This window comes from Jatrophihabitans fulvus (genome assembly GCF_054781375.1).
Genome location: NZ_BAAGUN010000007.1, coordinates 226592 through 281717 on the forward strand (window position 1 = coordinate 226592; position 55126 = coordinate 281717).

57 protein-coding genes (2 of these 57 cut by a window edge) are annotated in these 55126 nt (G+C 71.7%); 23 read left to right on the top strand and 34 right to left on the bottom strand.

What is annotated here, in order from left to right:
• A protein-coding gene (locus ACYVP9_RS20640) for a pyruvate, phosphate dikinase (protein ID WP_460606833.1) crosses the window boundary here: on the top strand, positions 1-382 show its 3' end. 1070 nt of this gene lie to the left of the window's left edge; the window shows 382 of its 1452 coding nt (coding positions 1071-1452); its start codon lies beyond the left edge, outside the window; it ends in the stop codon at positions 380-382.
• A gap of 11 nt (positions 383-393) precedes the next feature.
• Positions 394-903 (top strand): hypothetical protein, encoded by a 510-nt coding sequence (locus tag ACYVP9_RS20645; RefSeq protein WP_460606834.1) that lies wholly within the window; start codon positions 394-396, stop codon positions 901-903.
• Between the two features lie 12 nt (positions 904-915).
• Here the strand turns inward: ACYVP9_RS20645 and ACYVP9_RS20650 are convergent, their stop codons facing one another.
• The gene (locus tag ACYVP9_RS20650) at positions 916-1098 is read right to left on the bottom strand and encodes a hypothetical protein (RefSeq protein WP_460606835.1); all 183 of its coding nucleotides are present in this window, start codon (positions 1096-1098) and stop codon (positions 916-918) included.
• 126 nt (positions 1099-1224) lie between these two features.
• Between ACYVP9_RS20650 and ACYVP9_RS20655 the strand changes: the two genes are divergently transcribed.
• Together ACYVP9_RS20655 and ACYVP9_RS20660 are read left to right on the top strand one after the other, a co-directional pair.
• Positions 1225-1839 (top strand): MerR family transcriptional regulator, encoded by a 615-nt coding sequence (locus tag ACYVP9_RS20655; RefSeq protein WP_460606836.1) that lies wholly within the window; start codon positions 1225-1227, stop codon positions 1837-1839.
• 2 nt (positions 1840-1841) lie between these two features.
• Complete coding sequence (locus tag ACYVP9_RS20660; protein WP_460606837.1) at positions 1842-2936, top strand: acyl-CoA dehydrogenase family protein; 1095 nt, start codon at positions 1842-1844, stop codon at positions 2934-2936.
• 173 nt (positions 2937-3109) lie between these two features.
• Here the strand turns inward: ACYVP9_RS20660 and ACYVP9_RS20665 are convergent, their stop codons facing one another.
• From ACYVP9_RS20665 to ACYVP9_RS20705, 9 genes are all read right to left on the bottom strand, one after another.
• A complete protein-coding gene (locus ACYVP9_RS20665; protein ID WP_460606838.1) occupies positions 3110-4348 on the bottom strand; it encodes an acyl-CoA dehydrogenase family protein in 1239 nt (412 codons plus the stop codon).
• 18 nt (positions 4349-4366) lie between these two features.
• Positions 4367-5515: a thiolase family protein gene (locus ACYVP9_RS20670; protein ID WP_460606839.1), complete on the bottom strand. Its 1149-nt coding sequence runs from the start codon at positions 5513-5515 to the stop codon at positions 4367-4369.
• Positions 5512-5895 carry a Zn-ribbon domain-containing OB-fold protein gene (locus ACYVP9_RS20675; RefSeq protein ID WP_460606840.1) on the bottom strand — a complete coding sequence of 128 codons (384 nt, stop codon included), beginning with the start codon at positions 5893-5895 and terminating at the stop codon, positions 5512-5514. The genes ACYVP9_RS20670 and ACYVP9_RS20675 overlap by 4 nt, the downstream gene beginning before the upstream one ends.
• Positions 5892-7112, bottom strand: coding sequence for an acyl-CoA dehydrogenase family protein (locus ACYVP9_RS20680; protein ID WP_460606841.1), 1221 nt, complete (start codon positions 7110-7112; stop codon positions 5892-5894). Before ACYVP9_RS20680 ends, ACYVP9_RS20675 begins: the two co-directional genes overlap by 4 nt.
• A gap of 16 nt (positions 7113-7128) precedes the next feature.
• Positions 7129-8199 carry an NADP-dependent oxidoreductase gene (locus ACYVP9_RS20685; protein WP_460606842.1) on the bottom strand — a complete coding sequence of 357 codons (1071 nt, stop codon included), beginning with the start codon at positions 8197-8199 and terminating at the stop codon, positions 7129-7131.
• A gap of 72 nt (positions 8200-8271) precedes the next feature.
• Complete coding sequence (locus ACYVP9_RS20690; RefSeq protein WP_460606843.1) at positions 8272-9048, bottom strand: ThuA domain-containing protein; 777 nt, start codon at positions 9046-9048, stop codon at positions 8272-8274.
• A gap of 4 nt (positions 9049-9052) precedes the next feature.
• On the bottom strand, positions 9053-9817 hold the full coding sequence (locus ACYVP9_RS20695) for an SDR family NAD(P)-dependent oxidoreductase (protein ID WP_460606844.1): 765 nt from the start codon (positions 9815-9817) through the stop codon (positions 9053-9055).
• Positions 9817-10641 (bottom strand): ThuA domain-containing protein, encoded by an 825-nt coding sequence (locus ACYVP9_RS20700; protein WP_460606845.1) that lies wholly within the window; start codon positions 10639-10641, stop codon positions 9817-9819. The genes ACYVP9_RS20695 and ACYVP9_RS20700 overlap by 1 nt, the downstream gene beginning before the upstream one ends.
• A complete protein-coding gene (locus ACYVP9_RS20705; protein ID WP_460606846.1) occupies positions 10641-11441 on the bottom strand; it encodes an SDR family NAD(P)-dependent oxidoreductase in 801 nt (266 codons plus the stop codon). The genes ACYVP9_RS20700 and ACYVP9_RS20705 overlap by 1 nt, the downstream gene beginning before the upstream one ends.
• 154 nt (positions 11442-11595) lie before the next feature.
• Here ACYVP9_RS20705 and ACYVP9_RS20710 point away from each other — a divergent pair, with 154 nt between their 5' ends.
• Genes ACYVP9_RS20710 through ACYVP9_RS20725 form a run of 4 tightly spaced genes read left to right on the top strand, consistent with a single transcriptional unit; the run spans position 11596 to position 15951 of the window.
• Entirely contained in the window at positions 11596-12606 is a 1011-nt protein-coding gene (locus ACYVP9_RS20710; protein ID WP_460606847.1) for a thiamine pyrophosphate-dependent dehydrogenase E1 component subunit alpha, read from the top strand.
• Between the two features lie 7 nt (positions 12607-12613).
• Positions 12614-13600: an alpha-ketoacid dehydrogenase subunit beta gene (locus tag ACYVP9_RS20715; protein WP_460606848.1), complete on the top strand. Its 987-nt coding sequence runs from the start codon at positions 12614-12616 to the stop codon at positions 13598-13600.
• Between the two features lies 1 nt (position 13601).
• Entirely contained in the window at positions 13602-14942 is a 1341-nt protein-coding gene (locus ACYVP9_RS20720) for a dihydrolipoamide acetyltransferase family protein (RefSeq protein ID WP_460606849.1), read from the top strand.
• Between the two features lie 37 nt (positions 14943-14979).
• The gene (locus tag ACYVP9_RS20725; RefSeq protein WP_460606850.1) at positions 14980-15951 is read left to right on the top strand and encodes a PDR/VanB family oxidoreductase; all 972 of its coding nucleotides are present in this window, start codon (positions 14980-14982) and stop codon (positions 15949-15951) included.
• Positions 15952-16122: 171 nt separating this feature from the next.
• Here the strand turns inward: ACYVP9_RS20725 and ACYVP9_RS20730 are convergent, their stop codons facing one another.
• From ACYVP9_RS20730 to ACYVP9_RS20745, 4 genes are read right to left on the bottom strand one after another with little or no spacing between them, the layout of a single operon-like run.
• Positions 16123-16944 carry a sugar phosphate isomerase/epimerase family protein gene (locus tag ACYVP9_RS20730; protein ID WP_460606851.1) on the bottom strand — a complete coding sequence of 274 codons (822 nt, stop codon included), beginning with the start codon at positions 16942-16944 and terminating at the stop codon, positions 16123-16125.
• A gap of 4 nt (positions 16945-16948) precedes the next feature.
• Positions 16949-17728 carry an SDR family NAD(P)-dependent oxidoreductase gene (locus tag ACYVP9_RS20735; protein WP_460606852.1) on the bottom strand — a complete coding sequence of 260 codons (780 nt, stop codon included), beginning with the start codon at positions 17726-17728 and terminating at the stop codon, positions 16949-16951.
• A gap of 51 nt (positions 17729-17779) precedes the next feature.
• Positions 17780-18544 (bottom strand): SDR family NAD(P)-dependent oxidoreductase, encoded by a 765-nt coding sequence (locus tag ACYVP9_RS20740; protein ID WP_460606853.1) that lies wholly within the window; start codon positions 18542-18544, stop codon positions 17780-17782.
• Positions 18545-18564: 20 nt separating this feature from the next.
• A complete protein-coding gene (locus ACYVP9_RS20745) occupies positions 18565-19320 on the bottom strand; it encodes a tyrosine-protein phosphatase (RefSeq protein ID WP_460606854.1) in 756 nt (251 codons plus the stop codon).
• Positions 19321-19371: 51 nt separating this feature from the next.
• On the opposite strand from ACYVP9_RS20745, the gene ACYVP9_RS20750 reads away from it, so the two are divergent.
• Positions 19372-19692 (top strand): hypothetical protein, encoded by a 321-nt coding sequence (locus ACYVP9_RS20750; RefSeq protein ID WP_460606855.1) that lies wholly within the window; start codon positions 19372-19374, stop codon positions 19690-19692.
• Positions 19689-20522: a Rossmann-fold NAD(P)-binding domain-containing protein gene (locus ACYVP9_RS20755; protein WP_460606856.1), complete on the top strand. Its 834-nt coding sequence runs from the start codon at positions 19689-19691 to the stop codon at positions 20520-20522. The genes ACYVP9_RS20750 and ACYVP9_RS20755 overlap by 4 nt, the downstream gene beginning before the upstream one ends.
• A 145-nt stretch (positions 20523-20667) precedes the next feature.
• Here ACYVP9_RS20755 and ACYVP9_RS20760 read toward each other — a convergent pair whose 3' ends face one another.
• From ACYVP9_RS20760 to ACYVP9_RS20770, 3 genes are read right to left on the bottom strand one after another with little or no spacing between them, the layout of a single operon-like run.
• Positions 20668-21126, bottom strand: coding sequence for a hypothetical protein (locus tag ACYVP9_RS20760; RefSeq protein WP_460606857.1), 459 nt, complete (start codon positions 21124-21126; stop codon positions 20668-20670).
• A 4-nt stretch (positions 21127-21130) separates the two neighbouring features.
• Positions 21131-22114 carry a phosphotransferase family protein gene (locus tag ACYVP9_RS20765; protein ID WP_460606858.1) on the bottom strand — a complete coding sequence of 328 codons (984 nt, stop codon included), beginning with the start codon at positions 22112-22114 and terminating at the stop codon, positions 21131-21133.
• Positions 22115-22131: 17 nt separating this feature from the next.
• Positions 22132-22899, bottom strand: a complete 768-nt coding sequence (locus ACYVP9_RS20770) for a histidine phosphatase family protein (protein WP_460606859.1) — start codon at positions 22897-22899, stop codon at positions 22132-22134.
• A gap of 136 nt (positions 22900-23035) precedes the next feature.
• Here ACYVP9_RS20770 and ACYVP9_RS20775 point away from each other — a divergent pair, with 136 nt between their 5' ends.
• From ACYVP9_RS20775 to ACYVP9_RS20790, 4 genes are read left to right on the top strand one after another with little or no spacing between them, the layout of a single operon-like run.
• Positions 23036-24166, top strand: a complete 1131-nt coding sequence (locus ACYVP9_RS20775; RefSeq protein ID WP_460606860.1) for an aromatic ring-hydroxylating oxygenase subunit alpha — start codon at positions 23036-23038, stop codon at positions 24164-24166.
• A gap of 12 nt (positions 24167-24178) precedes the next feature.
• Positions 24179-25381 carry an aromatic ring-hydroxylating oxygenase subunit alpha gene (locus ACYVP9_RS20780; RefSeq protein ID WP_460606861.1) on the top strand — a complete coding sequence of 401 codons (1203 nt, stop codon included), beginning with the start codon at positions 24179-24181 and terminating at the stop codon, positions 25379-25381.
• Entirely contained in the window at positions 25378-26226 is an 849-nt protein-coding gene (locus ACYVP9_RS20785; RefSeq protein ID WP_460606862.1) for an SDR family NAD(P)-dependent oxidoreductase, read from the top strand. The genes ACYVP9_RS20780 and ACYVP9_RS20785 overlap by 4 nt, the downstream gene beginning before the upstream one ends.
• A 5-nt stretch (positions 26227-26231) precedes the next feature.
• Positions 26232-27959 carry a PEP-utilizing enzyme gene (locus tag ACYVP9_RS20790; RefSeq protein WP_460606863.1) on the top strand — a complete coding sequence of 576 codons (1728 nt, stop codon included), beginning with the start codon at positions 26232-26234 and terminating at the stop codon, positions 27957-27959.
• Position 27960: 1 nt separating this feature from the next.
• On the opposite strand, the gene ACYVP9_RS20795 is transcribed toward ACYVP9_RS20790, so the two are convergent.
• The 3 genes from ACYVP9_RS20795 to ACYVP9_RS20805 all read right to left on the bottom strand — a co-directional run bounded on the left by ACYVP9_RS20795 (position 27961) and on the right by ACYVP9_RS20805 (position 32619).
• Positions 27961-29514, bottom strand: a complete 1554-nt coding sequence (locus ACYVP9_RS20795) for an acetyl-CoA acetyltransferase (RefSeq protein WP_460606864.1) — start codon at positions 29512-29514, stop codon at positions 27961-27963.
• 79 nt (positions 29515-29593) lie between these two features.
• Positions 29594-30343 carry an enoyl-CoA hydratase-related protein gene (locus ACYVP9_RS20800; protein ID WP_460606950.1) on the bottom strand — a complete coding sequence of 250 codons (750 nt, stop codon included), beginning with the start codon at positions 30341-30343 and terminating at the stop codon, positions 29594-29596.
• Between the two features lie 89 nt (positions 30344-30432).
• Positions 30433-32619 (bottom strand): CaiB/BaiF CoA-transferase family protein, encoded by a 2187-nt coding sequence (locus tag ACYVP9_RS20805; RefSeq protein WP_460606865.1) that lies wholly within the window; start codon positions 32617-32619, stop codon positions 30433-30435.
• Between the two features lie 151 nt (positions 32620-32770).
• On the opposite strand from ACYVP9_RS20805, the gene ACYVP9_RS20810 reads away from it, so the two are divergent.
• Positions 32771-33655 carry a LysR family transcriptional regulator gene (locus tag ACYVP9_RS20810; RefSeq protein ID WP_460606951.1) on the top strand — a complete coding sequence of 295 codons (885 nt, stop codon included), beginning with the start codon at positions 32771-32773 and terminating at the stop codon, positions 33653-33655.
• A gap of 37 nt (positions 33656-33692) precedes the next feature.
• Complete coding sequence (locus tag ACYVP9_RS20815) at positions 33693-34538, top strand: SDR family oxidoreductase (protein ID WP_460606866.1); 846 nt, start codon at positions 33693-33695, stop codon at positions 34536-34538.
• 43 nt (positions 34539-34581) lie between these two features.
• Here the strand turns inward: ACYVP9_RS20815 and ACYVP9_RS20820 are convergent, their stop codons facing one another.
• The 3 genes from ACYVP9_RS20820 to ACYVP9_RS20830 are packed head-to-tail and all read right to left on the bottom strand — an operon-like array spanning position 34582 to position 38443.
• The gene (locus ACYVP9_RS20820; protein WP_460606867.1) at positions 34582-35730 is read right to left on the bottom strand and encodes an ABC transporter permease; all 1149 of its coding nucleotides are present in this window, start codon (positions 35728-35730) and stop codon (positions 34582-34584) included.
• Positions 35727-37316: a sugar ABC transporter ATP-binding protein gene (locus tag ACYVP9_RS20825; protein WP_460606868.1), complete on the bottom strand. Its 1590-nt coding sequence runs from the start codon at positions 37314-37316 to the stop codon at positions 35727-35729. Before ACYVP9_RS20825 ends, ACYVP9_RS20820 begins: the two co-directional genes overlap by 4 nt.
• Positions 37313-38443: a substrate-binding domain-containing protein gene (locus ACYVP9_RS20830; RefSeq protein ID WP_460606869.1), complete on the bottom strand. Its 1131-nt coding sequence runs from the start codon at positions 38441-38443 to the stop codon at positions 37313-37315. The genes ACYVP9_RS20825 and ACYVP9_RS20830 overlap by 4 nt, the downstream gene beginning before the upstream one ends.
• A 353-nt stretch (positions 38444-38796) precedes the next feature.
• Between ACYVP9_RS20830 and ACYVP9_RS20835 the strand changes: the two genes are divergently transcribed.
• Entirely contained in the window at positions 38797-39234 is a 438-nt protein-coding gene (locus ACYVP9_RS20835) for a nuclear transport factor 2 family protein (RefSeq protein ID WP_460606870.1), read from the top strand.
• Between the two features lie 88 nt (positions 39235-39322).
• On the opposite strand, the gene ACYVP9_RS20840 is transcribed toward ACYVP9_RS20835, so the two are convergent.
• The 3 genes from ACYVP9_RS20840 to ACYVP9_RS20850 are packed head-to-tail and all read right to left on the bottom strand — an operon-like array spanning position 39323 to position 41747.
• Positions 39323-39835 (bottom strand): pyridoxamine 5'-phosphate oxidase family protein, encoded by a 513-nt coding sequence (locus ACYVP9_RS20840; RefSeq protein WP_460606871.1) that lies wholly within the window; start codon positions 39833-39835, stop codon positions 39323-39325.
• Positions 39832-40278 carry a nuclear transport factor 2 family protein gene (locus ACYVP9_RS20845; RefSeq protein WP_460606872.1) on the bottom strand — a complete coding sequence of 149 codons (447 nt, stop codon included), beginning with the start codon at positions 40276-40278 and terminating at the stop codon, positions 39832-39834. Before ACYVP9_RS20845 ends, ACYVP9_RS20840 begins: the two co-directional genes overlap by 4 nt.
• Positions 40275-41747, bottom strand: a complete 1473-nt coding sequence (locus tag ACYVP9_RS20850; protein ID WP_460606873.1) for an aldehyde dehydrogenase family protein — start codon at positions 41745-41747, stop codon at positions 40275-40277. Before ACYVP9_RS20850 ends, ACYVP9_RS20845 begins: the two co-directional genes overlap by 4 nt.
• A 28-nt stretch (positions 41748-41775) precedes the next feature.
• Here ACYVP9_RS20850 and ACYVP9_RS20855 point away from each other — a divergent pair, with 28 nt between their 5' ends.
• The 3 genes from ACYVP9_RS20855 to ACYVP9_RS20865 are packed head-to-tail and all read left to right on the top strand — an operon-like array spanning position 41776 to position 44515.
• Positions 41776-42678: a TIGR03619 family F420-dependent LLM class oxidoreductase gene (locus ACYVP9_RS20855; protein ID WP_460606874.1), complete on the top strand. Its 903-nt coding sequence runs from the start codon at positions 41776-41778 to the stop codon at positions 42676-42678.
• The gene (locus tag ACYVP9_RS20860; RefSeq protein WP_460606875.1) at positions 42675-43241 is read left to right on the top strand and encodes a VOC family protein; all 567 of its coding nucleotides are present in this window, start codon (positions 42675-42677) and stop codon (positions 43239-43241) included. The genes ACYVP9_RS20855 and ACYVP9_RS20860 overlap by 4 nt, the downstream gene beginning before the upstream one ends.
• Entirely contained in the window at positions 43238-44515 is a 1278-nt protein-coding gene (locus tag ACYVP9_RS20865; protein WP_460606876.1) for a cytochrome P450, read from the top strand. Before ACYVP9_RS20860 ends, ACYVP9_RS20865 begins: the two co-directional genes overlap by 4 nt.
• Here ACYVP9_RS20865 and ACYVP9_RS20870 read toward each other — a convergent pair.
• From ACYVP9_RS20870 to ACYVP9_RS20885, 4 genes are read right to left on the bottom strand one after another with little or no spacing between them, the layout of a single operon-like run.
• Positions 44463-45824 carry an aromatic ring-hydroxylating oxygenase subunit alpha gene (locus ACYVP9_RS20870; protein ID WP_460606877.1) on the bottom strand — a complete coding sequence of 454 codons (1362 nt, stop codon included), beginning with the start codon at positions 45822-45824 and terminating at the stop codon, positions 44463-44465. The genes ACYVP9_RS20865 and ACYVP9_RS20870 overlap by 53 nt on opposite strands.
• Before the next feature lie 8 nt (positions 45825-45832).
• Positions 45833-46078 (bottom strand): hypothetical protein, encoded by a 246-nt coding sequence (locus ACYVP9_RS20875; RefSeq protein WP_460606878.1) that lies wholly within the window; start codon positions 46076-46078, stop codon positions 45833-45835.
• Positions 46079-46134: 56 nt separating this feature from the next.
• Complete coding sequence (locus tag ACYVP9_RS20880) at positions 46135-46389, bottom strand: hypothetical protein (RefSeq protein WP_460606879.1); 255 nt, start codon at positions 46387-46389, stop codon at positions 46135-46137.
• A gap of 1 nt (position 46390) precedes the next feature.
• Complete coding sequence (locus ACYVP9_RS20885) at positions 46391-47761, bottom strand: aromatic ring-hydroxylating oxygenase subunit alpha (protein ID WP_460606880.1); 1371 nt, start codon at positions 47759-47761, stop codon at positions 46391-46393.
• Between the two features lie 49 nt (positions 47762-47810).
• On the opposite strand from ACYVP9_RS20885, the gene ACYVP9_RS20890 reads away from it, so the two are divergent.
• Positions 47811-48638 (top strand): sugar phosphate isomerase/epimerase family protein, encoded by an 828-nt coding sequence (locus tag ACYVP9_RS20890; protein WP_460606881.1) that lies wholly within the window; start codon positions 47811-47813, stop codon positions 48636-48638.
• Between the two features lie 142 nt (positions 48639-48780).
• Here the strand turns inward: ACYVP9_RS20890 and ACYVP9_RS20895 are convergent, their stop codons facing one another.
• The 3 genes from ACYVP9_RS20895 to ACYVP9_RS20905 are packed head-to-tail and all read right to left on the bottom strand — an operon-like array spanning position 48781 to position 52897.
• Positions 48781-49551 carry an SDR family NAD(P)-dependent oxidoreductase gene (locus tag ACYVP9_RS20895; protein ID WP_460606882.1) on the bottom strand — a complete coding sequence of 257 codons (771 nt, stop codon included), beginning with the start codon at positions 49549-49551 and terminating at the stop codon, positions 48781-48783.
• Positions 49548-51161, bottom strand: a complete 1614-nt coding sequence (locus ACYVP9_RS20900; protein WP_460606883.1) for an FAD-binding protein — start codon at positions 51159-51161, stop codon at positions 49548-49550. The genes ACYVP9_RS20895 and ACYVP9_RS20900 overlap by 4 nt, the downstream gene beginning before the upstream one ends.
• A 2-nt stretch (positions 51162-51163) precedes the next feature.
• Positions 51164-52897, bottom strand: coding sequence for a PEP-utilizing enzyme (locus tag ACYVP9_RS20905; protein ID WP_460606884.1), 1734 nt, complete (start codon positions 52895-52897; stop codon positions 51164-51166).
• Positions 52898-53030: 133 nt separating this feature from the next.
• Here ACYVP9_RS20905 and ACYVP9_RS20910 point away from each other — a divergent pair, with 133 nt between their 5' ends.
• A complete protein-coding gene (locus ACYVP9_RS20910) occupies positions 53031-53399 on the top strand; it encodes a putative quinol monooxygenase (RefSeq protein WP_460606885.1) in 369 nt (122 codons plus the stop codon).
• A 53-nt stretch (positions 53400-53452) separates the two neighbouring features.
• On the top strand, positions 53453-54973 hold the full coding sequence (locus ACYVP9_RS20915) for an AMP-binding protein (RefSeq protein ID WP_460606886.1): 1521 nt from the start codon (positions 53453-53455) through the stop codon (positions 54971-54973).
• A 1-nt stretch (position 54974) separates the two neighbouring features.
• On the opposite strand, the gene ACYVP9_RS20920 is transcribed toward ACYVP9_RS20915, so the two are convergent.
• On the bottom strand, positions 54975-55126 hold the end of the coding sequence (locus tag ACYVP9_RS20920; RefSeq protein ID WP_460606887.1) for a TetR/AcrR family transcriptional regulator. Its footprint extends 526 nt past the window's final position; 152 of the gene's 678 nt are visible here — the last part of the coding sequence; its start codon lies beyond the right edge, outside the window; the stop codon is at positions 54975-54977.

A 55126-nucleotide genomic window follows, 5' to 3' on the forward strand; every position in this document is an offset into this window, starting at 1 on the left:
GGTCGTCACCGACCCGCACCTGGCCGTCTTCGAGGCCGAGGACGGGCCTGTGGTGCTCGTCCGCCACTTCACCAGCCCCGACGACGTGCACGGCATGATCGCCGCGCAGGGCATCTGCACCGAGGTGGGCGGCCGCACCAGCCACGCCGCCGTCGTCAGCCGCGAGCTCGGCCGGCCGTGCGTCGTCGGCTGCGGGCCGGGCACGGTCGAGAAGCTCGAGGGCCGCACGATCACCGTCGACGGCACCACCGGCGAGATCTTCGACGGCATCGTGCCGACGGTGAAGCGCGACGCCGCGTCCGACCCGTACGTCGGGCAGCTGCTCGCGTGGGCGAAGGACGCGGGCCACCCGCTCGCCGCGGTCGCGTCCCGGGCCGACTGACCGTGCTCGTCGTGGTCGCGCGCGCCGACGGTGACGCGCTGTCGTGGCGGGGTCGCCGCCACGACGACGACGGACCCGGCGCGGTGACGGGCACGTCCGTCCCCGAGCTGTTCGAGACGGTCTTCACCGCACTGCACGACGGCGAGCAGGTGGCCGTCGGCTTCCCCGCGCCGCTGTGGTCGCACGGGTCCGACTCGCTCGACGGGCCGCACGTCCGCGCGATGTCCGAGCTCGTGACGGAGATCGGACGCTGGCGCCCCTGGACGGTCGTCAGCACGTCGCTGCCGCGCTGGCGCGCCACGACGTCGGTGCTGGTGTGGGAGACCGATCTCGACGACGCGGACGCCGCCGTCGACGCCTTCTTCGCCCTCGTGGCGGCGCACGCCGACCACGGCGGCGAGGACCGCGACGCCGACGTCGTGAACCTGGCCGCGACCGCGGCCGTCCGCTCGGAACTGCAGGCGGACGAGGCGCAGCTGCGCGAGCCGGTGTTACTGGTGAGCGGCTCGGCCGGCGGCTGACAGCAGGGGTGGTCAGCGGCGGCTGAGGAACCACTCGGTCGACATTTGCGCCACCGTGTCGTAGCCGGCGAGGAAGTCGTCCTCGGCGCGACCGGCGTCGAGCGTGCCGTCGCGCAGGCCCTCGAACGCCTCGCGCATGCGCTGCAACGCGCTCTGGTACAGGTCCCGGTCGTCGGGTACGTGTGTGCCCACCACGCCCACGACGCTAGCCGTCAGCTGTACGGGTCGCCAGACCGTTGACATGCGACGTCTCGCTTGCGAGGCTTCTACTTTCTGTAGTCCGTATGTTGTTCCAAGCGCCTTTGCCGGAGGGATTCACCCGTGACCGAGACGCAGCAGCTCGACACCCGTCAGCTCGCTCTGTTGGCCCTCGTCATCAAGGGCATGCAGCGCGGTGAACCCGACGAAGCGACGCGGGGTCTCATCGACGAGGGCCTCGCCATGAACAAGGGCGTCATCACGATGCCCACCCCGGCGGGCACCAAGACGGCGTCCGAGTTCATGCGGCTGCTCGACGGGTGCGCCGAGCGCAAGGCGATCGACGCGCGCTTCGACGAGTTCCTGCCGATCAACCGCGAGCTGCGCGAGGTCTGCTCGGCGTGGCAGACGCTGCCCGACGGCACCCCCAACGACCACAGCGACGCCGGCCACGACGACGAGGTGCGCGAGCGTCTCGAGGACGTCCACCGCCGCATCGCCCCGGTCATCGAGGGCTTCGCCGAGGTCGTCCCGAGGCTCGGCCGGTACCTGCCGCGTCTGCAGGAGGCGCTGGAGAAGTTCCGCGCCGGCGAGGCGAGCTGGCTGGCCTCCCCGCTGATGGACAGCTACCACACGGTGTGGATGCACCTGCACCAGGAATTGATCCTCATGCTCGGCCTGACCCGCGCCGAGGACGAGGCGCGCGAGGAGCGCCTCGTCGGTCACGCAGCGCGCTGATCATGACGACAGCCGCACCTGACGCCACCGAGCTCGACGCGCTGCGCGAGGCCGTCCGCGACCTCGTCGCCGGGTCGGGCGGGGTGGGCGCCGCGCGCCGCCAGCTCGACAGCGACCCGACGTCCGGACCCGGGTACGACGAGCGCGCCTGGACCCTGCTCGGGCGCGACATGGGCCTGGCCGGGCTCGGCCTGCCCGAGGACCGCGGCGGAGCGGGCGGCGGCCTCGCCGAGCTCACCGTCGTCGCCGAGGAGCTGGGCCGCGCGCTGCTGCCCGTGCCGTTCCTGTCGTCGACGGTGCTCGCGGGCCAGGTGCTCGCCCGCTGTCCGGACGCCGGCGAGATCGTCGCGCAGGTCGCGTCCGGCGCCGTGGCCGCCTTCGCGGGTGTCGACGGCGACGGCCTGTGGAACCCGTCCGACGTGCCCGTGCGCGCGTCCGGCGGCAGGCTCACCGGCACCGCGCCGTTCGTGCTCGACGGCGCCGACGCCGACCACCTCGTCGTCGCCGCCGACGACGGCAACCTCTACCTGGTCGCGGGGGCGGACGCGGTGCGCCGTCCGCTGGCCACGCTCGACCCGTCCCGCGGGCAGGCCGAGATCGGCCTCGACGGCACGCCCGCGCAGGCGTTGACCATCGACGGCAGCGGCGCCGCGATCGTCACCGCCGCCCTCGACGTCACGCTGATCGTGCTCGCGGCCGAACAGGTCGGCGGGGCGCAGGCGTGCCTCGACATGGCCGTCAACTACGCGAAGATCCGGCAGCAGTTCAGCCGTCCGATCGGCAGCTTCCAGACCATCAAGCACAAGCTCGCCGACCTGCTCCTGCTCGTCGAGATGGGCCGCTCGGCCGTCGACCGCGCGCTGCTCGTCGACCCGGACGACACCGCCGCGCTCGCCGAGGCCGGCGCCGTCGCGCAGGTCTGGTGCAGCGAGGCGTTCACGACCTGCGCGGCCGAGAACGTCCACGTCAACGGCGGCACCGGCTTCACCTGGGAGCACGACGCGCACCTGTTCCTGCGCCGCGCGAAGGCCGACGAGGTGCTGTTCGGCGACTCCGCGTACCACCGCGAGCGGCTCGCCCGCCTGCTGTCCTGGTAACGGACCGCAGCAGGCTCGTCACCCTGCCGGATTCCGCCTTCTACGGCGATTTGGTTGATCACCAGGCCTGTTGATCAACCAAATCGCCGTAGAAGGCGCGAAGTCGGACGGGGACGGGCACGGACTTCGGACGGGCACGGAACGGGAAGCTGGGCCGCTCGCCCGCCCCGCGGTCAGGTGCTGCGGGGCAGCTTCGAGTAGGGGACACCCTTGTCGACGCGCGGCTCGCGGGGCAGGCCCAGCACGCGCTCGCCGATGATGGTGCGCTGCACCTCGTCGGTGCCGCCGGCGAGGCGGTAGCCGGGCGCACCGAGCAGGTGCTCGGTCCAGGCGAAGCCGTCCGGCTCGCCGGTGTCGGCGGCGATGCGGCCGCCGAGCAGCGACGCCGCCACCTCGCCGATGCGGGTGAGGTTCTGCGACGCGACGATCTTGCCGATGGACGCGCCCGGCCCGGGCGCCTCACCCGCGGCGTTGGCGCGGGCGACGCGGTCGGTGGTGGCGGTGCGCAGCGTGGTGCGCACGTAGACGTCGGCCAGCTGCTGCCGCACGACCGGGTCGTGCGACTTCTTCAGGCGGCGGGCGAGCGAGAGCAGGTCGTCGAAGGACCCGCCCTTGCGGCGGGTGCCCTGGCCGCTGGCCGTCCGCTCGAAACCGAGCGTCGCGTTGGCCACGCGCCACCCGTCGCCGATCTCGCCGATGCGCATGTCGTCGCCGAGCTTCACGCCCGACAGGAACACCTCGTTGAAGGACGACGCCCCGCTCATCTGGCGGATGGGCCGCACCTCGACGCCCTCGGCGTCCATGGGCACGAGGAACATGGTCAGCCCAGCCTGCTTGGCGACCTCGGGATCGGTGCGGGCCAGCAGCAGTCCGTAGTCGGCGAACCGCGCGCCGGACGACCACACCTTCTGCCCGTCGAGCACCCAGCCGTCGTCGGTGCGGACGGCGCGGGTCGAGACGGCGGCGAGGTCGGAACCCGCCCCCGGCTCGCTGAACAGCTGGCAGCACAGCAGGTCGGACCGGATGAACGGGCCGGCGAACTTCTCCCGCTGCGCGTCGGTGCCGAACGTGGCGACGGTCGGGCCGACCAGGCCGCACGTCACCGAGATCAGCTCGGTCGACGTCGGCGTCGCGAACTGCTGCTCCTCGGCGGTGAACGCGACGACGTAGCGCATGGACAGTCCGGCGCCGCCGAGCTCCTTCGCCAGCGCGATCGCGCCGTAGCCCGCGTCGTAGCGTGCCCGGCGGTACTCGCGCACGCGGTCGAGCAGCGCGCGCTCCGCCGACTCGGAGATGTTGGCGAAGACCGCGTAGTCGGTCGTCTTCTCCGGCTCCTCGCCGCGCCGCGGCGCAACGGAGGCGAGCCATGCGCGCACCTCGGCGCGCCACTGCTCCAGGTCGGGTTGGGTCACCGAGATCGCCTCACTCGCTCAGACAGTCAGGACAGTGCACGCGCTGATGCCGGGCGCGCCGTAGACGTGCGTGAAACCGACCCGCGGGTCGCCGGACACCTGCCGGTCGCCGGCGCGGCCCTGCAGCTGCAGCACGACCTCGCGCACCTGGCGCAGGCCGGACGCGCCGACGGGCTCACCGTTGGCGAGGCAGCCGCCGTCGGTGTTGATCGGCAACCGTCCGGTGGGAGCGGTCTCGTCGGCGTCGAGCAGGGCCTGCTGCTCGCCGTGGTCGCACAGGCCGGTCTCGGCCATGTGGTAGATCTCGGCGCCGGAGTCGGTGTCCTGCAGCTGTGCCACCTGCACGTCGGACGGGGTGACCCCGGAGCGCTCGAAGACCGCCTGCGCGGCGTCGACGCTCGGGCTCACGCCCTCGTGCGGCGACAGCCACGACGAGAACACCTCGAACGAGCCGAAGCGACGCGTGCGCTTGGCGACGGCCGCGAGCTTCACCGGACGCTGGGCGAGGTCGGCGGCGCGCTCGTCGCTCGCGAGCACCACGGCCGTCGCGCCCTCGCTCGGCGAGCAGAGCATGTACTGCGTCAGTGGCGGGTTGATGGCGCGTGCCGACATGATCTCCTCGACGCTCAACGGCTTGCGCCGCCAGGCGTCGGGGTTCAGTTCGCCGCACCGGAACGCCTTCGCCGCGACCTGCCCGAGCAGCCGCTCGTCGAGGCCGTGCGTGTGCAGGTAGCGGCGGTCCTTCATCGCGAAGAACTGTGTCGTGACCATCATGCCGGTCTCGGCGTACCAGTCGCCGTGGCCGTAGTCGGCCGGACGGGCGGCGAACGCGCCGCGCTCGTGCTTGTCGAAACCGACGACGAGCGCGAGGTCGGTCTCGCCGGCGCGGATGGCGTTGGCCGCGGTCGCCAGCGCGACCCCGCCGGTCGCGCAGCCGTTGCGGACGTTGACGAACGAGATGCCGGTGAGCCCGAGCTGTCCGACCAGCGAATCGGGCTTGCCGGAGACGTTGCTGCCGCCGACGGCGTAGCCGATGTCGCCCCACGCCACCCCGGCGTCGGCGAGCGCCGCGCGGACCGCGTGCGCGCCCATCGCCATGCCGGAGTACTCCGGGTCGTGTCGGCCGAACGGCTGCATGCCGACGCCGACGATGCTGACGCCCGTCATGACGAACGCTCGAAGGCGTAGGTGACGGTGTCGTCGTGCAGGGGCAGCAGCGTGAGCCGCATGGCCGCGCCGATCTCGTGCTCGGTGCCGACGAGCCGTCCCTCGACGATCACGTCGCCGAGCTCGACGTACCCGACGCCGAAGGGCTCGAAGCCGTCCGCGGGCGCGCGGTACGGCGCCTTGGGTTCGAAGTCCTGGACGGTGTACGTCCACAGCGTGCCGGTGTCGGCGAGTTCGACCGGTTGCATGTCGTGTCCGGCGCACTTCGCGCACCCGGTGGACGCCGGGAAGGTCACCGTGCCGCAGTTCGCGCAGCGCGCGCCGGCCAGCCGTGGCGGGTCGAGGGACGCGAACAGCGACGCATCGACGGGCGTGGTCACTGCGCACTCCAGCGCGGGGTGTCGCCGGCCTCGATGGCGCGGCGGCGGGCGCCGATCGTCCGCTTGCCGATCGCCCAGCGGTGCACCTCGGACGGGCCGTCGTAGATGCGGAAGGGCCGCACCTCGCGCAGGTAGCGCGACAGCAGCACGTCGCCGGAGATGCCGAGCGCGCCGCACAGCTGCACCGCACGGTCGACGACGCGGTTCACGGCCTCGGCGACGAAGGTCTTGGCGATGGACGACTCGGTGCCGCCGTCGGCGCCGCTGTCGAGGACGGCCGCGGTGTGCCGGATGAGCGCGCGGCTCGCGGCGATGTCGATCTCGTTGTCGGCCACGAGCTGCTGCACCATGCCGAGGTCGCCCAGACGTCCGCTGAACGCCTTGCGGGTGGCGGCCCAGTCGACGGCGATGTCGTGCGCGCGGCGGGCGACGCCGAGCCAGCGCATGCAGTGGGTGAGCCGGGCGGGGGCGAGCCGCACCTGCGCGTACTGGAAGCCGCGGTCGACCTCGCCGAGCACGGCGTCCTCGGGCACGAAACAGTTGTCGAACACGACCTCGCTGTGGCCGGCGAACAGGCCCTCGTCGAGGGTGTCGATGTCGCGCACGACCTGCATGCCGGGGTTGTCGGCGTCGACGAGGAACATCGTCGCGCCGCCGCGCTCACCGGTGGCGCCGCTGGTGCGGGCCATGCAGATGGCGAAGCCCGCGTCGCGCGCGCCGCTGATGAACCACTTGCGGCCGTCGATGCGCCAGCCGCCGCTGTCGCGCGTCGCGGTGGTCGCGAGCATCGACGGGTCGGACCCGGCGCCGGGCGCGGGCTCGGTCATCGCGAAGCACGAGCGGAACTCGCCCGCCGCCAGCGGCTTGAGGTACTTCTGCTTCTGCTCCTCGCTCGCGACGACCTCGAGCAGGTGCATGTTGCCCTCGTCGGGCGCCGCGCAGTTCATGGCGAACGGCCCGAACAGCGAGTAGCCGGCCTCCTCGAACACCACGGCCTGGCCGCGGATGTCGAGGCCGAGGCCGCCCCACTCGGTGCCGACGTGCGGGGAGAGCAGACCGGCCTCGCGCGCCTTGCCCTGCAGGTGGCGGCGCACGTCGTCGGACGCGTCGTGCAGCACGCCGCGCAGTTCGAGCTCGACGGGGATGACCACGTCGCGGACGAACTCCTGCGTCTTCTTCGCGAGGTCGGCGACCTCGTCGGGAACGGTGATGTCCACTGGTTCTCCTGAAACGTCAGTCGTCGCTCTGGTCGTGGCTCGTGTCGTCACCCAGGCGGACGAGCATCTTGCCGAGGTTCGCTCCGGACAACAGGCCGAGGAACGCGTCGACGGCGTGGTCGAGACCGTCGACGACGGTCTGCTTCGAGACGAGCTCGCCGCTGCGCAGCCACCCGGACACCTGGCGCTCGAACTCGGGCCGCAGGTCCTCGTGGTCGCGGACGATGAACCCGCGCAGGGTCAGCCGCTTCAGCACCGCCTGGATCAGGTGATGCACGCCCGGCGCGCCGGACGGGTCCTCCATCGTCGAGATGGCGCCGCACAGCGCGACGCGGCCGTTGACGCGCAGCGCGTGCAGGGCGGCGACGAGCTGGTCGCCGCCGACGTTGTCGAAGTAGAGGTCGATGCCGTCGGGCGCCGCGGCGGCGAGCCCGCCGACGAGGTCGTCGCGGTAGTCGAAGCCGGCGTCGTAGCCGAACTCGTCGACGAGCAGCCGTGCCTTCTCGGCCCCGCCGGCGCTGCCGACGACCCGGGACGCGCCCATCAGCCGGGCGAGCTGCCCGGCGGCGCTGCCGACCGCGCCCGCGGCGGCGGACACGAACACGACGTCGCCCTCGCGCAGTTCGCCGGCGCGCTTCAAGCCGGCGTACGCGGTGAAGCCGGTCTGGCCGAGCACGCCGAGCCAGGCGGGCAGGGGGGCGAGGTCGGGGTCCACACGGGCGCCGCTGCCGCCCGCGACCGGGGTCGCGTCGACGACGGCGAAGTCGCGCCAGCCGAGCCGGTGACGGATCACGTCGCCGACGGCCACGCCGGCGGCGTTGCTCGCGATGACCCGACCGAGCGCGGACCCGTCGAGGGCGCCGCCGATCTCGAAGTTGGTGGTGTAGTGCTTCTCGCCCTGGTCCATCCGTCCGCGCATGGACGGGTCGACACTCATGTAGAGGTTCTCGACGAGCACCTGGTTGTCGCCCAGCTCGGGCAGCGGCTGCTCGTCCAGGCGGAAGTTCTCGGCCGTCGGCCGTCCGACCGGACGCGACGCGAGGGTGACGACGCGGGTCGTCGAAGGAATGGTCCGGTACGTCGTCACGACACCTCCCGGTGAGGGCCCGACCCTACCCCGCAGGACGCGTCGGACGGAAGCACTAAGTGAAGGCAGCCACTAGTTAGTGGCGGCGAAGTCCCCGATCACGGCCCAGTCGAGACACCGGCCGAGCACGGTGCGGAACGCCTCGGTCTCCCAGCTGCCGACGTCGTGCCGACCGAGGTCGTCGACGCCGAGGTCCTGCAGGTCGAAGCGGCCGCGGCAGTGGCCCAGCGTGAAGTAGCAGACCGTGCCGTCGCCCGTCCGCTTGAGGTAGAGCACCGGCCGCGGTTCCGCGTCCGTGGTGTGTCCCTCGTCGAAGCCGCGGCACTCGCCGGTGTACTCGGCGTGCAGCAGCACCTCGATGGGCGGGCGCAGCTCGAGCACGTAGAGCTCGTCGCGCACCTCGAAGGCCCCGATGCCGCGCACCAGCGGGTGGTCGGGGTCGGTGACGTGCACGGTGTACGGCTCGATCGGCGGGTGGCCGAGGAACTGGCCGCCGAGCACGTCGGCCACCTCGCCCAGCACCCGCGGGGTCCGGAACACGGGCTGCTCCGGACCGCGCGGGTCGATGGCCGAGTGCGTGCCGTGCAGGGCGAGCCAGCGTCCGCCGCGACGGACGAAGTCGGCCAGTGCCCGCTGCTGGTCCGCGTCCGGGCGCACGTTGCAGGTGTAGGTGACGAGCAGGTCGGCCGCCGCGAGGGCGTCGGTACGGGCGAAGTCCTCGAACACGCGCGTGCGGACCTGCTCGTAGCGGCCGAGGCCGTCGAGCAGGTGCCGTCGCGCGTAGTCGAAGTCGTGCCACTGGCCACCGCACACGAGCACGGCGTCCAGGCGGCCGGCCGGACCTGCCACGGTGTTACGCCTGGACGCGGCTGGTGAAGCCGCCGTCGACGACGAGGTTCACGCCGGTCGAGAAGCTCGCCGCGGGGCTCGCGAGGAACGCCACCGCGCGCGCGACCTCCTCCGGGCGGCCGAGCCGGCCGACGGGGATGCGGCCGCGGATCGTCTCGTAGAACTCCGGACGTCCCTGCTTGAGCTTGTCCCAGGCGCCGCCCTCGAACTCGATGGGCCCGGGGGAGACGGTGTTGACGCGGATGCCCTTCGGCGCGAGCGAGTGTCCGAGGCCGGACGCGTGCTGCAGCACCGCCGACTTCAGCGCGGCGTACGAGTTCGGCGACGTCGGCGGCAGCGTGTCGAACGACGACGTGGTGCCGACCGAGACGATCGCGGCGGCGTCGGAGTTCTCGAGGTGCGGCACGGCGGCCTCGGCCAGGCGGACGAACGCGAGCAGGTCGGCCTGGAAGCTCTGGATCCACTGGTCCGGGCCCTTGAGGCCACCGGCGGACACGTTCGAGACCACGATGTCGAGGCCGCCGAGCCCGTCGACCGCGGTCTGCACGAACTGGGTCACCGCGTTCTCGTCCGCGACGTCGACGCCGGCGGTGACGACGGTGCGGCCCTGGCCGCGCAGCGTCTCGGCGAACTCCTCGAGCGACTCGACGCCACGGGCGCACAGCGCCAGGTCGACGCCCTCGGCGGCGAGGGTCTCGGCGATCGCCCGTCCGATGCCGCGGCTGGCGCCGGTGACGATGGCCTTGCGGCCGCTGAGCTGGAGATCCATCAGTCGTCCTCTTCTCTGGGGGTTGCGATGGTGGTGCGGTTCTCTGCCGCCCAGGCGTGCGCCGCGTCGGACGCGACCCAGGTCAGGGCGTTGCCGAGCACGCGGCGGAACGCCGGGTGCCCGAAGGTGTCGGGGCCGTCGCCCGGCTGCAGGTACACGACCGGGCTGCGGCCGGCCGGCTTCGCCCAGCCCACGAGGTCGGAGGCCGGCGGGTGCGTCCAGGCCGGACGCTCGGCGGTGCCGAGCACCTCGTGGTACGTCTGTCGGAACTCACCGGGACCGGCGGCGCTCGCCCGCAGCAGCGGCACCACGTCGGCCTCGAACACCGGGCAGCGGTACAGCTCGTCGTCCAGCTCGAACGGCTCGACGCCGTCCGTGACGGGGTGCGTCTCGGGCGTCACCGTGTAGTGGGTGTGGCGGTAGCCGGAGTCGGGCCAAGCCTCGCCGCGCAGACGTCCGGGGGCATAGTGGTAGCGCCCGCCGAGCACCTCGGCCCAGCCCTCCCAGCCCGGCCAGCCCGCCAGCGCGTGGTGCAGGAACACCATGCCCTGGCCCGCGTCGAGCAGTGCCGCGAGGTCGGCGGCGACCCGCGGCGACGGGCCGACCGGGGTGGGCGCCGTGCCGCGCCGCAGCGTGAGCCCGGGGATGTCGTGGCAGAGGATCGCGTCGAAGGCGCCGCGGTGCGCGGGCGTCAGCCACTGCTGGGCGTCCGGCTGCACCGCGTGCGCGAACACCCAGTCGTGCTCGGCGCAGACGGCGGCGAGCAGTGCGCGGAACGCGTCCAGGTCGACGCGGTGGCCGCCCGTGACGGCGAGGACCCGCATCAGGCGTCTCGTGCCTTGTCTCCGGCGGCGTCGCTGGCGGCGTCTCCGCCGGCGTCTCCGGCGGCGTCTCTGGCGGCGCGGAAGAACTCGGCGCCGGCGGACGTGTAGCCGCCGTCGACGTAGACGACCTGCCCGGTGACGTAGCGGGACGCGTCGGAGCAGAAGAAGGCGACGGTGTCGGCGACGTCCTCGGGGCGGCCGAAGCGGCCGAGCGGCAGGGCGCGGCCGCGGCGTTCGCGGGTGGCCTCGTCGCCGTAGTGCTCGAGCGTGCCCGCGGTGGGGACGATGCCGGGGCCCACGGCGTTGCAGCGCACGCCTGCGGGCCCGAACTCGACGGCGGCGATGCGGGTGAGGGTCTCGAGGGCCGCCTTCGAGGCCGGGTAGACGCCGGTGCCGGTCGGCGCGGTGTCGGCGGTGATCGACGAGACGTTCACGATCGACCCGCCGTCCCTGGACAGCAGTGGCAGCAGGCGCTGCATGAACAGCAGGGGCGCGATCACGTTGACCTCGAGCACCCGGCGGGCCTCGTCCAGGGGTGTGGTCGCGAGCGGGGTGAACCGCCAGATCGCGGCGTTGTTGACGAGCACGTCGCACCGCTCCAGCGACCCGGCGAGGGCGGTCACCGCCTGCTCGTCGGTGACGTCCAGGGCGACGGGGCGGGCGCCGAGCTCGGCCGCGGTGGCCGTCACGGCGTCGGCGTCGGCGTCGACGGCGACGACCGAGAAGCCGTCCGCGACGAGGCGCTCGGCCATGGCACGGCCGAGTCCCCGGGCCGCTCCGGTGACGACTGCGGTGCGCATCGGCGACCCTTCTCGGCGCGTCTCGGACGAGGTGCGACCGTAGCAACGGCGTCCGAGCCGTGTCGATACTTTCTGAAGACTGACTAGCATTACCCACCCGGCCCGAAGTACGGTGTTGAACGCCCGTCCACCGCTCCCGTGCGAGGCCGAATCCATGACGACAACAGCCGCGACCGACCCGGCGACCGATCCGGTCACCACCGTCCCGCGCGATGTCCTGCTCGACCTGCACCGCCGCATGGTGCGCATCCGGTTGTTCGAGGAGGGCGCCGGCAAGCTCATGGAGGGCGGCCGGCTGCCCGGCTTCCTGCACCTGTACGTGGGTCAGGAGGCCGTCGGCGCCGGTGTGATGGCCACGCTGCGCGACGACGACGTCATCACCTCGACCCACCGCGGCCACGGTCACGCCGTCGCCAAGGGCGCCGACCTGAAGTACATGTACGCCGAGCTGTTCGGCAAGACGACCGGCTACTGCAAGGGCCGCGGCGGCTCGATGCACATCAACGACCTGTCGATCGGCATGCTCGGCGCGAACGGCATCGTCGGCGGCGGCATCCCGCACGCGCTCGGCGCCGCCTTCGCCGCCAGCTACAAGGGCCACGACTCGGTGGCGGTGCCGTTCTTCGGCGACGGCGCCACCAACATCGGCGTGTTCCACGAGTCGTGCAACATCGCCGCCGTCATGAAGCTGCCGGTCGTCTTCGTCTGCGAGAACAACGGCTACGCCGAGTTCACCCCGCAGGACAAGCACATGCTGCTCAAGGACGTCGCCGACCGCGCCGCGTCGTACGCGATGCCGGCCGAGATCGTCGACGGCATGGACGTCGTCGCCGTGTACCTCGCCACGCAGCGGCTCGTCGAGAAGGCGCGGACGGGCGGTGGCCCGTCCTTCCTCGAGGCGAAGACGTATCGCTACTACGACCACCAGGGTGTGAAGGGGCTGCGCACGCCGTACCGCACCCAGGAGGAGATCGACTACTGGAAGACGCGCGACGCGATCGTCGCGCTCGAGGAGCGGCTCGTCGCCGCCGGCATCGCCACACGCGACGAGCTCGAGGCCGTGCGCAAGGAGACCGAGAAGGAGATCGAGGAGGCCATCCAGTTCGCGGTGGACAGCCCCGACCCCGATCCGGCCGACCTCCTCGACAACGTCTACACGGACTGAGGCCCAGATGCGCGAGATCACCTATGTGCAGGCGTTCAACGAGTCGCTGATGCAGCTGATGGCCGAGGACGACGACGTCTGCGTCATCGGCGAGGACGTCGGGTTCTACGGCGGCGTGTTCAAGGCCTTCGACGGGCTGTACAAGACCTACGGCGCCAAGCGCGTCGTCGACACCCCCATCGCCGAGATGGGCTTCATCGGCATGGGCGTCGGCGCGGCCGCGCGCGGGCTGCGTCCGGTCGTCGACCTCATGTTCATGGACTTCATCGGCGTCGCGCTCGACCAGCTGTACAACCAGGCCGCCAAGCTGAAGTACATGTTCGGCGGCGACGTCACGGTGCCGCTGACCCTCACGACCGCCGGCGGCGCGGGCATGTCGGCCGGGCCGCAGCACAGCCAGAGCCTCGAGGCGTGGCTGGCGCACGTGCCGGGCCTGAAGACCGTCATGCCGTCGTCGCCCTACGACGTCAAGGGTCTGATGGTCGCGGCGATCCGCGACGACAACCCCACCGTCGTGGTCCTCAACAAGCGCATGCTCGGCGTCAAGGGCGAGGTGCCCGAGGAGCTGTACGAGATCCCGCTCGGCCAGGCCAACACCGTCCGCACCGGCAAGGACGCGACCGTCGTCGCGATCGGCCGCATGGTGCCCGAGACGATGGCCGCCGCCGAGAAGCTCGCCGCGGACGGCATCGAGATCGAGGTCATCGACCCGCGCAGCGTCCAGCCGCTCGACTCGGCGACGATCATCGAGTCGGTCAAGCGCACCAACCGCGCCGTGATCGTCCACGAGGCCGTCGAGTTCGGCGGCATCGGCGCCGAGATCTCCAGCCAGATCCAGGAGCAGGCGTTCGACTACCTCGACGCGCCGGTCAAGCGCATCGCCGCGCCGTTCTCGCCGGTGCCGTTCAGCCCGGTGCTCGAGAAGGCGTACATCCCCGACAGCTCGCAGATCGCCGACGGCGTCCGCGGTCTGCTCGAGCGCCCCGGAGCCTGACGTGGCCCAGCAGGTGCTCGTGCCCAAGCTCGGGCTGACGATGGAGACCGGACTCATCGAGGAATGGCTCGTCGCCCCGGGCACGCCGGTGAAGGTCGGCGACCCGCTGCTGCGCATGGGCACCGACAAGGTGAACGTCGACGTCGAGGCCGAGGCCGAGGGCATCTTCCACCCCGTCGTCGACGAGGGCGCCGACCTGCCGCCGGGCACGCTCATCGCGTGGCTGCTCGACGAGGGGGAGCCGCTGCCCGAGGGGGCCAGCGCCTCGCCGGCGTCGACGTCCGCCGCCGCGCCCGCCGTCACCGACGAGCAGCCCGCCGCCAACCCGGCCCGTCACGCCGCGGCCGAGGCGCCGACCGGCGGCCGCCTGTTCGTCTCGCCCAACGCGCGCCGGGTCGCCGGTGAGCGCGGGGTCGACGTCACCACCCTGCGCGGCACCGGCCCGAACGGCCGCATCGTCACCGCCGACGTGCTCGAGGCGCCGCTGCCGAGCACGACGTCGCCGGCCCCGTCGGTGGGTTCACCGCTCGTGCGCCGCGACGCCGCCGCGGCGGGCGTCGACGTCGCTTCCCTGACCCCCAGCGGTCCGGGCGGACGGGTACGCCGTGCCGACGTGAACGCGGCGCGGCAGCAGCCCGTCGCCGCGCCCGCCGAGCCGGGCGCGCCGCTCGAGATCATCCCGCTCAAGGGCATGCGGGGCGTCATCGCGTCGCGCATGCACGACAGCCTGCAGACGATGGCGCAGCTGACGCACGGCTACGAGGTGTCGATGGACGCCGCCGTCGCGCTGCGCGCCCAGCTCAAGCAGCAGTGGTCGACCGTGCCGACGTTCACCGATCTGGTCGTCCGCGCGGCGGCACTGGCGCTGCGCGAGCACCCGCGGCTCAACGCCACCGTCGAGACCGACCGAATCGTGGTCCACTCCGACGTGAACGTCGGCCTGGCGGTCGCGCTCGACGAGGGTCTGATCGTGCCCGTGGTCCGCCACGCCGACGACCTGCCGCTCTCGGCGCTCGCCGCCGAGACCAAGCGTCTCGCCGCGGTCACCCGCTCCGGACAGCAGACCCTCGCCGACATCGAGGGCGGCACCTTCACCGTCAGCACGCTCGGCAGCTACGGCGTCGACTTCTTCACGCCGGTCATCACCCCGGGTCAGGTCGCCATCCTCGGCGTGGGCCGGCTGCGCGATTCCGTACGGTGGGAGGGTGACACCCCCCGGCGGACGCAGGTGCTGACGTTGAGCCTCACCTTCGATCACCGTGCGGTCGACGGCGCGCCCGCCGCCGAGTATTTGCGCACGGTTGCGGAAAAACTGGCCAATCCGCTGAGCCTGCTGTCATGAACGGGGCCTGCCGAGCGGTTCGGCGGTGTGGCACTCCATGAGCGAGCACGAGCCGCCGTTCCCGCTCGCGACCGAGGCGTCCGAGCACCGCAGCGAGCTGGTCGTCACCGCCCGGGAACAGGTCGCGTCCGACGTCGTCGCGTTCACGCTCGGGCACTCGTCCGGCGAGGCGCTGCCCGCCTGGACCCCCGGCGCGCACATCGACGTGCTGCTCGACGGCGACCAGCTCGTGCGGCAGTACTCGCTGTGCGGCTCGCCGTCCGACCGCACGTCGTGGCGCATCGCCGTGCTGCACGAGCCGGACGGCCGCGGCGGGTCCGTCCGCATGCACCAGGTGCAGGTGGGCGACACCGTCGCCGTCCGCGGCCCGCGCAACCACTTCGAGCTGCACGACGCGCCGAAGCACGTGTTCGTCGCGGGCGGGATCGGCATCACGCCGCTGCTGCCGATGATGGCGACGACGTCGTCCGACTGGCAGCTCTGGTACGGCGGGCGCTCGCTCGACTCGATGGCGTTCCGCGACGAGGTCGCCGCGCACGGCGACCGCGTGACGCTGTGGCCGCAGGACGAGAAGGGCCTGCTGCCGCTGGCCGAGATCCTCGGCGGGCTCGGCGACGACACGCTCGTCTACTGCTGCGGTCCCGAGCCGCTGCTGGCGGCGGTCGAGGCGCAGTGCCCGTCCGGACGGCTGCGCCTCGAGCGCTTCACCGCCAAGGAGATCGAGAAGCCGGCCGGGGGTGACCAGCCCTTCGAGGTGGTGGCCGAGAAGTCGGGCATCACCGTCACCGTCCCGGCCGACAAGTCGATCCTCGAGACGCTCGACGAGAACGGCGTCAGCGTCCTCTCGTCGTGCCAGGAGGGTGTGTGCGGCACGTGCGAGACCGCGGTGCTCGAGGGCATCCCCGAGCACCGCGACTCGCTGCTCACCGAGGACGAGCGCGCCGCCAACGACTACATGATGATCTGCGTGGGACGGTCGAAGTCCCCGCGTCTCGTGCTCGACCTGTAGCCGCGCCCCCCCTCGAGTTTGCACCTGCCGAAGTCGTCAACGGGCGCTCGTCCGCCGAGTTGACGACCTTGGCGGGTGCAACGTCGGCGCGGGTCCGGGCTTTGCACCTGCCGAAGTCGTCAACGTCGGCCGCGGCGCCGAGTTGGCGACCTCGGCAGGTGCAAAGTCAGGTCAGGCGCGGGCGGCGGCGAGGACGGCCCGGGTGCTCTCGGCCATGCGGCGGACGACGTCGTGCACCGGGTGCGCGTCGAGCTCGAGCGAGACGACCTCGACCTCGTAGGGCGCGGTGACGCCCATGGCGTCGAGGGTGCGGACGAACCCGACCAGGTCGAAGGCGCCCTCGCCGGGCAGCAGCCGGTTCGACATGCAGTCGATCTTGTAGTCGGGGTCGACCTGCTCGGGCGGACCGTCGTCGAACTGCACGCTGACGACGCGGTCGGCGGGCACGGACGCCAGCGACTCCCAGGTCTCGCCGCTGCGGTGGTGGTGCCACGAGTCGACGCACAGGCCGCCGTTGTCGCGGCCGGCGCGCTGCACGAAGTCCCACGCCGAGGCCGCGTCCGGGATGTTCGTCATGACGGGCAGGTACTCAAGGGCGGCGCGGATGCCGCGGGGGGCGAGCCGGTCGCACAACCGTCCGAACGCCTCGGCACCCTCGTCGACGGTGCCGACGTACGGGCCCACGACCTGCACGTGGTGCGGCGGGCCGAACGCGTCGGCCATGCGGTCGACGAGGTCCATGCGGCGCTCGTACTCGGCGTACGCGGCGCCGCTCGCGGACCAGCCGTGGACCGCCTCGTACTCGAACACCTGCACGCCGTGCTCGTGGAGCACGGCGCGCAGGTCGGCGTCCGAGTGGCCGCTGTCGCGCAGCCGGGCGTACTCGTTCACGTACAGGCCGATGCCGGCGAAGCCGTTCTCGGCCGCGGCCGCCACGCGCTCGGTGAACGAGGCGTGGCGGACGCTGAAGTGACTCAGGACGAGCTGAGTCACCGGGTCACCACGGAGACGTGCCGCCGTCGACGCTGTAGAGCGAGCCGGTGATGCCGCCGCCGGCGTCGGAGGCCAGCAGCACCGCGACCGCGGCGACCTCCTCGGTCGTCGTGATGCGCTTGAGCGCGGTCTCCTGGGCGAAGATGTCGATCATCTGCTCGTACGTGATGCCCATGGCCTTCGCGCTGTCCGGACCGGTGGTCTCGACGATCTCGGTGATCACGAGGCCGGGGCAGATGGCGTTGCAGGTGACACCCGTGGTGCCGACCTCCTTGGCGACCGCCTTGGTCAGACCGTTCATCGCGTGCTTGCCCGCGACGTAGTACGGGATGCCGGGCTTGCCCATCTTGCCCTCGACGGACGAGATGTTGATGACGCGGCCGAAGCCCTGGGGGACCATGTGGTTCAGCGCGCGTCGGGTGCCCCAGAACGCGGAGTCGAGGCACCAGCGCATGCCGTACGCCCAGTCCTCGTCGGACAGGTCCTTCACCGGCGCCGTGTTCTTCACACCGCCGGCGTTGTTCACCATGATGTCGATGCGGCCGAAGTGCTCGACGGCGCCGTCGACGACCTTGTCGATGTCCTCGCGGACGGTGACGTCGCCCTGGACGAAGAACCCGTTCTCGCCGGCGCCCATCTCGGCCAGCGCCTTCGCGCCCTTCTCGGCGTTGCGGCCGTTGATGACCACCTTCGCGCCCTCGGCCAGGAAGGCCTCGGCGATGCCGCGGCCGATGCCGGTACTGCCACTGGTGATCGCGGCGACGCGACCCTCGAGCTTGCCCATGTCATGCCTCTCGTCGGTGGGAGTATGAATACAGGGACTTCAGTATCTACGTCAACGTCCCGCGGTCTCGCCGCCGTCGGCGACCAGCACCGATCCGGTGACGAACGAGGCGTCGTCCGAGAGCAGGAAGCACACGGCGGCCGCGATCTCCTCCGGCTCGGCCGTCCGCTTCTGCAGGTTGCCCTGGCCGAACGCCTCCGCGCCCTTCTCGACGCTGCCGAAGCGCTCGATCATCAGGGGCTCGGTCATGCCCGAGCGGGTGCGCCCCGGCGCGATCGTGTTGACCCGGACCGCGGGGGCCGCGTCCTTCGCCAGCTGGCGGGAGAACGCGAGGATCGCGCCCTTGGCGGCACCGTAGGGGGCGTTGCCCGACTGGGCGGCGAGCGCGGCCACCGACGCGACGTTCACGATCGAGCCGTTGCCCTGCTCGCGCATGATCGGCAGCACCGACTTGCACACCAGGAAGGTGCCGCCGGCGTGCACGGTCATCATCTTCTGCCACTGCGCGAACGACCACCGCTCGATCGGACCGAACTCGGCGTGCCCGGCGGCGTTGAACACGCAGTCGATGCGGCCGAGCCGCGCGTGCACGTCGGCGACGGCCGCGGCGACGGCGTCCTCGTCCGCCACGTCGACGCCCAGGGCGATCGCGCCGTCGAGCTCCCCGGCCACCGCCTCGGCCGCGGCGGCGTCCCGGTCGAGCACGGCCACGCGGCCGCCCTCGGCGTGGAAGCGGCGCGCGGTGGCGGCGGCGAGGCCGGAGCCACCGCCGGTCGCGAGCAGGACCTTGCCGTCGAACCGGCCGGCGAAGTGCATGCGGACTCCTTGTGAGGGGTTCAGGCCGGCTCGACGAGCCGGGCGCGGAGGGTGTCGAGGGCGTCGGGCTCGAGCCCGGCCCCGGTGAGGACGTGGGCGGTGCCGCCCTGGGCGCGCAGCCAGGCGAGCAACCGCCGCATGGTCGCCGGCGGCGACTGGGCGAACGGGTCGTCGAGGTCGCGCGACGCCATCATCGCCGCGTAGCTCTCGGCGGCGGCCAGGTGCGCGACGATGTCGGGCAGGTTCTCCGCGGTGCGCGCGTAGTCGGCGACGATCTCGTAGTCGGGCACGCCGAGCAGCGACAGCAGCAGGCCGACGAGCACGCCGGTGCGGTCCTTGCCGGCCGCGCAGTGCACCAGCACCGGCAGGCCGTCGGACGCCATCTCCCGGAACGCGCGCACGAACGCCCCGGGGTTGAGCTTCACGTAGCTGATGTAGTGGGCGCTGAGGTGTTCGCGTGCCGCGTCGTCGGGTGCGTCGGGCTCGTTCAGGTCGCCGGCGAGCACCTCCATCTCGACGTCCGCGCCACCGGCGCCGACGATCGGGATGTTCACGATGCGCGGCCCGGTGAGGTGGCCGTGGCCCTCGCGAACGGCTTCCTCGTCGAAGCGCAGGTCGAGCACGAGACGGACGGCGGCGCCGAGCGTGCCGGCGTCGGCCTCGGACAGGAACTGGGGGGAAGCGCCACGCAGCACCATGCCGTGGCGCACGCGTCCGCCCGGGGTGGGCAGGCCGCCGAGGTCGCGCAGGTTGACGGCACTGGCGAGCGGCAGCACGAGGGGTCCCCGATCGTTGACGACTAACTGGAACCGTAGTACACAAAGTCGGTGTCCGACACCGGCTATCTCCACGTGACCATCCAGCTCGTGCGCGGCAAGTCGCACGTCTTCTACGAGGCGATGGCCGAGATGAAGCCGGTGCTCGAGGAGGCCGGTTGGCACCTCGTCGTCGCGCTCACCCCGACCATCGGACGGCTCAACGCCGTGTGGCACGTCTGGCGGGTGCCGTCGGCGGACGGCGTCGTGTCGGCGATGGGCGTCGTGCGCGGCCATCCCGACGCGGCGAAGTGGCACGCCGCCTTCGCCGAGTCGATCGAGGACGAGGTCGTGCAGTACTCGCGCACCACGCCCTACTCGCGCACCCCGTGACCGGACGGCTCGACGGCCGCGTCGCCGTCGTCACGGGAGCGTCCGGCGGCATCGGCGAGGGAATCGTCCGCCGCTTCGTCGAGGAGGGTGCGCGGTGCGTGCTCGCCGACGTGCGCGACGACCCGGGACGCGCGCTGGCCACCGAGCTGGGAGACGCCGCCACCTTCGTGCACGCCGACGTCGCGTCCGAGGACGACGTCGCGGCCGCCGTGGCCGCGGCGACCGAGCGCTTCGGCCGCCTCGACGTCATGGTGAACAACGCGGGGATCCTCGGCGTGGTCGGACCGCTCGTCGACACCGACACCGCCGCGTGGTTGCGGACGATGGACGTGCTCGCCACCAGCGTCTTCCTCGGTACCAAGCACGCGGCGCGGGTGATGATCGAGCAGGGTCACGGCGGCGCGATCGTCAACACCGCGAGCACCGCCGGCGTCCGTGCCGGGCTCGGGCCGCACGCGTACACGACCGCCAAGCACGCCGTCGTCGGCTTCACGCAGTCGGCCGCCACCGAACTGGGTCGCCACGGCATCCGGGTCAACGCGATCGCGCCCGGGGCCACCGTGAGCGGCATGACCGCCTACGTCGCCACGGGTGACGCGGACGCGCTCGACGAGGCGAGCCGCCGTATCGCCCGCTCCGCGCCGCTCGGGCGTCCCGGGCATCCGCGCGACATCGCCAACGCCGCGCTGTACCTCGCCTCGGACGACGCGGCGTGGACGAACGGTGCGGTGCTCGTCGTCGACGCCGCGGGCGAGGCCGTCGGCGACCGCAACCACCGCTTCTTCGAGCGCGCCCCCGAGACCGTCCACGAGGCGGGACGCGTCACGTGACGGGCCTGGCCGGCGCCGCTGACTGGCATCTTCGGCGGTCGACTGGCATGAATTACTGCTGACTGGATGACTTCAAGTCACCAGTCGGGACCCGGACATGCCAGTCAACGTCCGAAGACGGCGGCCCAGCGAGCGGACGGGCGGCTCAGCGCCCCACGATCGCGTAGGTCGCCATCACCTGCTTCTCGGTGTCGACCCGGGCACGCAGCAGCGCGTGGGCGGTGTCGAGCAGCTCGGCGTCGCCGTGCTCGCGCGCGAGCGATCGGGCGGCGTCGAAGGCGGCGCCGGCGAGCTCGTACCCGGTGACGACGTCGGCCAGGTGCAGCGAGTGCTGCGGGCCGGCGTCCAGGGCGGCGACCGCGCCGGCGACCGCGTCGGACGGGTACCGCTCGGTCACCCGCACGGCGTACGCGCGCAGCGCGTCCGTCTCGTCGCGCAACCACGCGATCTCGTGGGCGGCGCGGACGGCGGCGTTGCGCAGCACCGTCTCGGCCATCACCACCCGCACCTTCAGGGTGTCGTCGTCGAGCGCGGGCAGCACGTGCTCCATCAGCTCGCGGCAGACGTCCGCGATGAGCTCGTCGGTGGCCGGGCGGGGGATCACGGCGTCAACTCCGTCCGCAGATGTCGAGGAACAGCGAGTTCAGGTGCGACACCGCGTTGATCAGGTACGCGGCCATGACGCCGGGTCGCGTGTCGCCGCCGATCGCGGCGGCGGCGTCGAGCAACTGCTCGTACAGGCGCGCGATGCCGATGATCAGGAAGTACTCGACGATGCGCGGGTCGACCTGTTCCGCCGACAGGCCGCTGCGCTCGCGGTAGCGCGCGAGGAAGGCCTCGGGGCCACGCCAGTAGAGGTTCGGCGCCATCGGGATCTGCGTGTAGAAGCCGAGGTCCTCGCGCGGGTCGCCCACGTGCGTGAACTCCCAGTCGATGACCAGGGGTGTGCCGTCGGGGCGCACGAGGACGTTGCCCGGCTGGCAGTCGCCGTGAACCAGCGTGAGCGGCACGGGCGGCGGGCGGTGGTCGTCGGCCCAGTCGGCGACGAAGTGCAGCAGCGGACGTTGCGCCGGGTACCGGTCGCCGAGGCGCCGGTACCGGTCGAGCACCGACCCGATGTACGACGACCAGTCGTCGGGGACGGGCAGGCCCAGGCCGTCGACCGGCGTGCGGTGCAGCGCGGCGAAGGTGTCGACGAACAGCTCGGTGCCGGACTCGGGGTCGTCGCCGGCGGCCATCAGGTCGTGCAGCGAGCGGGCACCCTCGGCGGCGTCCATGACGATGCACTTCGACCCGAGGTGCTCACCGGTGGCGTCGTACCAGCGCGCGGTCGGGGTGGCCACGGGGCAGGCCTCGGGAAGTGCCCGCAGCAGGGCCCATTCGGCGTCGCGGTCGCTGACGAAGACCCCGGTACCGGCGGGTGGGTCACCGCGCAGGATCAGTTCGCCCGACCCGTCCGGCCATTCGACGACGGCTCGCGCGCTGACCCGGCTGTACCCGCCCAGCAACGGCTCGCACCGCACCACCCGGGCTGCCCGCCCGGGTTCGGACACGTCGAGCAGCCGTTGCAGTCCGGCGACGAGATCGGCCAATGAACTGAGTCCGTTCTCTAGTAAGTGACGAGGTCCGGGTCGACCTCGGCGAGGTGGTGCAGCTCGTTCAACGTGTGGATGACCCGCCGGTGGCCGCCGACCAGCACCCGGCTGACGGACGCGTGGACGGGCCGGAAGAACATGTCCTGCCGCAGGCCCAGCAGGTGGCCCAGGTAGGCGTTGATGACGCCGCCGTGGCACACGACCGCGACGTGCCGGCCCTCGTGCAGTTCGAGCACGCCCTCGATGGCGGTGACGACACGGGCGCGGAACTCGGCGCTCGGTTCGGAGAACGGCGAGACGTCCCACCGCAGCTCCTGCTCGAAGCGGGCGCGCACGCCGTGCCACATCACCGGCGGCAGCACGTCCTGCAACTTCGCGCCCTCGGGCACGTCGCGGTACGTGTCGACCTCGCGCAACTGTGGATACACGATGGGTTCGAGGCCGTGGGGTGCCGCGACCTCGGCGGCCGTCTGCATGGCCCGCCGCAGGTTGCTGCACACGACCACGTCGATCGGCTCGTCCGCGAGCCCGACGCCGACCGCCTTGGCCTGGCGCTCACCGACGGCCGAGAGCGGCGGGTCGGCCCACTCGCCCGGCGTGAACGCGCCGCCCGGGAACTGTTGCTGTCCGTGCCGCACGAGCGACACCAGGCGGGTGCCGGGCTGGTGGGTGAGGAAGGGACGGTCGAGGGACGTCGGCGAGCCGCTGGTCGGCGGGCCGTCGAGCGCCTCGGACGGGTCGGACGCGCGGCGCGGGGACGGGTCGGCGGGTCGTGGGTCCACGGGATCCTTCGCTCGGGGTCGGACTCTTGTCTGTGACGTGCGCCACGGGCGATAATCCGAGACCGGTAGCGTACTTTCACTATACCGATTCCGCTATCTACCTCGGCCCCTCGCCGTGGCACTGGAGGAGAGCGACATGGTCCACGTTCCCCACCGCGGAGACCTCCCGGCGAAGTTCGGCCCGGGTGTCCCGCTCATCCCCGACATCGGCCCGTCCGAGCTCGACTCCTCGGTCTACACCGATCCGGCGCGCTTCGAGCAGGAGCGGCGCAAGGTGCTCAACCGCAGCTGGCAGATCGTGTGCCGCTCGGAGGAGATCGCGAGGCCCGGCGACCACGTCGTCTGGGAGGGGCACGGCGAGACCATCGTCGTCAGCCGGCGGCGCGACGGCGGCGTCAGCGGCTTCCACAACGTGTGCCAGCACCGCGGCGCGCGCATCGTGCCGAAGTCGGGCACCGGTGCGCGGCGCTTCACCTGTCGCTGGCACTCGTGGAGCTACGACCTCGAGGGCAACGTCGTCGGCGTCCCCGACCGTGAGGACTTCGACGAGGGCCAGCTCACCGGCCTGTGCTCACCCGCCGTCGAGTGCGACGAGTGGGGTGGCTGGGTGTGGGTCGTCCTCGCCGGCCCGGGCGTGGCCGGCACGTTGAAGGACTGGATCGGCCCGGAGATCGTCGGCGACCTCGGTGCCTACGCCATGGAGGACATGGTGTTGCACGACAAGCTGACCTGGGAGCTCGACGCGAACTGGAAGGTCGTCGTCGACGGGTTCAACGAGACCTATCACGCGGCGCACCTGCACACGATCTCGCCGCAGGACGTCAAGGACGGCCGCTTCAGCACGTTCTTCACCTTCGGCCGCAACGGCATGATGGTCGTCCCCTACAAGGGCGTGCTGCCGGAACTGAACGAGACGCTCGACCACCAGAGCCTGGCGATCTGCCACTACACGATCTTCCCGACGTCGGTCTTCAACAACAATCCCAACCACATCCAGCTGTTCCGTTCGGTACCGCTGTCGGTCGACAAGACCCGCTTCGAGGTGTGGGAGCTCTGGTACAAGGACGGCGACGCCGAGTACATCGACGGCGTCAGCCGTCACTGGGAGCGGCTCAAGGGCGTCGTGGCCGAGGACGTCGAGATCTACCAGGAGTGGGCCGCGGCCAGTAAGTCCTCGGCGTACACGCGCAACGTCTTCAACAACCGCGAGTGCAAGATCACCCACTTCCACGAGGTCGTGCAGCAGATGCTCGACGCCGACGACTGATCCGAGGAACCCATGGCTGCACCCGAGTACGTCGCGGGAGTCGACTTCTCTCCCGCCGTCCACGACGACGCCTTCGGCGTCATGGGACGGCTGGTCGAGCACTTCCGCGCCAAGACCACCGACCAGGCCGACGAGCAGTGGGTCGAGCCGGTGCGCAACTACAGCGATCCCGAGCTGTGGCAGCGCGAGATCGACGCGATCCACAAGAAGGTGCCGCTGCCCCTGGCGCTGTCCTGCGAGCTGCCGAACCCGGGTGACTACAAGGCGATCGACGTCGCCGGCACGCCCGTGCTCATCACGCGCGACTCGAAGGGCGAGGCGCACGCGATGCTCAACGTGTGCCGCCACCGCGGCGCCGAGCTGCTGCCCGAGGGCACCGGCAACACCCGCCGCATCACCTGCTCGTACCACTCCTGGAGCTACGACCTGCAGGGCTGCCTGCTCGGCGTCTACGGCGAGGAGACCTTCGGCGGCGTCGACAAGGGCACGATGGGCCTGCGGGCGCTGCCGATCGAGGAGCGGGCCGGCCTGATCTTCGTGTCGCTCGACCGGACGGCGACGATCGACCTCGACGACTGGCTGGGGCCGGAGCTCATCCAGCTCATCGAGGGCATGGGCCTGGCCCACGCGCACCACTACTCGACCCGCACGCTGGAGGGCCCGAACTGGAAGGTGACCCTCGACGGCTACCTCGAGGGCTACCACTTCGCGTCGCTGCACCGCACCACGGTGTTCCGCACCAACTTCAGCAACATGGCGGCCTTCGACAACTGGGGCCCGCACCAGCGCAACGCGTTCGCGCTGCGCCCGATCGCCGACGCGGCCGACAAGCCCCAGGACCAGTGGGACCCGGCGCTGTGCGTCGGCGCCATCTTCTGGCTGTTCCCCGGCCTCGCCATCGCCGGCGGCTGGCGGCAGCACATCGTCGCGTCGCTCGTGCTGCCCGGCAGCACCTGGGACACCTCGCACACGCAGCAGATCCTCTGCCTGCGCCACGAGCCCGCGGACGAGGAGGAGCGCAAGTCGATCGACTTCACCCGCGACTGGTTCCACGACGTCGTCATGGACGAGGACTACGCCACCGGTTTCGGCGTGCAGCGGGGCCTCGCCTCGTTCGAGGACGAGCAGTTCGTGTTCGGCCGCAACGAGCCGGGCGTGCAGCACTTCCACCGAGCCATCGAGCAGATGATGCAGAAGAACGGAGCGCAAGCATGAGCGGCGGCGGAGACACCGAGGACGTCGAGGGCACCCCGCACGTGGCGCCGACGCACGACGGCGGCAGCCTCACGGGCAAGGTCGCCGTGATCACCGGCGGCACGCGCGGCATCGGCCGAGGCATCGCCGAGGCCTTCCTCCGCGAGGGTGCGAGCGTGGTGGTGAGCGGCAAGTCGCAGGAGAAGGGCGACGAGGCCGTCAAGGAGATGGGCGGCGGCAGCAACGTCCACTTCATCGCGTGCGACGTCCGCAAGAAGGACGAGCTGGACGCGCTCATCGACCAGACCCAGGCCCGCTACGGCCGCCTCGACATCCTCGTCAACAACGCCGGCGGATCGGACGGCTTCGCCCTCGTCGGCGACATGGCTCCCGAGGCGTGGCTGAACGCGCTCGACTGGAACCTCAACGCCGTCTTCTTCGGCACGCAGCGCGCGCTGAAGCACATCCTCGCCCATGGCGAGGGCGGCCGGATCATCAACATCAGCTCGGTCGAGGGCAAGCAGGGCAACAAGGCGGCCGTCAGCCACTACATCACCAACAAGCACGCGATCAACGGCCTGACCAAGGCGGTCGCGTTCGAGTACGGCATGCAGGGCATCACCTGCAACGCGATCTGCCCCGGCGCGATCGAGACCGACATCATGAAGACGGCCGGTCCGGTGGCCGCCGAGCAGGCCGGCATCACCTACGAGCAGTTCCTCGACAACTACGCGCAGGAGTCGGCCATCAAGCGGCTCAACACCGTCGAGGAGGTCGCTGCGATGGCCCTGCTGCTCGCCGGCCCGCACGGCGGCGGTATCACCGGCTCGCTGATCAACGTCGACGGCGGCACCGCCCAATGGTAGACGCGTTGGAACTTCCAACCCGCTGGATCACCGACTGGGAGCCCTACGACCGGTTCCCGGTCATCACCCGCGCCAACGCGGGTGAGGTGCTGCCCGACCCGGCGAGCCCGCTCGGCTGGACGCTCGTGTTCGAGAAGGGCCTGCTGCCCGGCTGGCTGCGCGGTCTCGTCGAATTCGGCGTCTACCGCGAGGGCGAGCTGCCGATGGAGAAGCCCCCGGTCGTCGGCACGGCGGGCGGCTACTTCTACATCAATCTGTCGCACTGTCGTGTCATGGGCCTGCGCATGGGCATGACGACCGAGGCGTTCGACGCGGCCATCCTCGGCAACGCCGCGGCCGCGCCGCCGTACCGGCCGCATCCCGAGGACATCGACGAGGAGTGCCAGGCCAAGCTGGGCGCGAGCATCGGCGCCATGATCGGGGCCACCGAGTTCCCCGAGATCGACGCCGACCTGGCCCGCATCCTCGAGAAGCGGCGGGCGCGTCCCGAGCTCGCCACCCTCACCGATGCCGACCTCGTGGCGTACGCCCGCACCCTGCTGCCCGAGCTCGACAACGCGTTCCGCATCCACGACTTCTCGACGCTCAGCTCGGCGGCGCCGCCGGCGATGCTGGCCGAGTCGTGCGCGGCCGCCGGCCGTCCGGACGCGCTCCTCGATCTGATCTCCGGTCTCGGCGAGGTGCGCTCGGCGTCGCCGTCCTGGGGGCTGTGGCAGCTGTCCCGGCTCGCCGCGGGCGATGCCGACCTGACGAAGACCTTCGACGCCGGCGTCCCCGCGGTCTCGAGCGCGCTCGCCGGCGGATCGCACCCGGAGTTCGCCGACGCCCTGCGCGACTTCCTCGCCGAGCACGGCCAGCGTGGCCCGAACGAGTGGGACATCCACGCGATCTCGTGGGAGGCCGACCCGACGCAGGTGCTGGCGCTGGTCGACAGCATGCGGCACCTGCCCGACGACAACTCCCCGGACGCGCGCAACGCCCGTCTCGAGGCCACCCGCCGCGAGACCGCCGAGGCCGTCCGCGCGGCGCTGCCGGACGACACCGCGCGCGCCACGTTCGACGTCGCCATGGGCGCGGCCACCCGGCTCATCCCGCTGCGGGAGAAGACCAAGCTCGTCAACGTCACCGCCGTCAACGAGGTGCGCATGGCGATTCGCGAGCTCGGCCGCCGCGGGGTGGAGGCGGGCCTGTACGAGGCCGCCGAGGACGTCATGATGCTGCTCGAGTCGGAGCTCGACGACTACGTCGCCGACCCGAAGGCCTTCGCGGCCACCATCGCCGAACGCCTCGTGACCTACCGCGCGCTGTACGAGCTCGAGCCGCCGTTCATCATCGACGGTCACGCCGCCCCGCTGCCCGAGTGGGAGCGACGCGAGGCCGTGCTGCAGGACGCCGCCACCGCCGGCACCGTGCTGCAGGGCGTCGGCGGCGGCGCCGGCACCTACACCGGCGTCGCCCGTGTCGTCACCGATCTCGACGGGGCGATGCAGATCGAGCCCGGCGAGGTGCTGATCGCCCCGTTGACGGACGCCGCGTGGACGCCGCTGTTCCTCGTGGCCGGTGCGGTCGCCGTCGACGTCGGCGCGCTCAACAGCCACGCGGTGGTCGTCTCGCGCGAGCTCGGACTGCCCTGCGTGATCTCGCTCGACGACGCCACCGAGAAGCTGCGGTCCGGCATGACCGTCACCGTCGACGGCAACGCCGGCACGGTGACGGTCGTCGAGACCGCCTGACTCAGTCGGGCAGCCGGTCGAGGACCTCGCGCTGCGTGCTCGCGTACGTGTGCGCGCCGCGCGAGGTCAGCTGCACCTCACGTCCGAACACGTCGTCCTCGAGCAGGGCGGCGACGGTGGCGTCGTCCCCGGTCGGCGTCGTGGCGATGACCCGGCACCCGTCGTCGCGTCGCGCGATCACCACGCCGGTGGTGCCGCCGCGTCCGTACTGCACCGTGTACGTCTCGACGGTGGCGGTGCCCGAGGGGGAGACGGCGAGCTGCGGACCCGGCACCGCGTCGAGCGAGGCCTGCGCGGCGTCGTCGTCGTGCTCCTCCCACGCCCGCGCTTCGGTCGAGTAGACGGCGGCGGAGTACTTGCTCAGCACACCGCCGTTCGCGCCCACGAAGCCGGGCGCACCGGGGTTCTCCCGCACCCGGCGGACGGTCTCGGCCACCGCGTGCATCGAGTAGTTGTTGCCCGCGCCGCCGAAGAACGGCAGGCCGCCGGTGAGCGTGAGCCCGCGCGGGTCGTCCGTCCGCAGCCCGAGCCCGTCGCAGATGTTGGAGACGGCGATGGCGAAGCAGCTGTAGAGGTCGAGCGTCGAGAGGTCGTCCGGCGTGAGGCCGGCGCGCTCGAGCGCGGTCGCGGCCGCACGCACCGATGCCGGGCTGCGCGACAGGTCGGCCCGGTCGAGCAGGTTCTGCTCGCGCAGGTCGGCGTAGCCGTGCAGGTACACCCACGCCGACTCGGGCACGCCCGCGGCGCGGGCCGCGCCCACCGAGGTCAGCACGACGGCGGCGCCCTGGTTCACCTGGTCGCGGGCCACGAGGTAACGCGGATACGGCTCGGCGATCATGCGGTTGCGCTCGGTGACCTCGGCCAGCTCGTCGGCCGAGCGGCGGACGGGTGCGGCGGCGTACGGGTTGGCCGCCGCGACCTCGGTGAACGGCGCGAACAGCCGGGCCATGTCCTGCCGGTACGCGTCGCGGGTGAGGCCGAGCCGCGCCCGGCGGGCGTTGTCGAGCAGGCCGTACTGCGAGGGCGCGTCGAAGAGCCCGTGCTCGAGCTGCTCGGGCTCCATGAGCCCGTCCAGGCCGAACCCGCGGTCCTCGAGCTGGCCGCCGACGGTCTCGGTGAAGTCGGGGGCGTCGTCCTGCCCGGCGAAGCGGCGGGTCGTCGAGATAGCCTCGGAGCCGAACAGCAGCACGGTCCCGACCTCACCGCGTGCGATCTTCTTCGCGAACTCGGTGATGAGGTGCTGCGGCGCCTGGCCGCCGGCGACGTCGAGCACGGCGTGCCGCGGGTCGGCGCCGACGCGACGGGCCACGGAGCGCGGGTAGTTGTCGGACCGGCCCAGCGGCGCGGTCGAGATCGGCGTCGAGATCTCGAACTGGCGGACGCCCGCGACGGTGTCGACGTGCGACCCGTCGAGGCCGGCGTCGTCCAGCGCGGCCCGCGCCGCCTCGGCGGCGAGGTCGACCGCGCCCCAGCGGTGGTACTCGGCCGCGTCGATCGGGTCGGCGACCTGACCGACCCCGACGAGGACGGGCGTGGAATCGGAAAGCGAACTCATCGCGCGTCCTCGCTTCGCTGCGGGCGGCGCGACGAGGCTCGCCGCGCGCTGTGCTCCTGATTCGCTCCGCAAGCTCCGCTCATCGGCCCGTCCACTTCGGCGCGCGCTTCTCGGCGAAGGCGATCATGCCCTCGAGCGCGTCGTGGCTGCTCATGAGCGCGGACGTCTCCGCCCTGTTGCGCGCCCAGTCGTCGTCCTCGTGCGCGACGTGCCCGTCGGTGATGCCGCGGGCGAGCCGCTTGCTGACCTGCACCGCGAGCGGGGCGTTCTCGACGATCTCGTCCGCCAGCGCGAAGGCGGTCGGCAGCAGGTCGGCGAAGGGCACGACGCGGTTGACGAGGCCGTAGCCGAGCGCCTGCTCGGCCGTCATCGGACGTCCGGTGAGCAGGTGCTCCATCGCGATCTTGTCGGGGATCTGCCGCGGCAGCCGGAACGCGCCGCCCGCCCCGGCGAAGATGCCGCGTTTGACCTCGGGCAACCCGAACGACGCGGTGTCGACGGCGACGGCGAGGTCGCTCGCGAGGACGAACTCGGTCCCGCCGCCGAGGGCGAACCCGTTCACGGCGGCGATGGTCGGTTTCGAGATCGCGTGCTGCACGTACCCGCCGAAGCCCCACTTCTCGAAGCGCGGGTCGCCGACGCCGAGCTTGCCCGTGGCGGCGACCTTGAGATCGGCGCCCGCGCAGAAGGACTTGTCGCCCGCGCCGGTCACGATGACGACGCGCACCTCGGGCGTCGCCTCGGCGTGGTCGAGTGCCTCGCCGACGCCGCGCATCAGCTCGTTGTTGACGGCGTTGCGCGCCGCGGGACGGTTGAGGGTCACGAGCATGACGTGCTCGTGCAGCTCGACGAGCACCGTCCCGTCGCTGTCGACCTCGACGGGGACGGGACTGCTGACGATGGGCACCGATGTGTCTCCTAGCGGGCGGTCGGTCGGGGGACGTGCAGTTCGAGGACGCCGTCGGCGACGAGGGTGTCGATCTCGGCGGACGACAGGCCGAGCAGGTCGTGCGCGACCTCGCGGGTGTGCTCGGCCATGAGCGGGGCCGGGTCCATGCGCGGCGGCGGGAGCGTGGTGAAGCGCGCCTCGTTGGACATCGCCGGCATGTCGTCGGCGAACTGCGGCTGGTGCATCCGTCCGAAGAAGCCGCGGGCGACGAGGTGCGGGTCGCCCTCGAGATCGGTGACGCGCGCCAGCTCGCCGGCCGGCACCCCGGCCTCCTGCAGCAGCGCGGCGGCCTCGCGGGCGTCGGTGCGGGCCGCCCACGCCGCGACGTCACCGCCGGTGAGCTCGTCGGGCGCGGCACCGTCGACGACCAGCCACTCGTCGTCGCCGAGCGCCGGGTACAGCGTGGCGCTCGACGTCGTCATGGCGTCGATGCTGCCCGGCCGCACCGACTCGAGCGCGAGCAGGTCCGCCATGGCGGTGAAGATGGCGTCGACCTGCGCGCTGCTCACCCGTCCGCCGCGGCCGGTGCGCTCGCGCCGCAGCAGCAGCGACGCGACGGCGGCCGCGTTGAAGCGGGCGACCACGTGATCGGGGAAGATCGTGATCGCGTCGCAGAACCCGTCCGCACGGTCGGGATAGCGCCACAGCGACGACAGGCCGGTCGACGCGCGCACCAGCGGTCCGTAGCCGAGCCGGCCCGCCCACGGACCCGTCCGCCCGAAGGCGCTCGACTCCGAGAGCACGAGGCGGGGGTTGATCGCGCGCAGTGCGTCCCACCCGAACCCGAGAGACTCGAGGGTGCCCGGCTTGAAGTTGGTGAGCACCACGTCGGCGCCGGCGACGAGCTCGCCGAACAGCGCCTTGCCGCCCTCGTGGCGCAGGTCGAGGCCGAGGCTGCGCTTGTTGCGGTGGCCCCACGCGAAGCCCTCGGTGATCTCCGAGCCGTCCCACGACTGGCGGTTGCCGTCGGGGAAGGCCGAGCTCTCGATCTTGACGACGTCGGCGCCGTAGTCGGCGAACAGCCGGCCGAGTTCGCCGCCGACGACGATGACACCGAGGTCGAGCACGCGCAGCCCGGCGAACGGCATCGAACCGGGCTCGGCGACGGGTGCGGGAGCGGTCGGCCGTGGGCCGTCCGGCGCGTCGGACGACAGCGGCACGACCCCGCCGCGGACGCCGTCGAGTTCGAGCATCGGACGGGGCACGGTGGCCGTCCGTCCGTCGGGCAGCGCCAGGGTCGTGAACGAGCCGGCGAACGCCTCGGTCGCCAACGCCTCGGACGGGCTCGCGAGCCCGGCCACGGGCACGCCGAGCGCCTGGCCCGCCGCGGTGGCCCGCTCGCGCGTGAGGGGAGCGAGCATGCGCCCGATGAGCGGGTACAGCGTCCCGGCGGCCTGGAAGCGAGCGCCGAGCACGGCGTACTCCGGGTCGGCGAACTCCTCCGGGCGGCCGAGCCACTCGAACATGCCCCGCCACTGCCGTGCGCTGAGGATGCACACCCGCACGAACCCGTCCGCCACCGGGAAGATCGGGTACAGGTGGCGGGCGTCGGGACGGCCGCGCGGCAGCGTCCGCATCGGTGCGCCGGCCCGGGCCGAGCCGCCGATGCCCATGCCCGGGTCCAGGGTCTGCAGCACCGCCTCGTGCACCGAGAAGTCGACGTCGTCGCCCACGCCGGTGCGCAGTGCCTGCGTGTACGCCAGCACGCACACCCACGCTGCCTGCGCGGCCGCCGCCTCGTAGGCGAGGAAGTCCGGCGGCAGCAGGGGTTCCGGGCGCTCGGGCAGGCCCGAGCGCGACAGCACCGTGCCCACGGCGTGGTGCACCGCGGGGGTGCCCCGCCAGTGCGCCCGCGGGCCGGTCGTCCCGAAGTCGGTGAGGGTCACCACGACCAGCCGGGGGTTCGCGGCCCGGGCCCCCGCGACGTCGAACGACTGCGGCGGCGTGACGAGCGCGAGGTCGAGGTCGGTGACGTCGCCGGCCGCCCGGTACTTGTTCGCGTCGCGGACGGCGGCCGCGATGTCGTCGCCCGCCGCGGTCGCGTCGCGCAGCACGGTGGCGCCGAGGTCGGCGAGGTGTCGTCCGACGCTCGCCAGGCGGGCGTCCGCGAGGTCGAGCACCCGCACGCCGGCCAGGGGCCGTTCGTCGTCGGTCATCCCGCCTCCCTCGTGCCGGCGTCAGTGCCGGTGGTCACCCCAGGCTGCCGTCGTCGGCGTCCCCGATCCAGGGTTGGAGCCTCCAACCTGCAACCTGTGCGGGCGTGGCCCCGGGACAGGTGCACCGGCTAGGTTCGGTCCGGTGCCGACCATGCAGCAGTTGGTCACGTTCGTCGCCGTGTCCCGGCACGGCAGCGTGGCGCGCGCCGCCGAGGCGATGGGCATGACCGCCTCGCCGGTGAGCCGCACGCTGGGCCAGCTCGAGCGCGCGCTCGGCCCGCTGTTCGACCGCGAGTACCACCGTCTCGGCCTCACCGCGGCGGGGGAGCGGTTGTTGCCGACCGCCGTGGCCATCGTGCGGGCGGCGGACGACCTCGACGCCATCGCGCGGGGCGAGAGCGTGCCGCTGCGCTACGCCGCGACGCCCTGGGTTCCCGCGCGCTTCGCCCGGGCGCTGGGCGAGGCGGCCGCACGGGTCGGGCCGTGCCGCGACGTCGACGCCGCGGTCTCGTCGACCCTGCTGCACCGCATGCGCCACGGCGAGATCGACGTGGCGGTCGTGCACCTGCCCGTCGAGGGCGACGAACTCGGCAGCGTCGCGCTCGCCCGCTACCGGCTGCATCTCGCGATGGCGCCCGACGACCCGCTCGCGGGCGGCGCCACCGTGCGCGGAGAGGACCTGCGCGGCCGCCGCGTGCTGCTGCTGCCCAGCTCGATGCATCCGTCGATGGCGCGGCTGCGCGACTGGTTCGAGCAGCGCGGTGTCGCGTCGGTCGACGAGGTCGACCTGGGCGACGTGGTGTCGATGCCGGCCCGGTTGCGTCGCGAGCGCGCGGTCACCGTCGTCGCGCCCGACCCCGAGTCGCCGATCCTGCACACCGCCGAGGTGCGCACCGTGCCGCTCGACGGGGACGCGGGACGCATGACGCTCGGTGTCGCCTGGCGCCGGTGGGACGCCGCGCGCGCCCAGCGCCTCGCCCGCATCGTCGAGGAGCTTCGTCCGGCGGACGGCGACCTCGCGACGATCGGCGAGTAACGTCCGACTTCATGGACATCGACTGCGGTAAGTCGCGATGAAGGACCTGGCCGGACGGACCGCCGTCGTCACCGGGGCCGCCAGCGGTATCGGTCTCGCGATGGCGCAGCACTTCGCGCGCGCCGGCATGCGGGTCGTGCTCAGCGACGTGCAGCGCGACCGCTTGGACGAGGCGGTCGAGGGTCTGCGGCACGAGGGTCACGACGTGCTCGGCGTGGTCACCGACGTCGCCGACGCGGCCGACGTGCAGCGTCTCGCCGACGCCGCGTTCGACACCTTCGGGGCCGTTCACGTCTTGTGCAACAACGCCGGTGTCACCAAGCGGGCCCGGTCGTGGGAGTACACCGCCGACGACTGGACGTGGGTCATGGGCGTCGACTTCCACGGCGTCGTCCACGGCCTGCAGGCCTTCGTCCCGCGGATGTTCGCGCAGGCGGACGGCGCCGGCGGTGGCGCGGGCGGGCACGTCGTCAACACCGGCTCGATGGCGTCGCTGCTGCCCATCCCGAACCTGGGCGCCTACACGGCGGCGAAGTCGGCGGTGCTGGGGCTGAGCCTGTCGCTGCGCACCGAGATGGAGCAGTTGGGTGACCCGCTCGGCGTCTCGCTGCTGTGCCCGGGGTTCATCGGCACCGACATCCAGAACAGCGTGCGCAACCGTCCGGACGGGCTGGCGGACGCGGCCGAACCGCCGCAGCTGCCCCGCACCAGCGCCGGGGTGACCCCGCGGCTGACGGCCGACGACGTGGCCGAGCAGGTGCTCGACGCGGTGCGGACGAACCGGTTCTGGATCCTCACCCACGACGAGTACCGCGAGGTCATCAGACAGCACGCAGCCGCGGTGGGAACCGATTCTCCACCGCGGCCGGCGCCGATCTGGTGATCCGGGCCGCCGCTCGGCGGCCCGGATCGGGGTCGTTCAGACTTCAGTGGTGCGGGTTGACGCCCTGCCCCGGGGTCGTGACGGGCTCGTTGACCACCGCTTCCTTCTGCGCGATGTCGACGGCGGGGGCCTCCTCGTTGCCGACGAGCTTCTTGTCCAGGGCAACGGTGCCGCCGGAGGGTTCGTCCGTCGGGGCGTCCTCACGTGGCGCGGCCGCATCGTCGTTGCCGTGCCGCCGCTGCGTGGCCGCCTTGCTCTGCCGCCAGACCGCGAAGGCGACCGCGGCGATGAGGGCGACACCGTTGAACATGTCGTTCAGCCACTGGACGTCCGTGACGAGCGACAGCCCGCGCACACCGGTCGCGAGCACGTAGACCGCGAGCACCGCACCCCACACGTTGAAGCGGCCCGGCTTGATCTGCGTCGATCCGAGGAACGCCGCCGCGTAGGCGGGCAGCAGCAGCGCACTGCCGAACGTGAGCGAGGGGCCGTTCTGCGAGGAGTAGAAGACGCCGGCGATGCCGCTGACGGTGCCCGAGATGACGAACGACAGGAACACCCACTTGCCGACGCGGACGCCCGACAGCCGCGCCGCCTCGGGGTTGCCGCCGACGGCGTAGATGTAGCGGCCCGCCGGGGTGTGCTCGAGGAACCACCAGACGATCAACGCCAGCACGATCAGGAAGATGACGACCTGCTGGAAGCCGAACACGTCGCGCTGCGACAGGTTCGACCACGCCTCGGACGTCGGCGGCAGCGGCTGCGTCTGGTCGGTGTAGATCGCGACGACGGCACCGATGATCGTCGTCGTCGCGAGCGTGCCGATGAACGAGCTGATCTTCAGCACCACGATGAGGAAGCCGTTGATGCAGCCGATGAGCACGCCGACGAGCACGGCGACGAGGATCGACTGCCACATGCCCCAGCCGTTCTTCGTCTGCTGCTGGGCCACGACGACCGCGGTCAGCGTGATCGTCGCGCCGATCGACAGGTCGAAGACGCCGGCGGCGAGCGGCACCAGCACCGCGATGCCGAGCATCGCGACGATGGCCTGCGACGAGGCGACCGAGTGCAGGGTGCCGCTGGTCAGGAACAGGTCCGGCTTCCAGATGCCGAACACCACGATGAACATGGCGAGCAGGTAGAGACCGCTGAAGCGGTCGAAGCCGAAGGTGAGACCACGCTTGTTCACTTGGCCACGACCTCTCTTTCTGCCCCGAGGCATTCGCGTGCGATGTTGGCGACCGTGAGCCGGGCTCCGGTCAGTTCGGTGACGATGTGGCCGTCGCGCAGGACGAGCACGCGGCGGCACAGGGCGGCCAGTTCGTCCACGTCGGACGAGCTGACGACGATGCCGGCGCCGTTGTCGGCGGCCTCGAGCAGCTGCTTGTGCAGCTCGCCCTTGGCGCCGATGTCGACGCCCTGGGTCGGTTCGTCCAGCAGGAAGACCAGCGGCGTGCGGCGCAGCCACTTGCCGAACAGCACCTTCTGCTGGTTGCCGCCGCTGAAGGCCATGAGCCGCTGGTCGACGGCCCCGCCCGGACGCACGTCGAGCCGCTTGAACCACGAGCGCGTCTCCGTGCGCTCGGCCCCACGCCGCAGGATGCCGCCGCGCCAGAACGGCTTGAGGTCGGAGAGCGAGAGGTTCTCGCGGGCGCTGAACGCCATGATGCCGCCGAGCAGCTTGCGGTCGGGCGGCAGATAGGCCATGCCGTTGCTCATGCTCAGGTCGGGCCGCTTCGCCTTGATCGGCGTGCCGTTCACGACGACCGAGCCGCTGTCGCGGGGGCCGGCGCCGAACAGCGCGCCGAGCAGCGTCTCCCGTCCGGAGCCGGTGATACCGGCGATGCCGAGGACGTCGCCGGGGGCCACGGTGAACGAGACGCCCTGCAGCGGCACGGCGTGCAGGTCGCGGACCTCGAGCACCGGTTCGTTCGTGTTCGGTGCGTGCAGGCGGTCGACCGCCGCGGCGATCTCCTCGAGCTCCGAACCGATGAGCAGGTTGACGAGGTGCTTGCGGTCGAGCGCCGACGAGGGCTCGGTGGCGACCCAGTGGCCGTCGCGCAGCACGGTGACGCGGTCGGCGACCTGGAACACCTCGTCGAGGCGGTGGGTCACGTAGAGGACGCCCACGCCGGAGCGTGCGACCTGCTTGACGATCTGCAGCAGGTGCTGGACCTCGTTGTCCGGCAGCGTCGCGGTCGGCTCGTCGAGGACGAGGAGTTTGACGGAGTCACCGCGGTCGTCACGCAGCGCGCGCGCGACGGCGACGCCGGTCTTCATGGCCGGGGTGAGGGTGGCCACCAGCTGCTCGGGGTCGACGCCCTCGAGCCCGACGCGAGCGAGGTCGGCGCGGGCCTGCTTGCGGGCGGCCCGGCGGCTGACGGTGCCGAAGCGGGTGGGGAAGCCGGTGTTCAGGCACAGGTTGTCGATGATCGACGAGGAGTCGATCAGGCCGAGGTCCTGGTGCACGAAGCGGCAGCCGAGGGCGTACGCGGAGTCGGGCGAGCCGAGGCTCATCGGCGCCCCGTCGATCAGAACCTCGCTGCCGGCGTCGGGGTCGTGGTAACCCGACAGGATCTTGATGAAGGTCGACTTGCCCGACCCGTTCTCGCCGAGCAGGGCGTGCACCTCGCCGGGGGCGATGGTGAGGTCCACGTGGTCGAGCGCGACCACACCGGTGAAGGTCTTGGTCAGCGCGCGCGCGTCCAGTGCCGGGCGGGTGGTCCCGCCCGACGCCGGGCGGGTGTCCCCGCCCGGCGTCAGGTCGGAACTCATCCGACGAGCCAGAGCTTCTTGAACTGCGACTCGTAGTCGGACGGGACGTCGTAGGAGGTCGAGATCTTGAAGTCGACGTCCTTGGTCAGGAGCTGCTTCGGCGAACCGCCGTTGCCCTCCTTGTCGAACGGCAGGCCCTGCATGTCGCGCAGGACCATGTCCATCGCCGCGAACGACGCCTGGTTCAGCGCGAGGCCGGTGTAGGCGCTCTCGGTGCCGTTCTTGACGTTGGTCAGGTTGGTCGTGTCACCGGACTCGCCGCAGATCTTCACGTTGGTGATGCCGGCGGCCTTCAGCGCGGCCGGAAGACCGGTGAGGAACGGGCCGTTGACGGTCGACACGTAGTTGATCGAACGGTCCTTCTGCAGCGCCGCGACGACCGCGGGCACGACCTGGCCGCCGAGCTGGGCGATCGTGTTGTTGAGCTCGGTGATCTTGCAGCCGCTGCCGCAGTTCTTCTCGACGGCCTCCTTGAACCCGGTGACGTAGTCCTTGAGGATCGGGAAGTCGTTGACCTCCTGCAGCAGGATGTTCGCCTTGCCGTTGGAGTCGGCGACGACCCAGTTGCCGATGATGCGGCCGTACTCCTGCACGTCCTTCTGGCCGCCGACCTGGCCGATGAGCACGTCGTCGTACGTGGTCGGGCCCTCGTACATCGTCACCATCTTGACCCCGGCCTTGCGGTACTCCGGGATCACGCTCTGGTAGACCGCACGCGGCAGGCCGGAGAACGAGACGGCGACGGGCTTGAAGTCGAGCGCCTGCTTCATCGCCGACACCAGCGTGGCCGGGTCGGAGGACTTGAAGCTGAGCTCCTTGTAGTTCCAGCCGATGGCCTTCGTGGCCGCCTTGTAACCGTCGGCCTCGACGGCGCACTGGTTGACGTCCTGGCACTTCAGGAAGACGAACGTCTTGCCCGTTTCCGGCTTGGTCTTGAGCTTCTGGGTCTGCGGGATGCTCGTCGGGGCCTGCTTGGCCTTCTCGGTGGCGGCCTTCGCGGCCGCGACGCCCGAGGAGGCACCGCCGCCGGCGTCGCTCGAACCGCCGCCCTGGGTGTTGGCCGGCGCCGGCGCAGATGTGCCGCCGCCACCACCGTCGCTGGAACAGCCGGCGACGGTTACGGCCACTGCCGCGAGGGCCGCGATCGAGGCATGGAGCCTGCGGGTCCTGATACGCACAGTCGTCTCTCCTTGAGGACACGAAGCGTCGGTTTTGAGGGTGTGACGGGCCGCACGAACGGCGACCCCGCCTGCGGGCGGCTAACTGTAACCACTGCATAGATACGAGCACCAGACACCGGACCGTAATGATTTGGTCACGGCGGCGTGATGGGCCGCATCTGAGTCCAAAGTCCCGGGCTTAGGGGCCTGGACACTTGTGGCCGGACCCGATGCGCTCGATGATGGGGCAACTAGAGGGCGGCACCAGTAAGGCATTGCCCTCGGTAAGACCCATGTGTCCGATGAGGGGAGTTCGTCCGATGGTCGACGTGCAGCAGGTGCTGGACAAGCAGGAGATCGCGGAGCTCTGCTACCGCTACGGCCTGTACCTCGACGCGAAGGAGTTCTCGAAGATGAACGAGATCTTCGCGGAGGACGCCGTCGCCGACTACCTGGACATGCCCAAGTGCGAAGGCCGCCAGGCCATCGAGGACACCGTCCGCAACGCCCTCTCGCCCTTCGACGCCAGCCAGCACCTCATCGGCAACGTCGTCGCAACCGTGGACGGCGACACCGCGCAGTCGGTCTGCTACCTGCAGGCGCAGCACGTGAAGCGCGGCACGGACGGCGGCGACAACTTCATCATCGCCGGCAAGTACATCGACACCCTGCGGCGCACGGAGAACGGCTGGCGCATCACGCACCGCCGCCTCGAAGGCATGTGGACCGAGGGCAATCCGGCCGTCGTCGGCGGCTGACCCGCGCCACCCGCACCACCTGCGCCTTCCCGGCCGGAACGGTCGTGACACGCCGGCGTGTCCACGACCGTTCCGGCCGGGAAGCGGGTCACTCGTGCTTGCGCGCGGCGGACGGGGTGTCCTGCCACATCTTCGTGCTGTCGAAGCCGATGCGCTGCTCGGGCACGATCTCGAACACCACGCGGCGCGGTGAGTCGAGGAACGTCACGAAGGCGGCCGCAGCCTCGGGGTCGTCCCGCCGCACGGCAGCGGCCAGCTCCCGGTAGAACCACTGCTTGGTCTCGTCGTCCTCGTGCACGATGCAGTGGCCCTTGTAGGTCAGGGACTTGCGGGTCTTCACGTCCGACCCCAGCGAGCTGATGGCGATGCTGACGCGCGGGTCGCGGCGCACGGCGGCGACGCGGGCGCGCTGGCTGCTCAGGGTCACCCAGAAGCGGCCGTCCCGGTAGATGTAGTTCATGATCACGCCGACCGGGAAGCCCTCCTTGTTGCTCCAGATGAAGGTGCACTCGACCTGGTTCTCGAGCAGCTCCGCCTCGCCCTCGTCGGTCAGGCCGTACTTGGTGACGTCCTCGTAGTTCTTGTCGGCGTCGGTGCTCACGAGCTGACCTCCGGTGGTAGCGGGACGACGGTGCCGGGGTCTATGGCGCCGCGGTAGATCATGTGGAACCGGCGGGAGGCGAACCGCCACCCGTCGTCGGTGCGCACGTACGTGTCGCGGTAGTGGCCGAGGTGCATGACCCCGGTGCCGTCGGCGCGACGGTTGAGCTCGAGCACGTACCAGGTGCCGTGCGGCACGCCCTCGACGAGTTCGACGAAGCCGGACGCCGGCACCTGCGCCACCCAGGGGTACTTGCCGATGGACGTGCGCCACAGCTCGACGGCGGCGTGACGCCCGTGGGTGACGCGACCGCCCCCGAGGTCCCACACGCCGTCCGCGGCCCACGTCGCCGCCCACGCCACCTCGTCGCGGCGGCAGACGGCGTCGGCGTAGCGCGCGAGCAGAGCACGGATCTCGAGCTCGTCCGTGGGATCGAGTGTCATGCGGGCAACTGCAGCGAGGTCAGTTCGAAGTACTCGGCGAGACCGTGCGCGCCGAGCTCGCGACCGACACCCGATTGCTTGAACCCGCCGAACGGGGCGTTGACGTTGAAGCGTCCGCCGTTGACCCCGACCTGGCCGGTGCGCAGCCGGCTCGCGACCGCGATCGCGCGGTCCTGGTCGGACGACCAGACCCCGCCCGACAGGCCGTAGTCGGAGTCGTTGGCGATGCGGACGGCGTCGTCGTCGCCGTCGTGCGGGATGACGGCGAGCACGGGACCGAAGATCTCCTCGCGGGCGATCACCATGGCCGGGTCGACGCCGGCGAACACGGTGGGCAGCACGTAGAAGCCCCGGTCGAGACCGGCGGGACGGTCGTCGCCGCCGATGACGAGGCGGGCGCCCTCGTCGCGACCCTTGCCGATGTACCCGCGCACCGAGTCGCGCTGGCCGGCGCTGACGAGCGGACCGACCTCGGTGGTGGGGTCGAGCGGGTCGCCCACCCGCATCGCGCCGACCAGCGCCTCGAGCCGCTCGGCGACCTCGTCGTGCAGCGCGCGCGGTACGACGAGGCGCGTGAGGGCCGCGCACGTCTGGCCGTTGTTCACGAAGCAGGTGCGCACCGCGGTCGGCAGCGCCGCGGCGAGGTCGGTGTCGTCGAGCAGCAGGAAAGCGGACTTGCCACCCAGTTCGAGCGCAACCCGTTTGACCGTGCGGGCGGCGAGCTCGGCCACGCGGACGCCCGCGCCGGTCGACCCGGTGATGGACACCAGGTCGACCTCGGGGTGCGAGGCAAGTCGCTCGCCGCAGTCGCGTCCGTTGCCGCTGACCAGGTTGACGGTGCCCGCCGGAAGGTCGAGCGAGGCGATGATGTCGGCGAGCACGAACGTCGCGAGCGGCGCGGCACCTGCGGGCTTGAGCACCGTGGTGCAGCCGGCCGCCAGCGCGGGCGCGAGCTTCGCGGCCAGTTGGTACAGCGGGTAGTTCCACGGCGTGATCGCGCCGACCACGCCGGCAGGCTGGCGCAGCAGCAGCGAGGTGCCGATGCGCTCCTGCAACGGCAGCTGCTCGGCGGCGTCGGCGATCGAGCGGAAGACCGAGACGGCGAGACCGACCTGCACCCGCTCGGACACCGCGATCGGGGTGCCGACCTCGCGGCTCATCACCCGCGCGAGGGCCGGGCCCTGGGCCTCGAGCGCGTCGGCGATCGCACGCAGCGTCGCGACCCGCTCGGGCATCGCGGTCGACGCCCAGGCCGGGAAGGCGGCGCGGGCGGCCTCGACCGCGGCGTCGACGTCGTCGACCCCGCCGCGCGGCACGCTGCCCATGACGTCCTCGGTGCTCGCGTCGACGACATCGATGCGGTCGGTGGGGTCGCCGTGCTGCGGGCCGACCCAGCGGCCGCCGATGAACAGCTCGTCGCGGGAGGTAGCCAGGTCGCCGTCCGGGATGACAGTATCTGCAGACCGCATCCACAAACTGTATGGGCTGGAGACGCGGATGGAAATAGGTCTGACACTGCCGCAGCTGGGTGGCCACGTCACCCGCGACGGGCTGCGCGGCTTCTGCGAGCAGTCGGAGGAGTTGGGCTTCGGCAGCCTCTGGGTGCAGGAGCATCTCTTCTATCCGCTGCACCCCGTCTCGGGGTACTCGGCGCGACCCGGACTCGCGGTGCCGGACGCGTACCGCAGCGTGCTCGGCGCGCTCGAGACGCTCACCGCGGCCGCCGCGTGGACGACGCGTCCCGAGCTGGGCACGAGCATCCTGGTGGCGGGACTGCACCGTCCGGTCGAGCTCGCGCAGCGGTTGTCGACGATCGACCTGCTGTCGGAGGGCCGCGTCGTCGCGGGCTTCAGCGTCGGTTGGTCGGACGAGGAGCACCAGGTCAGCGACGTCGACCCGCGCACCCGCGGCAAGCGCTGCGACGAGCTCGTCGACGCGCTGCAGGCCTGCTGGGGACCGGATCCGGTCTCGTTCGAGGGCAGGTTCTTCACCATCCCCGAGTCGGAGGTGAAGCCCAAGCCGCTGCGCCGTCCGCCGTTGCTGTCGGGCATGCGGTCCGAGGCGGGCCTGAAGCGGACGGCCGAGAAGTTCGACATCTGGAACCCCGCGTCCGGCACGCTCGAGCAGCACCTCGAGATGTTCGAGCGGCTCGGCACGATGCGTCCGGCCGGCATGGCCCCGTTGAAGCTGTACCGGCGGCTGTTCACGACGCCGCCGGTCATCGTGGCGAACCTCAAGGTGGCGAGCGTCGACGAGCTGTGCGACGAGGTCGCGAAGTCGAAGGACGCCGGAGTCGACGCGATCATCATCGACACCAACTTCGACCCGGCCCTCGACTCGACCGAGGCATGGGTCGACGTGCCCCGGACGCTGGCGCCCCTGCTGGAGGCCGCATCGTGAGCGAACCCCTGCTGCGGTACCCGATCCAGCAGCACGCCTTCGTCGTCGACGACATCGACGAGGCCATGGCGCGCTGGACGCGCACGACCGGCGCCGGGCCGTTCTGGCTCAGCCGCGACCACTACGGACAGCAGCACACGTACCGCGGCGAGCCCTGGGACGAGCCGCTGCACTACGCGTTCGCGGGTACCGGCGAGACGCACGTGCAGCTCATCCAGCAGGACAGCGCCACCCCGTCCGTCTACCGGGACATGTTCGCGCCCGGCGAGGAGGGCTTCCACCACGTCGCGATGCTCGTGCCCGAGGCCGAGCACGCCGCCGAGGTCGAGCGCTTCGAGAAGGCGGGCTTCGCCGTGGCCTCGACGCTCTGGTCCTACGTGAACGTGGCGTACATCGACTGCCGCGACGAGATCGGGTGCTTCGTCGAGTTGCACGGCGCGAACCAGAAGATCTACGACCTCTTCGAGCTGTTCCGCACCTCGCACGCCGAGTGGGACGGCGTGACCGACCCGGTGCGGGTGCGCTCCACGACCTCCTCGGGCCCGCGCCCGTCCGGCCGATGACGACCCGCACGACCACCGATCCGTACACCGACGCCTTCCAGGCCGACCCGTACCCGCACTACGCGGCGCTGCGGGCCGATGCGCCGGTGTACCGGGTGCCCGGCCGCGACGTGTGGTTGGTGACGCCCGCCGACCTGGTGCGCCGGGTGCTGCGCGACCCCGGGACGTTCTCGAGCGAGGCGCCGTCCGGACGCCGGGCCGAGCCGCCGGCCGAGGTGGCCGACGAGGTCGCCGCGCTGCGCGCGCAGGGCCACGCCTACCAGCCCGCGCTCGGTCTGAGCGACGGTGCTCGGCACGCACGGTTCCGACGTCTCGTGCAGCGGGCGTTCACCCCGCGCTCGATCGGCTGGATGGACCCGGTCGTCGACCGCATCGCGCGCGAACTCGTCGACGCGCTGCCGCTCGACGAGCCGGTCGACCTCGTCGAGGCGCTGGCGCGCCCGCTGCCGATCTACGCGATCTGCCGCATCCTCGGACTGCCCGACTCGTGGCGCGACGACATCACGCGCTGGTCCGACGCGGCGACGGCGTCGCTGGGGTCGGGCGCGCTCGACGCCGACCGCTTCCTGCAGACCGAGCGGACGATGCTCGAGTACCAGCGCGCGCTGGTCCCCGAATTCGAGCGACGCCGCGCACATCCGTCCGACGACCTGCTGTCGACGATCGTGGCCACCGACCCGGAGCTGGGTGCCCTCGCCGACGGCGAGCTGCTGTGGTTGGTGCGGGAGCTGCTCGTCGCGGGCAACGAGACGACGACGAAGCTGCTGTCCGAGATCGTCCGCTGCCTCGACGGCCGTCCGCACGAGTGGCAGCGGATGCGCACCGAGGACGGTCACGTCGCCCGCGTCGTCGAGGAGGGGCTGCGCTTCGCGAGTCCGGTGCAGGGCATGTTCCGCCGGGTGACCGCGCCCACCACGCTCGGCGGGGTCGAGCTGCCCGCGGGTGCCACGGTGTTCGTCGCGTTCGCGTCCGCCAACCGTGACGAGGCGCTCTTCGCCGATGCCGACGCGTTCGACCCCGACCGGGAGGGGCTGCGCGAGCACCTCGCGTTCGGCCACGGTGTGCACGTGTGCCTCGGCAACGCGCTCGCCCGCATGGAGGCCGCGGTGGCGCTGCGCGAACTGGCCCGCCGCGCCGACCGGATCGACGTCGTCGACCCGGCGGCGCTGCGTCACACGCCGAGCTTCGTGCTGCGGGGGCTGCTGACGCTGCCGGTGCGGGTCATTCCGCGGGAGCGTCCAGCCACTGGTCCAGCAGACCGTGGAAGTGCCTGATCTTGCTCTCCTGGTAGACGGCGAAGCTGACCCCCCGCTTGCGCGTGGCCTTCAGCCCCTTCTGCACCGCTTCGAGGTTGAACTCGTCCTGGTCGAACACCCGCGCCAGTGACCCGAGGTGCTCGACCTGGCTGCGCCAGGGCTCGTCCGGGCCGAGCTGGATGTGCTGCGCCGGCGGCGGACGGTCGCCCTTGTAGGGCGAGAGGAGCAGCACCTCCATGATGCTGCTCTCGTGGTCGTCGCCGTTCGGCCGGAAGCGGTACGTGATCTGGTTGTAGCCGCCCCACGGGTGCATGTTCGGGAAGACGGTGAAGAAGTAGCTGTCGACGAGCTCGGCGTCCGACAGCTCGTACACCTCGTCGCCGATCACGTTGCGCAACGAGCGGCGGGCCGCCTCGGCCAGGGTGGTGCGGGCCGTCTCGCCGTCCGCGACCTCGAGCATGGGCGGGTCGTCCAGGCGCTGGTCGATCTGGCTGTTCAGCCGCTGCTGCTCGCTCGGGTCCCACGAGAGGTACGGGCTGGGCACGCCCCGGGCCGAGATCGCCCGCGAGACATTGCCGAACACGTCGTACTGCGAGTTGGCGTCGCCGAAGCCGGCCAGCAGCTGCGGGTGCGTCGTGATCACGTGGAAGCTCTCCATGAACGCTTCCTGCGCGACCTTCCAGTTCACGCGCATGATCTTCGAGATGTGCACGCGGGTGTAACGCTTCTCCAGCGGCCACCGCGTGAAGAACGTGGGCAGTTCGCCGAGGTAGTCCTCGAGCGGCTCGCAGTCGGGGTCGGGGTTGAGGAACACGAAGCCGCCCCACGTGCCGACCCGCACCTCGGGCAGTCGCCACTCGTCGGACTTGACCTGAGGGAAGTCCCACGCGCTCGGGACGCGCTTCAGCTTGCCCGACAGCGACCAGCAGAACCCGTGGAACGGGCACTCGAGCTCGTCGACCCGGCCGCGGCCGTCGCGCAGCGTGCGCCCGCGGTGCAGGCACGAGTTGACGTACCCGCGGATGCCGTCCGGGCCGTCGCTGACGCGCACGAGCAGGTAGGACTTGTCGGCGATGTCGTAGACCTCGGTGTCGCCGACCTCGGCGAGCACCTCCTCGCGGCAGGCGAACTGCCACACCCGCGACCACATGCGCTCCTTCTCGAGCTCGTGGAACTCGCGCGAGAGGTAGCGCTCGACAGGGATGTCGCCGTCGCCGAAGTACCCGGGCTCGTTGCGGCGCATCGAGTCGGGCACGGTCTTGCTGTCGACGTCGAGAAGGTCCTGGTAGCTGGGGCCGTTGCCGCGGAAACCCGTCCGCGGCGGCATCTCGGTGGTCAGGAGAACGTCTCCTCTACCTCGAAGCGGCGGCTGCGCGCGGCAGCCCCGCCGGGGTTGCGTCCACCGCTGGCGATCCAGCGGCACAGTTCGGGATCGGCCCGGCGCAACTCGCCCGCAACCCAGCGGCCGTCGTGGTCGAAGCGACCCTCACGACCGTGCTTGTCGGTGACGAGCACGGGGCCGATGTCGTCCTCGGCCCACTCGTACACCGCGCCGCTGAGCGCGTGCTCGATCTTGCGCATGGCGCGATACTAACCCTAGAAGGGGTTCAGAAAGTAGAGGCTGGAGGACCCGAACCTCATCGCTCCGCGGGCATGTCCTCGACGCGGCTGATGCGGTGGTGCTGCTTGGGTCGGGGCGCCGCGACCCACACGCACAGCTCGGGGTCGGCCTCGAACAGCGTGCCCTCGATCCACTTGCCGTCGCGGCGGAAGCGACCCCACCGGGTGCCCATGGTGACGCGGACGGTCCCGTCGCCGGCGCCCACGTAGTAGGCGTTCGGGACCAGCGGGTGCCGGATCGCGCCCTTGGGCGCCTCGAACTGCTCGGCCATGTCAGTCGACGTCCTTGACGTACTGCGCCAGCTTGTCGTGCCGCCACGCGACCAGGCTCTCCTGGAAGGTCGACAGCTGCACGAACGGCTGCCGCGTGGTCTCCAGCCCGCGCTGGACCGCCTCCATGTTGAAGGTGTCCTGCTCCATCACCAGGCCGAGCGTCTGCAGCTCCGGCGCGTCCGACCACGGGTCGCCGAAGTCGAGGTGCGTGATCTCGGCGGTCGGCGGCCGCTCGCCGCGGTACGGGGTCAGGAACATGACCTCGAAGATCGACTCGTCGTGCCGGTCGCCGTTCGGGCGGAAGCGGTAGACGATGCGGTTGAAGCCGCCCCACGGGTGGAAGTTCGGGAACACCAGGTACGCCCAGTGGTCGACGAACTCGGCGTCGGAGACGGAGTCGACGTCGTCGCCGAGCACCTGGCGCCACCGCTCGCGCCCGGCCTTCGCCATCGCGCCGCGGGCGGTGCTGCGCTGCTCGAACGGGATGGGGAGGTCCTCGCCCTCGCGGATGTCGAGCATCCGCTTGAGGATGTCGGCCTCGAGCGCGTCGAGGGGGAGGTCCTCGATCGGGGTGCCCGACGGGGCGATCTGGCGGCCGTAGTTGCCGTACACGTCGACGGCGCAGTTGGCGTCGCCGACGTAGGGCGCCGACTGCGGGTGCGTCGCGCCGAGGTGCAGGCCCTCGGAGAACGCCTCCTGGGCGACCTTCCAGTTGCAGCGGATCTTCTTCGACACGTGGGCCTGCACGTAACGGTGCTCGAGGTCCCAGCGGGCGAAGTGCTCGGGCAGGTCGCCGACGAACTGCTCGAACGGCTCCCCGTCGGGGTCGGGGTTGATGAACACGAAGCCGCCCCACAGGCCGACCTTCGCCTGCGGGAGACGCCACGCGTCGCGGTCGGCCTCGATGTCGGGGAACTCGCTCGGCGCCGGCGTGTACCGCAGCGTGCCGTCGAGCCGCCACGTGAAGCCGTGGAAGCTGCAACGGAACTCGCTGCAGCGACCGTCGAAGTCCTTGAGCGCGCGGCCGCGGTGCAGGCAGGCGTTGACGTACGCCTTGATGCCGTCGCGGGTGCGCACGACGAGGTAGGAGTCGCCGGCGATGTCGTAGCGCACGTAGCTGCCGACCTCGGGGATGTGCTCCTCGCGGCAGGCCATCTGCCACACGCGGCGCCAGAGCTGTTCGCGCTCGCGCTCGTGGTACTCGCGGCTCAGGTAGCGGCTGATCGGCACGCGCGTGCGCGCCGGCTCGTAGATGTTCCTGTCGCGCAGCGAATCGGTGAGCGGGCGCTCGTCCTCGAGCACCAGGTCGTACCAGAGCATGGTGCGCTTGGCACGGTCCTCGAGTTGGTCGTTCGCTTCCGTGGCTGTCATCAACTACCGCCTCGCGAGGTACTTACTAGAGAGTGACTACACTATACGGGTGGTGCTCGAAGAGTGTCGAGAAGTCGAATGGATCCTCTGGGCCGGGACCGTCGGCTTCCAGAGTGCCCTGCCCGACCGGTTCGCCGCCGCCACGGCCCAGGGGTGCCGGCGTGTCAGCCTCAGCCCGGCCGATCTCCTCGAGGGCCCGGAACCTCCCGCCACCGTCGGTGCGCGGGCCCGTGACCTCGGTCTGCAGCTGCTGCTCGACCCCCTGATGAACTGGTACCCGACCGCGACCCCGCCGTCGTCGGCGTTCGCTGCGATCGGCGTCGACGACGCGTTGCGGGCCGCCGAGGCCGCGGGGGTGGTCGCGATCAGCGCGATCACCGTGCCCGGTGAGCCGGCGCCGCCGTCCGATCTGGCCGGGCACTTCGCGTCGCTGTGCGACCGGGTCGCGGGGTTCGGCGCCGAGGTGCAGTTGGAGTTCATCCCGTTCACGTCCGTCGCGACGCTGCGGCAGGCCTGGCCGGTCGTTCGCGACGCCGGACGGGACAACGGCGGCGTGCTGGTCGACCTCTGGCACTTCCACCGCGGCGAGCCGGATCACGACCTGCTCGCGACGGTGCCGGGGGAGAAGGTCCTCTGCGTCCAGCTGTGCGACGCGCCTGCCGTTGCCGAGCCGGACGTCCGGGCCGAGGCGCACCGCCGCCTGCTGCCCGGCCGCGGCGAGCTCGACCTGCTGCGGACGCTGCGCGTGCTCGACGACATCGGCGCGCTGCGGTGGGTGGGTCCCGAGGTGCTGCACCCCGACCTCGCCGCGATGCCCGTCGCCGAGTCGGCGGCGCTCGCCATGGACGCCTCCCGCACCCTGCTCGCCCGCCTCTGACCCACTTCCCGGCTCAACCGGTCGTGACACGCCGGCGTGTCCGCAGCCATCTCAGCCGGGAAGCTCCGCCAGGGGTTTGGCTTCCCGGCTCGAGTGGTCGTGACACGCCGGCGTGTCCACAGCCGATTCGGCCGGGAGGCGGTCAGGTGCCCGGCGGACGGGCGAGGTAGCCGCCGTCGACCGAGAGCACGTGGCCCATCGTGTAGGTGGCCTCGTCGGACGACAGCCAGAGCGTGGCGTGCGCGATCTCGTCCACGGTGCCGAAACGCCCGATGAGGCTGAGGCGGCGGATCGCGTCCTGCTCGGGCGTGCCGCGGGCGGCGAGTGCGCCGCGCAGCATCGGGGTGTCGATCGAGCCCGGCGCGATGCCGTTGATGCGGATGCCCTGCCCGGCGTACTCGATCGCGGCGGTCTTGGTCATGCCCTCGACCGCGTGCTTCGACGCGGTGTAGGCGCTCTGCTTCGGCCGCGGCCGGAACGAGTTCGTCGAGCAGATGTTGATGATCGTCCCGCCGGTGCCCGCCAGCATCGCGCGGATCTCGTGCTTCATGCAGAGGAACACCGAGCGGACGTTCACCGCCATGATGCGGTCGAACGTGTCGTCCTCGCAGTCGGCCAGGAACGTCGTCTCGGTCTCGATGGCGGCGGCGTTGACCGCGTGGTGCAGCCCGCCGTAGGTGTCGACCGCGGTGGCGACCATGGCCTGCACGGCCGCGGAGTCGGCGACGTCGGTGCGGACGGCGGTGGCCCGTCCGCCCGCCTGTTCGATCGCGGCGAGGGTCTCGCCGGCATCGATGATGTCGGCGACGACGACCGCGGCACCGCGCGCCGCGAACGACTCGGCGATCGCGCGGCCCATGCCGCGCGCGCCACCGGTGACGAGGGCGACCCGGCCCTCGAAGTCGCGGCTCATGCGGACGCCGCCGCGTGTCGGCCGGCGAGATAGCCGAAGACGATGCCCGGCCCGAGCGTGCCGCCGGCGCCGCCGTACGTCATGCCCATCGCGGACGCCATCACGTTGCCGGCGGCGTACAGCCCGGGGATCGGGTTGCCGTCGACGTCGAGCACCTGCGCGTCGCGGTTGGTCTTCGGACCGCCCTTGGTGCCGAGCGCACCGGAGTACACCCGCACCGCGTAGTACGGCGCGGTGTCGATCGGGCCCATCGTCGCCTCGGGTCCCTCGCCCTGCTTCGGGTCGCCCCACCAGCGGTCGTGGACGCTGCGGCCGCGTCCGAAGTCGTCGTCGTCGCCGATCGCGGCCTGCTTGTTCCAGCGCTCGACGGTCGCCTCGAACGCCTCGGCGGGCACGTCCATCCGCTGCGCGAGCTCGCCCAGGTTCTCGGCGTCGACCATCCAGTCGGGGGTGTCCGTCTCGCCCTTCCATCCGGCGAGGCCGTACGTCTCGACGTAGTGGCGGTCGAACACCATCCAGGCCGGGTGGTTGACGTACTCGTAGGTGGTCACGTCGATGACGTGGAACGCGGCACCGAGCGCGTTGTAGTTGGCGGCCTCGTTCGTGAACCGCTTGGCGCGCTTGTTGACCATGATGCAGTGCGGACGGGTGCGCTCGCCGTTGACCTGCCAGGCGGCCGTGCGGTCGCCGACGGGGACGTCGATGCACGGCACCCACCACGCCTCGCGCATGTTGCCGAGCGAGGCGCCCACTCGCATCGCCATCTTCAGGCCGTCGCCGGTGTTCGTCGGAACCGACGCCGAGCGCACCAGCGGCCCCCGGGTGAAGGCGTTGACCAGGTCGCGGTCCCACTCGAAGCCACCGGTCGCCATGACCACGCCGCGGTTCGCGCCGACGACGGTGCCGTCGGCGAAGCGGACGCCCGCGACGCGGCCGCCGTCCATGACGAGCGACTCGGCCTGCTTGCCGGTGCGCGGCTCGATGCCGCGGTCGAGGCAGCCGCGCAGCAGCGGCCCGACGAGCCCCTGGCCGGCGCCGCGCTCGTCACGGACCTTGCGACGCTCGAGCTCCTCGGCCGGCACGCCGCCGGGCGCACCCCGACCGAGCGAGGTCTCGCTCATCGTGATGTTGCCGGAGATCTGCGGACCCACGGTGACGCGGTGCTGCCATTCGCCGAGGTCGGCGAAGGGGTAGAGCGGGCACTCGAGCGAGCGGCCACCGCCGGGCTTGGCGCCCGGGTGCTCGGGGTGGTAGTCGGGGAAGTCCTCGATGATGCGGAACCGCGTCGGCGTGTTCGCCTCGAGGTAGGTGATCGTCTCGGGGCCTGCGTCGACCAGGGCGCCCGCGAGGTCCTCGTCCAGCAGCCCGTGCGACAGCGAGCGCAGGTACGTCATGACCTCGTCGCGGCTGTCGTCGATGCCCAGCTCGGCCATGTGCGGGTTCATCGGGATCCACACCATGCCGCCGGACCACGCACTGGTGCCGCCGACGGCGTCGGCCTTCTCGAACAGGCCGACCGTGGCGCCCTCGTCGTGCGCGCGGATGGCCGCGACGAGTGCCGCCGCCCCGGTGCCCAGGACGACGACGTCGACGGTCTCGTCGAACGTCATCCTCAGACCTCGAGCACCGAGACCTTGCCGGACGAGCCGTCGACCTCGAGCAGCATGCCGTCCTTGATGCGGCCGGTGGCGCCGACGACGCCGGCGGCGCACGGGATGCCCAGCTCGCGGCTGACGATCATGGCGTGGCTGCCCATGGCGCCGACGTCGACGACCACCGCGGACGCGACCATGAACAGCGGGGTCCAGGACGGGTCGGTCTGCGGCGCGACGAGGATCTCGCCGGGCTCGAACGAACCGATGTCGTCGAGGCTGCGGATGACCCGCGCCCGGCCCTGCGCGACGCCCGCCGACGTACCGGCGCCGACGAGCACGTCGCCGGCCTGCACCGGGGTGGTGTCACCGGCTGCGCCGCCGGCCAGCTCGGACGCCGGCTTGAGCGGTTCGCCCGCGATGATGAACGTGGGCGGCTCGACGTCGTGCAGCTGCTTCCACTCCTGCTCGCGGTTGCGCAGGATCTCGCGCATCTCCGACGCGTGCTCGGCGAGCATGTCGAGCTCGTCGTCGACGGCCATGAACACCTGGTACGGGTGGTCGAGCTCGCCGGCGGCGGTGAGGCGGCGGCCCAGCTCGAACAGCGGCATGCGCACCTCGTGCATGAGCTTGACGGCGTTGGTCTTGCCGCGCTCGCGCCACGCCCCGAAACGGCGGGCGGACGCGATGCCCAGGTGCAGCGTCTGCACGGCCTCCTCGTTGTCGCCGAGGATGGCGAGCGCCTCCTGCAGCGCGGCGGCGGTGTCGGCCGAGCGCGACTCGCGCTTGAGGGTCGGCGACTCCTCGTCGGGCAGGTGGCGCAGCCGTCCGATCATCGACAGCGGCAGCGTCGGCTTCGTCTCCCACGACGGCATGCCGGGGTCCCACTCGCTCGGGCCGCGGTAGCCGTAGTCGTGCACGAACGTGTCGAAGCGCTGCGCGAACTCGGGGTGGTCGGCGTGCAGGGTCTCGGCGAGGCCGGCGGTGTCGTCGCCCGCGGCGTCGAAGGCGGCGGTGAGCGCCTCGCTGCCGCGCACCTCGCGCGACAGGTCCCACAGCGCGTAGGACGGCAGCGCCGAGTCGACGTCGCCGGCGCTGCCGATGACGCGGACGGTCAGGGTCGGGTCGGCCGCGCCGACCAGGGACGCCACCACGCCCGGTCCCACCGCCGACTGGCTGCTGGCGACGCAGTAGCTGCGGCCCCACATGAGCCGCTGCAGCGGCGCGATCGAACGGGCGCGGGTGATCAGCACCTCGTTGGTCGCGGTGGCGAGATCCGGACGGCCGGCGCGGATCTGGTCGGCCAGCTCGCGCTCCTCCTCGAGCTCCGGCCACGTCTGCGTCGTCAGCGTCCACATCGTGCGCTCGGCCATCTTGGCGCTCAACGCCTCGTTGACGTCGTCGGGGTGATCGGTGTGCGGCGGCGCGGACGGGTGCGGGAAGAACGCCTGGTCGATCGCCTCCCAGCCGATGCCCGACCGGATGCCGATGATGCGCACCGCGGTCTGGTTGATGTAGAGGTAGCCGTAGTGGAAGCCGCCGGCCAGGTAGGGCTCGTCCTTGAGCTCGCGCGGCTCGAAGACGTTCTGCTTGACGTATCCGGCGGCCCAGCCGGGCAGCACCTCGCGACTCCACACGAGGGTGGCGCCCAGGGGGGTGATGGGGTCGGCCATGACGTCGTTCGCGTTGAGACGCGTGTAGACGGGATAGCGCTCGCTCGGGACGGTGTCGACGAGCTGCGTCAGTTCGGTCACGGCTTCCTCCGGCATTGCTAGGGCACTACCTGTACGTCGGTTCCGGTTACTCTGCCCAGCGCGCTCGCCGGAAGCAATAGACCGGGGTAACTTCATCCGCTACCAATAAAGCCGAACGCAACCGGGAGCACCCATGACCGAGCAGTCGACCACCGGACCGACGTCCCCGGCGCCCGGCGGGGAGTTCGTCATCGCCGGGTGGTTCGACTACGGCGAGCACCGCGACGCCGTCCTGGAGGACTTCGTCGCCTGCGCCCGGGCGAGCCGCGACGAGGACGGCTGCCTCGACTACTGGGTGGCCGCCGATCCCGAGGACGCGGGCCGCCTGCGGGTGTTCGAGCGGTGGGCGTCCGAACCGCACCTCGCCGCCCACTTCCGCACCGACCACGTCGTCGCGTTCCGTGACGCCGTGGCCGGGGTGCCGCGCGTGGCCAAGGACGTGCGCCGCTACTTCGTGTCGTCGGGCGAGGAGTTCGTGTCGTCGCGCGTCGCCTCCGCGTGATGTGCCCGCGCTCGTTTCTTGACGCCGATAACAGTATCTAGGACGATGTGCGCGTGGTGACGCCAGCCGTGCAGCAGCGTGCCGACGCCTCGCCCGACGAGCTCGCGCTCGCCGACGACACCGTGCGGTTGACGTGGTCGCAGGTGCGCGACGAGCTTGAGCGGGCCGCTGGTGCCCTGCTCGCCGTCGCCCTCGGACCGGACCAGCGGGTGTCCGTCCTCGGCGAGAACGCGGTGGCCACGATGATCGCGCACGCGGCCGGCCTGACCGTCGGGGTCGGCACGGTGGCGACGTCCCGCCAGCTGCGCACCGCCGAGCTCGCCGACCAGTACGCCGATGCCGGGGTCACCCTCGCGATCGCCGGGCCGTCGAGTGTCGAGGCGGTGCGCGCGACCGGTGTGCCCACCGTCGTGCACGGCGGCGAGAGCGCGAACGACACGCAGGGCGCGACCCCGTGGCGCGACTGGCTCGCCGCCGCGCCGCCCGTGCCCGACGACGCCGGGTCCCGTCCGCCCCGTCCGCCGCTGGTCTACACGTCCGGCACGACCGGACGGGCCCGCGGCGCCGAGGTGCGCTGGACGGTCACGCTCCCCGAGACCGCGGACGACTACGTCGCCGCCATCACCGCCGAGTCGGCCTTCCCGCCCGGTGCCCACCTCGTCGTCGGCCCGCTGCAGCACAACGCGCCGTTGACCTCGCTGCGTCACCTGCTCGCCGGCGGCACGGTCGTCGTGCTCGGCCGCTTCGACGCCGAGGCGGTGCTGCGCGCCATCGACGAGTACGGCGTCACGTCGTCGGTCATGGTCCCGACCCATCTCGCCCGCCTGCTCGCCCTGCCCGAGGACGTCCGCGCGAAGTACGACGTGTCGAGCCTCCGTCTCGTCAGCCAGACCGGCTCCGCGTGCCCCGCCGACGTCAAGCTCGCGATGATCGAGTGGTTCGGCCCGGTGTTCACCGAGTCCTACGGCGGCAGCGAGACGGGCACGCTGTGCCGCATCGACTCGCACGAGTGGCTCGCCCACCGCGGTTCGGTCGGACGGCCGCGGGCGCCCTTCGAGGTGGTCGTGCTCGGCGACGGCAACGAGCCGCTGCCCGCCGGCGAGGTCGGCGTGCTCGGCTTCCGCGCCCCCGAGGGACGGGGCCCGCGCTACCACGCCGACCCCGAGAAGACGGCCAAGGCGTATCCGGTGCCGGGGGTGTTCACGCTGGGCGACGTCGGCTACGTCGACGCCGACGGTTACGTCTACATCACCGACCGCATCGCCGACATGGTCGTCTCGGGCGGGGTGAACCTGTATCCCGCCGAGAGCGAGAAGGTGCTAATCACGCACCCAGACGTCGACCAGATCGCCGTCATCGGGGTGCCGCACCCGGACCTCGGCGAGCAGCTGCTGGCGCTCGTCGTGCCCGCCGGCGACGCTCCGGACGCCGCCTCCCTCGAGGCGTACGCCCGCGAGCGGCTGGCGCCGTACAAGGTGCCGCGGACGTTCGAGTTCCGGTCCGAGCTGACCTACAACGCCATGGGCAAGCTCGACAAGAAGGCGATGCGCGCGCCGTACTGGCCCGCCCGCTGAGTCAGCGCAACGACTCGATCAGGTCGACGCAGATCTCCTCGGCCGCCGCGGCGACCGCGGTGCGCGACACCCGTCCGAGCGAGCCCTCGAGCAGCGACGCCTGCGTCGTGAGGATGACGTCGAGCAGCACGCGCATCGCGATCGCGTGGGACG

Bases quoted from the DNA above. Each gene is read 5' to 3' on its own strand.
- ACYVP9_RS20660 (WP_460606837.1), top strand. From the start codon at position 1,842: ATGACGACAGCCGCACCTGACGCCACCGAGCTCGACGCGCTGCGCGAG.
- ACYVP9_RS20670 (WP_460606839.1), bottom strand. From the start codon at position 5,515: ATGACGGGCGTCAGCATCGTCGGCGTCGGCATGCAGCCGTTCGGCCGA.
- ACYVP9_RS20695 (WP_460606844.1), bottom strand. From the start codon at position 9,817: ATGGATCTCCAGCTCAGCGGCCGCAAGGCCATCGTCACCGGCGCCAGC.
- ACYVP9_RS20700 (WP_460606845.1), bottom strand. From the start codon at position 10,641: ATGCGGGTCCTCGCCGTCACGGGCGGCCACCGCGTCGACCTGGACGCG.
- ACYVP9_RS20705 (WP_460606846.1), bottom strand. From the start codon at position 11,441: ATGCGCACCGCAGTCGTCACCGGAGCGGCCCGGGGACTCGGCCGTGCC.
- ACYVP9_RS20710 (WP_460606847.1), top strand. From the start codon at position 11,596: ATGACGACAACAGCCGCGACCGACCCGGCGACCGATCCGGTCACCACC.
- ACYVP9_RS20715 (WP_460606848.1), top strand. From the start codon at position 12,614: ATGCGCGAGATCACCTATGTGCAGGCGTTCAACGAGTCGCTGATGCAG.
- ACYVP9_RS20725 (WP_460606850.1), top strand. From the start codon at position 14,980: ATGAGCGAGCACGAGCCGCCGTTCCCGCTCGCGACCGAGGCGTCCGAG.
- ACYVP9_RS20735 (WP_460606852.1), bottom strand. From the start codon at position 17,728: ATGGGCAAGCTCGAGGGTCGCGTCGCCGCGATCACCAGTGGCAGTACC.
- ACYVP9_RS20740 (WP_460606853.1), bottom strand. From the start codon at position 18,544: ATGCACTTCGCCGGCCGGTTCGACGGCAAGGTCCTGCTCGCGACCGGC.
- ACYVP9_RS20775 (WP_460606860.1), top strand. From the start codon at position 23,036: ATGGTCCACGTTCCCCACCGCGGAGACCTCCCGGCGAAGTTCGGCCCG.
- ACYVP9_RS20780 (WP_460606861.1), top strand. From the start codon at position 24,179: ATGGCTGCACCCGAGTACGTCGCGGGAGTCGACTTCTCTCCCGCCGTC.
- ACYVP9_RS20785 (WP_460606862.1), top strand. From the start codon at position 25,378: ATGAGCGGCGGCGGAGACACCGAGGACGTCGAGGGCACCCCGCACGTG.
- ACYVP9_RS20795 (WP_460606864.1), bottom strand. From the start codon at position 29,514: ATGAGTTCGCTTTCCGATTCCACGCCCGTCCTCGTCGGGGTCGGTCAG.
- ACYVP9_RS20800 (WP_460606950.1), bottom strand. From the start codon at position 30,343: ATGCTCGTGACCCTCAACCGTCCCGCGGCGCGCAACGCCGTCAACAAC.
- ACYVP9_RS20805 (WP_460606865.1), bottom strand. From the start codon at position 32,619: ATGACCGACGACGAACGGCCCCTGGCCGGCGTGCGGGTGCTCGACCTC.
- ACYVP9_RS20810 (WP_460606951.1), top strand. From the start codon at position 32,771: ATGCAGCAGTTGGTCACGTTCGTCGCCGTGTCCCGGCACGGCAGCGTG.
- ACYVP9_RS20815 (WP_460606866.1), top strand. From the start codon at position 33,693: ATGAAGGACCTGGCCGGACGGACCGCCGTCGTCACCGGGGCCGCCAGC.
- ACYVP9_RS20825 (WP_460606868.1), bottom strand. From the start codon at position 37,316: ATGAGTTCCGACCTGACGCCGGGCGGGGACACCCGCCCGGCGTCGGGC.
- ACYVP9_RS20835 (WP_460606870.1), top strand. From the start codon at position 38,797: ATGGTCGACGTGCAGCAGGTGCTGGACAAGCAGGAGATCGCGGAGCTC.
- ACYVP9_RS20845 (WP_460606872.1), bottom strand. From the start codon at position 40,278: ATGACACTCGATCCCACGGACGAGCTCGAGATCCGTGCTCTGCTCGCG.
- ACYVP9_RS20850 (WP_460606873.1), bottom strand. From the start codon at position 41,747: ATGCGGTCTGCAGATACTGTCATCCCGGACGGCGACCTGGCTACCTCC.
- ACYVP9_RS20855 (WP_460606874.1), top strand. From the start codon at position 41,776: ATGGAAATAGGTCTGACACTGCCGCAGCTGGGTGGCCACGTCACCCGC.
- ACYVP9_RS20865 (WP_460606876.1), top strand. From the start codon at position 43,238: ATGACGACCCGCACGACCACCGATCCGTACACCGACGCCTTCCAGGCC.
- ACYVP9_RS20870 (WP_460606877.1), bottom strand. From the start codon at position 45,824: ATGCCGCCGCGGACGGGTTTCCGCGGCAACGGCCCCAGCTACCAGGAC.
- ACYVP9_RS20875 (WP_460606878.1), bottom strand. From the start codon at position 46,078: ATGCGCAAGATCGAGCACGCGCTCAGCGGCGCGGTGTACGAGTGGGCC.
- ACYVP9_RS20880 (WP_460606879.1), bottom strand. From the start codon at position 46,389: ATGGCCGAGCAGTTCGAGGCGCCCAAGGGCGCGATCCGGCACCCGCTG.
- ACYVP9_RS20885 (WP_460606880.1), bottom strand. From the start codon at position 47,761: ATGACAGCCACGGAAGCGAACGACCAACTCGAGGACCGTGCCAAGCGC.
- ACYVP9_RS20895 (WP_460606882.1), bottom strand. From the start codon at position 49,551: ATGAGCCGCGACTTCGAGGGCCGGGTCGCCCTCGTCACCGGTGGCGCG.
- ACYVP9_RS20900 (WP_460606883.1), bottom strand. From the start codon at position 51,161: ATGACGTTCGACGAGACCGTCGACGTCGTCGTCCTGGGCACCGGGGCG.
- ACYVP9_RS20910 (WP_460606885.1), top strand. From the start codon at position 53,031: ATGACCGAGCAGTCGACCACCGGACCGACGTCCCCGGCGCCCGGCGGG.